Origin of the sequence: Rhodococcus sp. IEGM 1307 (assembly GCF_030056915.1) — a bacterium.
GTDB classification, from domain to species: Bacteria; Actinomycetota; Actinomycetes; order Mycobacteriales; family Mycobacteriaceae; genus Rhodococcus_F; species Rhodococcus_F opacus_D.
In genome coordinates, this window is record NZ_JASHKW010000008.1 from 285,850 (window position 1) to 342,695 (window position 56,846).

Annotated in this window: 59 protein-coding genes and 1 pseudogene (2 of these 60 only partly in view); 47 read left to right on the forward strand and 13 right to left on the reverse strand. The window is 68.7% G+C overall.

Annotated elements, in window-relative coordinates:
* The 4 genes from eccCa to QM841_RS18085 form a co-directional block, all read left to right on the forward strand.
* A protein-coding gene (gene eccCa / locus QM841_RS18070) for a type VII secretion protein EccCa (RefSeq protein ID WP_283332986.1) crosses the window boundary here: on the forward strand, positions 1–828 show its final stretch. 3,174 nt of this gene lie to the left of the window's left edge; 828 of the gene's 4,002 nt are visible here — the last part of the coding sequence; its start codon lies beyond the left edge, outside the window; it ends in the stop codon at positions 826–828.
* 56 nt (positions 829–884) lie between these two features.
* Positions 885–2,222 (forward strand): type VII secretion-associated protein, encoded by a 1,338-nt coding sequence (locus QM841_RS18075; protein WP_283332987.1) that lies wholly within the window; start codon positions 885–887, stop codon positions 2,220–2,222.
* Between the two features lie 131 nt (positions 2,223–2,353).
* The gene (locus QM841_RS18080) at positions 2,354–2,671 is read left to right on the forward strand and encodes a WXG100 family type VII secretion target (protein WP_144286073.1); all 318 of its coding nucleotides are present in this window, start codon (positions 2,354–2,356) and stop codon (positions 2,669–2,671) included.
* A gap of 43 nt (positions 2,672–2,714) precedes the next feature.
* A complete protein-coding gene (locus QM841_RS18085) occupies positions 2,715–3,002 on the forward strand; it encodes a WXG100 family type VII secretion target (protein WP_283332988.1) in 288 nt (95 codons plus the stop codon).
* Between the two features lie 69 nt (positions 3,003–3,071).
* Here the strand turns inward: QM841_RS18085 and QM841_RS18090 are convergent, their stop codons facing one another.
* Complete coding sequence (locus QM841_RS18090; protein ID WP_005239716.1) at positions 3,072–3,524, reverse strand: Lrp/AsnC family transcriptional regulator; 453 nt, start codon at positions 3,522–3,524, stop codon at positions 3,072–3,074.
* An 81-nt stretch (positions 3,525–3,605) separates the two neighbouring features.
* On the opposite strand from QM841_RS18090, the gene ddaH reads away from it, so the two are divergent.
* The 8 genes from ddaH to QM841_RS18130 all read left to right on the forward strand — a co-directional run bounded on the left by ddaH (position 3,606) and on the right by QM841_RS18130 (position 11,140).
* On the forward strand, positions 3,606–4,523 hold the full coding sequence (gene ddaH / locus QM841_RS18095) for a dimethylargininase (RefSeq protein WP_283332989.1): 918 nt from the start codon (positions 3,606–3,608) through the stop codon (positions 4,521–4,523).
* Positions 4,524–4,529: 6 nt separating this feature from the next.
* The gene (gene rocD, locus QM841_RS18100) at positions 4,530–5,756 is read left to right on the forward strand and encodes an ornithine--oxo-acid transaminase (RefSeq protein ID WP_283332990.1); all 1,227 of its coding nucleotides are present in this window, start codon (positions 4,530–4,532) and stop codon (positions 5,754–5,756) included.
* 168 nt (positions 5,757–5,924) lie between these two features.
* On the forward strand, positions 5,925–6,368 hold the full coding sequence (gene rplM, locus QM841_RS18105) for a 50S ribosomal protein L13 (protein ID WP_005239728.1): 444 nt from the start codon (positions 5,925–5,927) through the stop codon (positions 6,366–6,368).
* A complete protein-coding gene (gene rpsI, locus QM841_RS18110) occupies positions 6,365–6,901 on the forward strand; it encodes a 30S ribosomal protein S9 (protein ID WP_005239729.1) in 537 nt (178 codons plus the stop codon). Before rplM ends, rpsI begins: the two co-directional genes overlap by 4 nt.
* A gap of 138 nt (positions 6,902–7,039) precedes the next feature.
* The gene (gene glmM / locus QM841_RS18115; RefSeq protein WP_280782650.1) at positions 7,040–8,377 is read left to right on the forward strand and encodes a phosphoglucosamine mutase; all 1,338 of its coding nucleotides are present in this window, start codon (positions 7,040–7,042) and stop codon (positions 8,375–8,377) included.
* An 86-nt stretch (positions 8,378–8,463) separates the two neighbouring features.
* Entirely contained in the window at positions 8,464–8,772 is a 309-nt protein-coding gene (locus QM841_RS18120; RefSeq protein WP_283332991.1) for a hypothetical protein, read from the forward strand.
* Positions 8,769–10,916, forward strand: coding sequence for an ICP22 family protein (locus tag QM841_RS18125; protein ID WP_283332992.1), 2,148 nt, complete (start codon positions 8,769–8,771; stop codon positions 10,914–10,916). The genes QM841_RS18120 and QM841_RS18125 overlap by 4 nt, the downstream gene beginning before the upstream one ends.
* Positions 10,913–11,140: a hypothetical protein gene (locus QM841_RS18130; protein WP_283332993.1), complete on the forward strand. Its 228-nt coding sequence runs from the start codon at positions 10,913–10,915 to the stop codon at positions 11,138–11,140. The genes QM841_RS18125 and QM841_RS18130 overlap by 4 nt, the downstream gene beginning before the upstream one ends.
* Before the next feature lie 9 nt (positions 11,141–11,149).
* Here QM841_RS18130 and QM841_RS18135 read toward each other — a convergent pair whose 3' ends face one another.
* A complete protein-coding gene (locus tag QM841_RS18135) occupies positions 11,150–11,986 on the reverse strand; it encodes a dienelactone hydrolase family protein (RefSeq protein WP_037245016.1) in 837 nt (278 codons plus the stop codon).
* A gap of 97 nt (positions 11,987–12,083) precedes the next feature.
* Between QM841_RS18135 and glmS the strand changes: the two genes are divergently transcribed.
* Entirely contained in the window at positions 12,084–13,946 is a 1,863-nt protein-coding gene (gene glmS, locus QM841_RS18140; RefSeq protein WP_105412631.1) for a glutamine--fructose-6-phosphate transaminase (isomerizing), read from the forward strand.
* Between the two features lie 36 nt (positions 13,947–13,982).
* Here the strand turns inward: glmS and QM841_RS18145 are convergent, their stop codons facing one another.
* A complete protein-coding gene (locus QM841_RS18145; RefSeq protein ID WP_280782654.1) occupies positions 13,983–14,357 on the reverse strand; it encodes a cupredoxin domain-containing protein in 375 nt (124 codons plus the stop codon).
* Between the two features lie 52 nt (positions 14,358–14,409).
* Between QM841_RS18145 and QM841_RS18150 the strand changes: the two genes are divergently transcribed.
* Genes QM841_RS18150 through tsaD form a run of 7 tightly spaced genes read left to right on the forward strand, consistent with a single transcriptional unit; the run spans position 14,410 to position 20,877 of the window.
* On the forward strand, positions 14,410–15,891 hold the full coding sequence (locus tag QM841_RS18150) for an NAD(P)H-hydrate dehydratase (RefSeq protein ID WP_283332994.1): 1,482 nt from the start codon (positions 14,410–14,412) through the stop codon (positions 15,889–15,891).
* A 17-nt stretch (positions 15,892–15,908) separates the two neighbouring features.
* A complete protein-coding gene (gene alr / locus QM841_RS18155; RefSeq protein WP_283332995.1) occupies positions 15,909–17,111 on the forward strand; it encodes an alanine racemase in 1,203 nt (400 codons plus the stop codon).
* 3 nt (positions 17,112–17,114) lie between these two features.
* Positions 17,115–18,179 carry an alpha/beta fold hydrolase gene (locus tag QM841_RS18160; protein ID WP_283332996.1) on the forward strand — a complete coding sequence of 355 codons (1,065 nt, stop codon included), beginning with the start codon at positions 17,115–17,117 and terminating at the stop codon, positions 18,177–18,179.
* Positions 18,169–18,657 (forward strand): tRNA (adenosine(37)-N6)-threonylcarbamoyltransferase complex ATPase subunit type 1 TsaE, encoded by a 489-nt coding sequence (gene tsaE / locus QM841_RS18165; protein WP_283332997.1) that lies wholly within the window; start codon positions 18,169–18,171, stop codon positions 18,655–18,657. Before QM841_RS18160 ends, tsaE begins: the two co-directional genes overlap by 11 nt.
* A gap of 50 nt (positions 18,658–18,707) precedes the next feature.
* The gene (gene tsaB / locus QM841_RS18170; protein WP_280782659.1) at positions 18,708–19,367 is read left to right on the forward strand and encodes a tRNA (adenosine(37)-N6)-threonylcarbamoyltransferase complex dimerization subunit type 1 TsaB; all 660 of its coding nucleotides are present in this window, start codon (positions 18,708–18,710) and stop codon (positions 19,365–19,367) included.
* Entirely contained in the window at positions 19,364–19,843 is a 480-nt protein-coding gene (gene rimI, locus QM841_RS18175; RefSeq protein WP_283332998.1) for a ribosomal protein S18-alanine N-acetyltransferase, read from the forward strand. Before tsaB ends, rimI begins: the two co-directional genes overlap by 4 nt.
* Positions 19,840–20,877: a tRNA (adenosine(37)-N6)-threonylcarbamoyltransferase complex transferase subunit TsaD gene (gene tsaD / locus QM841_RS18180; protein ID WP_283332999.1), complete on the forward strand. Its 1,038-nt coding sequence runs from the start codon at positions 19,840–19,842 to the stop codon at positions 20,875–20,877. The genes rimI and tsaD overlap by 4 nt, the downstream gene beginning before the upstream one ends.
* On the opposite strand, the gene QM841_RS18185 is transcribed toward tsaD, so the two are convergent.
* Positions 20,870–22,474, reverse strand: coding sequence for a DUF7159 family protein (locus QM841_RS18185; protein ID WP_283333000.1), 1,605 nt, complete (start codon positions 22,472–22,474; stop codon positions 20,870–20,872). The genes tsaD and QM841_RS18185 overlap by 8 nt on opposite strands.
* Positions 22,475–22,679: 205 nt before the next feature.
* On the opposite strand from QM841_RS18185, the gene QM841_RS18190 reads away from it, so the two are divergent.
* Positions 22,680–23,216: a potassium channel family protein gene (locus QM841_RS18190; RefSeq protein ID WP_283333001.1), complete on the forward strand. Its 537-nt coding sequence runs from the start codon at positions 22,680–22,682 to the stop codon at positions 23,214–23,216.
* On the opposite strand, the gene QM841_RS18195 is transcribed toward QM841_RS18190, so the two are convergent.
* Positions 23,213–24,931: a TIGR03767 family metallophosphoesterase gene (locus tag QM841_RS18195; RefSeq protein WP_283333002.1), complete on the reverse strand. Its 1,719-nt coding sequence runs from the start codon at positions 24,929–24,931 to the stop codon at positions 23,213–23,215. The genes QM841_RS18190 and QM841_RS18195 overlap by 4 nt on opposite strands.
* 229 nt (positions 24,932–25,160) lie before the next feature.
* On the opposite strand from QM841_RS18195, the gene groES reads away from it, so the two are divergent.
* Both groES and groL read left to right on the forward strand, forming a co-directional pair.
* Positions 25,161–25,460: a co-chaperone GroES gene (gene groES, locus QM841_RS18200; protein ID WP_003940763.1), complete on the forward strand. Its 300-nt coding sequence runs from the start codon at positions 25,161–25,163 to the stop codon at positions 25,458–25,460.
* A gap of 92 nt (positions 25,461–25,552) precedes the next feature.
* Complete coding sequence (gene groL / locus QM841_RS18205; protein ID WP_105412619.1) at positions 25,553–27,166, forward strand: chaperonin GroEL; 1,614 nt, start codon at positions 25,553–25,555, stop codon at positions 27,164–27,166.
* A gap of 96 nt (positions 27,167–27,262) precedes the next feature.
* Here groL and QM841_RS18210 read toward each other — a convergent pair whose 3' ends face one another.
* The 3 genes from QM841_RS18210 to QM841_RS18220 all read right to left on the reverse strand — a co-directional run bounded on the left by QM841_RS18210 (position 27,263) and on the right by QM841_RS18220 (position 29,076).
* Positions 27,263–27,982: an anti-sigma factor gene (locus tag QM841_RS18210; RefSeq protein WP_283333003.1), complete on the reverse strand. Its 720-nt coding sequence runs from the start codon at positions 27,980–27,982 to the stop codon at positions 27,263–27,265.
* Position 27,983: 1 nt separating this feature from the next.
* Positions 27,984–28,610 carry a sigma-70 family RNA polymerase sigma factor gene (locus QM841_RS18215; RefSeq protein ID WP_283333004.1) on the reverse strand — a complete coding sequence of 209 codons (627 nt, stop codon included), beginning with the start codon at positions 28,608–28,610 and terminating at the stop codon, positions 27,984–27,986.
* Between the two features lie 172 nt (positions 28,611–28,782).
* A complete protein-coding gene (locus QM841_RS18220; protein WP_005239766.1) occupies positions 28,783–29,076 on the reverse strand; it encodes a WhiB family transcriptional regulator in 294 nt (97 codons plus the stop codon).
* A 247-nt stretch (positions 29,077–29,323) separates the two neighbouring features.
* On the opposite strand from QM841_RS18220, the pseudogene QM841_RS18225 reads away from it, so the two are divergent.
* The 5 genes and pseudogenes from QM841_RS18225 to QM841_RS18245 all read left to right on the forward strand — a co-directional run.
* A pseudogene (locus QM841_RS18225) lies at positions 29,324–29,572 on the forward strand (MerR family transcriptional regulator); the annotation flags it as partial.
* Between the two features lie 63 nt (positions 29,573–29,635).
* Positions 29,636–30,340, forward strand: a complete 705-nt coding sequence (locus QM841_RS18230) for a transcriptional regulator (protein WP_283333058.1) — start codon at positions 29,636–29,638, stop codon at positions 30,338–30,340.
* Between the two features lie 34 nt (positions 30,341–30,374).
* The gene (locus QM841_RS18235) at positions 30,375–31,208 is read left to right on the forward strand and encodes a hypothetical protein (RefSeq protein ID WP_283333005.1); all 834 of its coding nucleotides are present in this window, start codon (positions 30,375–30,377) and stop codon (positions 31,206–31,208) included.
* Between the two features lie 160 nt (positions 31,209–31,368).
* Positions 31,369–31,947, forward strand: a complete 579-nt coding sequence (locus QM841_RS18240) for a sigma-70 family RNA polymerase sigma factor (RefSeq protein WP_005239770.1) — start codon at positions 31,369–31,371, stop codon at positions 31,945–31,947.
* Entirely contained in the window at positions 31,931–32,950 is a 1,020-nt protein-coding gene (locus tag QM841_RS18245; RefSeq protein ID WP_283333006.1) for an anti-sigma-D factor RsdA, read from the forward strand. Before QM841_RS18240 ends, QM841_RS18245 begins: the two co-directional genes overlap by 17 nt.
* 85 nt (positions 32,951–33,035) lie before the next feature.
* Here the strand turns inward: QM841_RS18245 and QM841_RS18250 are convergent, their stop codons facing one another.
* On the reverse strand, positions 33,036–33,440 hold the full coding sequence (locus QM841_RS18250; protein ID WP_005239778.1) for a DUF5319 domain-containing protein: 405 nt from the start codon (positions 33,438–33,440) through the stop codon (positions 33,036–33,038).
* A 243-nt stretch (positions 33,441–33,683) separates the two neighbouring features.
* Between QM841_RS18250 and guaB the strand changes: the two genes are divergently transcribed.
* The 4 genes from guaB to guaA all read left to right on the forward strand — a co-directional run bounded on the left by guaB (position 33,684) and on the right by guaA (position 39,968).
* On the forward strand, positions 33,684–35,207 hold the full coding sequence (guaB, locus tag QM841_RS18255; protein ID WP_037244801.1) for an IMP dehydrogenase: 1,524 nt from the start codon (positions 33,684–33,686) through the stop codon (positions 35,205–35,207).
* Between the two features lie 33 nt (positions 35,208–35,240).
* Positions 35,241–36,380 (forward strand): GuaB3 family IMP dehydrogenase-related protein, encoded by a 1,140-nt coding sequence (locus tag QM841_RS18260; protein ID WP_005257142.1) that lies wholly within the window; start codon positions 35,241–35,243, stop codon positions 36,378–36,380.
* Positions 36,381–36,589: 209 nt separating this feature from the next.
* Positions 36,590–38,332, forward strand: coding sequence for a GMC family oxidoreductase N-terminal domain-containing protein (locus QM841_RS18265; protein ID WP_283333007.1), 1,743 nt, complete (start codon positions 36,590–36,592; stop codon positions 38,330–38,332).
* Between the two features lie 64 nt (positions 38,333–38,396).
* Positions 38,397–39,968: a glutamine-hydrolyzing GMP synthase gene (guaA, locus tag QM841_RS18270; RefSeq protein ID WP_005570997.1), complete on the forward strand. Its 1,572-nt coding sequence runs from the start codon at positions 38,397–38,399 to the stop codon at positions 39,966–39,968.
* Positions 39,969–40,028: 60 nt separating this feature from the next.
* Here guaA and QM841_RS18275 read toward each other — a convergent pair whose 3' ends face one another.
* Together QM841_RS18275 and QM841_RS18280 are read right to left on the reverse strand one after the other, a co-directional pair.
* A complete protein-coding gene (locus QM841_RS18275; protein ID WP_283333008.1) occupies positions 40,029–40,256 on the reverse strand; it encodes a hypothetical protein in 228 nt (75 codons plus the stop codon).
* Positions 40,249–41,721, reverse strand: a complete 1,473-nt coding sequence (locus tag QM841_RS18280) for a PspC domain-containing protein (protein ID WP_280782671.1) — start codon at positions 41,719–41,721, stop codon at positions 40,249–40,251. The genes QM841_RS18275 and QM841_RS18280 overlap by 8 nt, the downstream gene beginning before the upstream one ends.
* 69 nt (positions 41,722–41,790) lie before the next feature.
* On the opposite strand from QM841_RS18280, the gene QM841_RS18285 reads away from it, so the two are divergent.
* The 6 genes from QM841_RS18285 to QM841_RS18310 all read left to right on the forward strand — a co-directional run bounded on the left by QM841_RS18285 (position 41,791) and on the right by QM841_RS18310 (position 46,184).
* The gene (locus QM841_RS18285) at positions 41,791–43,173 is read left to right on the forward strand and encodes a PspC domain-containing protein (RefSeq protein WP_477952889.1); all 1,383 of its coding nucleotides are present in this window, start codon (positions 41,791–41,793) and stop codon (positions 43,171–43,173) included.
* A gap of 134 nt (positions 43,174–43,307) precedes the next feature.
* Positions 43,308–43,811 (forward strand): YbaB/EbfC family nucleoid-associated protein, encoded by a 504-nt coding sequence (locus QM841_RS18290; protein ID WP_283333009.1) that lies wholly within the window; start codon positions 43,308–43,310, stop codon positions 43,809–43,811.
* Positions 43,808–44,122, forward strand: a complete 315-nt coding sequence (locus QM841_RS18295; protein ID WP_349307409.1) for a WXG100 family type VII secretion target — start codon at positions 43,808–43,810, stop codon at positions 44,120–44,122. Before QM841_RS18290 ends, QM841_RS18295 begins: the two co-directional genes overlap by 4 nt.
* Complete coding sequence (locus QM841_RS18300) at positions 44,122–44,979, forward strand: WXG100-like domain-containing protein (RefSeq protein ID WP_283333011.1); 858 nt, start codon at positions 44,122–44,124, stop codon at positions 44,977–44,979. The genes QM841_RS18295 and QM841_RS18300 overlap by 1 nt, the downstream gene beginning before the upstream one ends.
* Positions 44,976–45,485, forward strand: coding sequence for an RDD family protein (locus tag QM841_RS18305; protein WP_283333012.1), 510 nt, complete (start codon positions 44,976–44,978; stop codon positions 45,483–45,485). The genes QM841_RS18300 and QM841_RS18305 overlap by 4 nt, the downstream gene beginning before the upstream one ends.
* A 39-nt stretch (positions 45,486–45,524) precedes the next feature.
* Positions 45,525–46,184 (forward strand): response regulator, encoded by a 660-nt coding sequence (locus QM841_RS18310; protein ID WP_009479420.1) that lies wholly within the window; start codon positions 45,525–45,527, stop codon positions 46,182–46,184.
* A gap of 12 nt (positions 46,185–46,196) precedes the next feature.
* Here QM841_RS18310 and QM841_RS18315 read toward each other — a convergent pair whose 3' ends face one another.
* On the reverse strand, positions 46,197–47,408 hold the full coding sequence (locus QM841_RS18315; RefSeq protein WP_105420571.1) for a serine/threonine-protein kinase: 1,212 nt from the start codon (positions 47,406–47,408) through the stop codon (positions 46,197–46,199).
* A gap of 211 nt (positions 47,409–47,619) precedes the next feature.
* Here QM841_RS18315 and imuA' point away from each other — a divergent pair, with 211 nt between their 5' ends.
* The 9 genes from imuA' to QM841_RS18360 all read left to right on the forward strand — a co-directional run bounded on the left by imuA' (position 47,620) and on the right by QM841_RS18360 (position 55,118).
* Positions 47,620–48,459, forward strand: a complete 840-nt coding sequence (gene imuA', locus QM841_RS18320; RefSeq protein ID WP_283333059.1) for a DnaE2-dependent mutagenesis accessory factor ImuA' — start codon at positions 47,620–47,622, stop codon at positions 48,457–48,459.
* Positions 48,456–50,009 (forward strand): DNA polymerase Y family protein, encoded by a 1,554-nt coding sequence (locus QM841_RS18325; RefSeq protein ID WP_283333013.1) that lies wholly within the window; start codon positions 48,456–48,458, stop codon positions 50,007–50,009. Before imuA' ends, QM841_RS18325 begins: the two co-directional genes overlap by 4 nt.
* Positions 50,002–50,604, forward strand: a complete 603-nt coding sequence (locus QM841_RS18330) for a dihydrofolate reductase family protein (protein WP_283333014.1) — start codon at positions 50,002–50,004, stop codon at positions 50,602–50,604. The genes QM841_RS18325 and QM841_RS18330 overlap by 8 nt, the downstream gene beginning before the upstream one ends.
* 144 nt (positions 50,605–50,748) lie before the next feature.
* Positions 50,749–51,132 carry a VOC family protein gene (locus tag QM841_RS18335; protein WP_283333015.1) on the forward strand — a complete coding sequence of 128 codons (384 nt, stop codon included), beginning with the start codon at positions 50,749–50,751 and terminating at the stop codon, positions 51,130–51,132.
* Positions 51,133–51,160: 28 nt separating this feature from the next.
* Positions 51,161–51,946, forward strand: a complete 786-nt coding sequence (locus QM841_RS18340) for an alpha/beta fold hydrolase (RefSeq protein ID WP_283333016.1) — start codon at positions 51,161–51,163, stop codon at positions 51,944–51,946.
* A gap of 151 nt (positions 51,947–52,097) precedes the next feature.
* Positions 52,098–53,072, forward strand: a complete 975-nt coding sequence (locus QM841_RS18345; RefSeq protein WP_105420556.1) for a R2-like ligand-binding oxidase — start codon at positions 52,098–52,100, stop codon at positions 53,070–53,072.
* Between the two features lie 36 nt (positions 53,073–53,108).
* A complete protein-coding gene (locus tag QM841_RS18350; RefSeq protein ID WP_283333017.1) occupies positions 53,109–53,621 on the forward strand; it encodes a hypothetical protein in 513 nt (170 codons plus the stop codon).
* A 10-nt stretch (positions 53,622–53,631) separates the two neighbouring features.
* A complete protein-coding gene (locus QM841_RS18355) occupies positions 53,632–54,210 on the forward strand; it encodes a YdeI/OmpD-associated family protein (RefSeq protein WP_283333018.1) in 579 nt (192 codons plus the stop codon).
* 29 nt (positions 54,211–54,239) lie between these two features.
* Positions 54,240–55,118: a ferredoxin family protein gene (locus QM841_RS18360; protein WP_283333019.1), complete on the forward strand. Its 879-nt coding sequence runs from the start codon at positions 54,240–54,242 to the stop codon at positions 55,116–55,118.
* Between the two features lie 5 nt (positions 55,119–55,123).
* On the opposite strand, the gene QM841_RS18365 is transcribed toward QM841_RS18360, so the two are convergent.
* A protein-coding gene (locus tag QM841_RS18365) for an SDR family oxidoreductase (protein WP_283333020.1) crosses the window boundary here: on the reverse strand, positions 55,124–56,846 show its 3' portion. 272 nt of this gene lie beyond the right edge of the window; only the last 1,723 of its 1,995 coding nucleotides appear in the window; the start codon falls outside the window, past its right edge; its stop codon occupies positions 55,124–55,126.

The window sequence follows — 56,846 nt, forward strand, 5'->3', positions numbered from 1 at the left end:
GCGGTGTCGTCCATCGCCGCCGCGACACACGGCCGGCCCGCCCCGGCGGTGCGAATGCTGCCCGCACAGATCGCCCGCGACGACGTGCTCCATGCGGCCGGGGGGTGGCCGTCCTACCTCGATCCGGCGCAGGCATGTCTGCAGATTCCGATCGGTCTCGACGAGGCCGAGTTGGCTCCCACGTTCCTGAACTTCGCCGAGCAGCCCCACTTCCTGGTGTTCGGTGACACCGAATGCGGCAAGACGACGCTCCTGCGCAACATCTGCGAGGGCATCATGGCGTCGAACACGAGCAAACAGGCGAAGATCATTGTCGGCGACTACCGGCGCACGATGCTCGGCGTCGTCGAGACGGAGCACCTGGCGTCGTATGCGCCGTCCGAGGACGTGCTGACGACGAACATGAGGGACCTCGCGATCCTGCTGAAGGGGCGCATGCCGGGCCCCGGGTTCAATCGCCAGCAGCAGCGCGACCGATCCTGGTGGTCGGGACCCGAAGTCTTCGTCGTCATCGACGACTACGACCTCGTCGTGACCTCGAGCGGTAACCCGGTCGCCGCGATCGTCGAATTCCTGCCGCACGCCCGTGACATCGGTTTCCACCTGATCATCGCGCGCCGCTCCGGCGGTGCGGCACGCGCAATGTACGAGCCGGTCATCGCGCGTTTGCGTGATCTGCAGTCGACTGGCCTCGTGATGAGTGGCAACCGGGAGGAGGGCAATCTCATCGGCACCGTTCGTCCGAGTGCGATGCCTCCCGGGCGCGGAACGCTGGTCAACCGTGCGGGTACCGGCCTGATCCAGCTCGCGTGGATGCCCCCGCTGTGATGTCGGCGGTCGCGATTCATCTCACTGAATCCGGCATGTGGTCCTGCGCTCGAGGCGTGACGACGGCAGCTCACGAGATGACGCCGCTCTGGTTCGTCGACGACGAGTACGTCGACGTCGACGGCGGAGTTCTCGCGGTATCCGACGCCCTGGCAGGGGTGTTCCGGTCTGCGATCGATAGTGCGGGGGAAGTTGTGCCGATCGCGACGGCCGTACTTTCACACCCGACGGAGTGGGGTTCCGCGAGGCGGAACGTGCTGTCCGCCGCGGGGTCGCGCGTTGCCGCCGACACGGTGCTGGTTCCCGTTGCCGTGGCGGCGGCCGAGGGTGCTGCGGTGTCAGGTGGCCGATGGATGGTGCTCGAAGGCCGGACCGTGGGGGCAACGGCCAGTTACGTGGTCGGCGAGGTCGGCGGATACCGGGTCGTCGAATGCGAGCACGACCCGGCGCTCTGCGCCGACGAGGGGATCGACGAGTGGGCGACAGCGATCGTGGAACTCGGTGCGCGAGCCCGCGGTGATCGGCCGGTCGACGGAATACTCCTGACGGGCGTCGGAGAGTCGCAGGAGCGCACATCGATGCGTGACGCCGTGGTCGCCCACGCGTCCCCGAATGCCGACGTCCGGATCGTCACCGGTGAAGAGATCGCGCGCGCACTCGCGTCCAGCGTGGTCGAGGCTGCAGACGAGCCGGCGGCGATGACTGTGCCGCAGGCGAACTGGCTCGAACCGGCGCTGCAGGGATCGGAGCGCGGTGACCGACGGAGCACGCGGCCGACGTTCTTCGCAGTGGCCGCGGTGCTGGCCGTCGTCGTCGGAGCTGTTCTCGTCTTCACTCTTCGCGAGCCCGACACCGGCACCGAATCCGTCCGCGCGCTCGACGCGAGTGCGACACCGGCGGCTCAGACCACGACGCGCAGTCGCGCGTCCGCCCCGACCACCACCACTACCGCCACTGCGGCAGTACTGGAGGTGGGCGGGTTTCGCGTGACACTGCCGAGCGGATGGAAGGAGCGCACTCCCACCGCGTCGTCGTCTTCCGGCGCCCGGGTGGAGCTGATGCCTGCAGGCGGCGCCGACCGGCGAATCATCATCACGCAGAACGCGGTTCGAGAGGGAGCCGGATACGACGAGGTTGCGGCGACGCTCGCGGCGAAGATTGCGCAGCGCGGCCGTCCCGAGCTGTTCGGAGAACTCGAGCGCGACGTCGTGTTCGGCGGTCGACCCGGCATCGCGTACAGCGAGTTTCCCGACGAGAGTTCCGTGGTGCGTTGGCACGTTCTCGTCGAGCGTGACCTCCAGGTGAGCGTCGGCTGTCAGTTCCTGGCGGAGGAGTGGGAGTCGATCGAGAGCGTGTGCGAAGAGGTCGTGCGGTCGCTGGTGATCGTTCGGTGACCCCGTCTCTTTCGCCGAAGAATCTTCCACCGCGGTGGAACCGATTGGGCGGCTGATGCGTCCAATCTTGTGTAGGGGTGAATGCGGGCAGTCCAGAGGGGGCCGCCGCACCGAGAACAGAAGGAGTCACAATGGCGGGAGTTGTTACCGATGTCGGCCAGATGGAGGTCGCGGCCAATCACGTGCAGACGGTGAACAGCCAGCTGCAGGGCACGATCAACAGTCTCAAGGGCCGCTGCGAGGAGTCGTCTTCGGCCTGGCAGGGTGGGGCTCAGGCGGCGTTCATGGAGCTGATGGCTCGGTACGGAGATGCTGCGCGCCGTATGCAGGACTCGCTGGACGAGATTGCGGTGAAGATCCGCGAGAACGGCAAGGGATACGACGCCGCCGAGCAGGCCAACCAGGATGCGATCCATGCGGCCGGAGCTTCGGGATCGCTCGACATCTGACGCCGGCGCCGAGAACAATTACCACGCTCGAGGGGAGCACCGAATGTCTTCATTGAAGTACGGATTTGCCGAGTTGCAGGCGCTGGCGAGCGACATCAAGTCGAACGAAGCGAAGCTGCGCGAGACGCACGACGAGCTCCGGGGCTACGTCAACGGGCTCGTGGCGCAGTGGGAGAGCGGTGCGCGGGAGAACTACCAAGCTGTGCAGGCGAAGTGGGACAACGCCCACGAGGATCTGCTCCAGGTTCTGCAGACGATCTCGAAGGTCGTCCAGGACGGCGCCGTCGACATGCAGACTGCAGAAGACCGGAACGCCACGGCGTGGCTCTGATCTTCGCGTGACACGTCGCGTGCCCCAGCAATCCACGATTGCTGGGGCACTGTGGTCTCCGGCAGTCGGTCAGTCGGCAGGTGGTATCAGCCGGCTGAGGACGACGCTGCTCTTGGTCTGAAGGACGGCCGGCTCCGACCGCAGATTCTCCAACGTGCGTTCGAGGTGTGCCGTGTCGGTGGTGCGGACGCGGAGGAGGGCGTTGGCATCGCCGGTGACGGTGTAGGCCTCCTGAACCTCGGTGTGACGGGACACGATCCGTGCGATCTCGACAGCCGAGGTGCGACCGCTGCAATACAACTCGACGAAGACCTCGACGCCGTGGCCGAGAGCACGCGGATCGAGCGCCGCATGGAAGCCGGTGATCACTCCGGACTCGACCAGTCGATCGACCCGACGCTTCACGGCGGGTGCGGAGAGCCCGACCTCGGCGCCGATGGTGGCGAAGCTGGACCGTGCGTTGCGTTCGAGCCGCGCAACGATCCGCCGATCGAGCCCGTCCAGACGCAACGAATCATCCATACGATGGAACGCTAGCGCATTGATCAGCCCTTTTGGTGGGTGGATACTGATTTCACCGACACCGATCGAGGGGGAGTGGAGATGGCGCCCACTGCTGGTATCGAGTCCGAGAACCCCTACGAGGAGACGGCGGAGGTGCCGGGCGCCGCCGCCCGCGTCCCGCGGCATGCTCACTCGCGGAGCTACCTGATGTGCCCGCCCACGTATTTCGACGTCGTCTATGCCATCAACGACTGGATGCGTCCCGAGGAACCCGTGGACCGGGATCGTGCGATGTCGCAGTGGTCGGCGCTCGCGGACACCTACCGGCGACTCGGGCACGAGGTCCTCACGATCGACCCTGTCGAGGGACTTCCGGACATGGTGTTCGTCACCGACAGCGGACTCGTCGTCGACGGGGTGGCGCTCGGCGCCCGCTACCGGTCCGCCGAGCGGCGGGCCGAGGCTGAGCACGTGTTTCGGTGGTTCTCGGACAACGGGCTGATCAGGCCCACTCTGCCGCGGTACGTCAACGAGGGGGAGGGCGACTTCCTCGTCGTCGGCGACGTGATCCTCGCCGGAACCGGGTTCCGCTCCGACCCGCGGTCGCACGCCGAGGCCGCGGCGCACCTCGGCCGCACGGTGATCACGTTGAACCTGGTGAATCCCCGCTACTACCACCTCAACACCGCGCTGGGTGTGCTCGACGACTCGACCATCGCCTACCTGCCCGCGGCGTTCTCGCCGGACAGTCGCGCTCTGCTCGAGCAGATGTATCCCGACGCGGTGATCGCGGCCGAGACGGACACCGACTGGCTCGGACTGAACCTGGTCAGCGACGGTGCCAATGTGGTGCTACCCGTCCAGGCTTCGCACCTTGCCGGCCAGTTGTCCGCCCGCGGGTACGAGCCCGTGCCGGTCGACTATTCGGAGTTCCTCAAATCCGGTGGCGGAATCAAGTGCAGCACTTTGGAGCTCCGCGGCTTCCGTGGGCTCCGGGTCGTGGAAGATCAGGGGTGACCAGCAATGTCGGACGGTGTCGTTTCCGTGTCGGATGCCACGCGTGAGCAGCTGAGCAGGGCCGACGAGCACAGCGCACACAACTACTCGCCGCTGCCGGTCGTGATCGAGTCGGGCGCGGGCTCGTGGGTGAAGGGAATCGACGGCGTCGACTACCTGGACGTCCTCGCCGGATACTCGGCGCTCAATTTCGGCCACGCACACCCCACTCTCGTCCGGGTGGCACGCGAACAACTCGGCCGGCTCACCCTGACCAGCCGCGCCTTCCAGCACGATCGGTTCGCGTCCTTCTGCGAGGACCTGAGCCGGCTGTGCCGGAAGGACGCCGTACTGCCGATGAACACGGGCGCCGAAGCCGTGGAGACCGCGCTGAAACTGGCCCGCAAATGGGGCTACGACGTCAAGGGAGTGCCACCGGGGCGTGCCGAGGTGATCACGTGCGCCGGGAACTTCCACGGTCGCACCATCTCGATCGTCGGGTTCTCGTCCGATCCGGACGCGTACACCGGATTCGGTCCGTTCCCGGCGGGCTTCGCGTCCGTCGAATACGGGAACGCGAACGCGCTCGAGGCCGCGATCACCGAGAACACCGTGGCGGTGCTCCTCGAACCGATCCAGGGGGAGGCCGGGGTGCTGGTGCCACCGCCCGGCTACCTCGCGGCGGTCCGGGACATCTGCACTCGTCGCGGGATCCTGATGATCGCCGACGAGATCCAAAGCGGGCTCGGGCGGACCGGCGACACGTTTGCGTGCGACCACGAGAACGTGACCCCCGACGTGTACGTCCTGGGCAAGGCACTCGGGGGTGGTCTGATGCCGGTTTCCGCCGTCGTCGCCGACTGGCCGGTGATGGCGGTGATCGGCCCCGGACAACATGGAAGCACGTTCGGGGGCAACCCCCTCGCCTGCGCGGTCGGGAGCGCCGTCGTGGACCTGCTCGAGACCGGCGAGTATCAGCAGCGAAGCCGTGACCTGGGCGCCTACCTGCACAGCATGCTGTCGCAACTGCCCCCCGACCACGTCTCGGAGGTGCGTGGGCGCGGACTGTGGGCCGGTGTGCAGCTGGCCGACGGTATGCCGTCCGCTCGAACGATCTGTGAAAGACTTCTGGCACGCAGGGTCCTCGCGAAGGACGCGCACGAGGGAACGATCCGCATCGCCCCGCCGCTGGTGATCGAACGGGACGAGCTGACGTGGGCGGTCGAACAGCTCGCCGATGCGCTCGCCGAGTGAGTTTTGACCCTGGGCCTCACCGACCGGTATTGTTCTCCGTTGGCGTGCCGTGCGCCGCTGTGTCCTCGTGTCGCAGTGGCTGGCGGTTCTCGGGTCTCAACTGGCCGCCGGGAATCGCTCGACGATACGCAATGGCCAGCAGCGGATTGAACAAGACGAGGAAGTTCTGTGTCTACGTACACCCCGAAGGCCGGAGATGTGACCCGCACGTGGCACGTCATCGACGCCACTGACGTGGTGCTCGGCCGCCTTGCCGTCCAGGCAGCCAACTTGCTGCGCGGCAAGCACAAGCCCACCTTTGCACCGCACGTTGACGGCGGCGACTTCGTCGTCATCATCAACGCCGAGAAGGTTGCCATCAGCGGCAACAAGCGTGAGGGCAAGTTCCTCTACCACCACTCCGGACACCCCGGTGGTCTGAAGTCCCGCTCCGTCGGTGAGGTTCTCGACAAGAACCCCGACCGCCTCGTGGAGAAGGCCATCGTCGGCATGCTTCCCAAGAACAAGCTGGGTCGCGCCATCAGCAGCAAGCTGAAGGTCTACGCGGGCCCGAACCACCCCCACGCCGCGCAGCAGCCGGTGCCATTCGAGATCAAGCAGGTGGCCCAGTGACGGCGCCGGAGGAGCAGAACGTGTCCAACCCCGAAGAGATCACCGAGGCTGTCGAGGTCGCGGCGGACGAGTACGTGTCCGTCGAGGAGCCCGAGGTCGCCGAGGACATCGAGGCCGCTGCTGCGCCGCAGGCCCCGATCGTGATCGATCGCCCCATCCAGACCGTCGGTCGTCGTAAGGAAGCGGTTGTCCGCGTCCGTCTGACCCCCGGTTCGGGCGACTTCAAGCTCAACGGCCGCACCATCGAGGACTACTTCCCGAACAAGGTGCACCAGCAGCTGATCAAGGCTCCGCTGGTCACGGTCGAGCGTGCCGAGTCCTTCGACATCGTGGCGCTGCTGCACGGTGGCGGACCGTCCGGTCAGGCCGGCGCACTGCGTCTCGCCATCGCCCGCGCGCTCATCGAGGTCACCCCCGAGGACCGTCCGGCTCTCAAGAGCGCCGGCTTCCTCACGCGTGACGCCCGCGCCGTCGAGCGCAAGAAGTACGGCCTGAAGAAGGCCCGCAAGGCATCTCAGTACTCGAAGCGCTGATGTGTCGCCGAAGCCGCCCTGCGGGGTCGGCTTCGGCACCTGTTCTTCCCGAGAGCAGGCGTCCATCGTTACCGGACGCCTGCTCTCGTGCTTTATCCGAGATGTAGTGGGTTTTCCTAATTGCGAGGGGTCTGGTCTATGGGTCGATTGTTCGGGACGGATGGGGTTCGTGGTCTCGCGAATACCGAGCTGACCGCCGAGTTGGCGTTGCAGGTGGCCTCCGCCGCCGCGACGGTGCTGGCGTCGCCGGGGTCGGGGGGACGCAAGACGGCTGTGGTCGGCCGTGACCCGAGAGCCAGCGGTGAAATGCTCGAGGCGGCGGTCGTCGCGGGCCTGACGTCGGCGGGTGTCGACGTTCTGAACGTCGGGGTGCTGCCGACACCCGCGGTGGCCTACCTGACCGCGGAGCTGGACGCAGCTCTCGGTGTCATGATCTCCGCCTCGCACAATCCCATGCCCGACAACGGCATCAAGATCTTCGCGGCCGGCGGACACAAACTCGACGACGAGGTGGAAGACCGGATCGAGTCCGTCGCCGCCGGAACCACGACACGGCGGGCGCCGACCGGTGCGGGGATCGGACGTGTTCGCACGGTGCCGGACGCCGCGGAACGGTATCTGCAGCACCTGGCCACCGCACTCCCGAACAGCCTCGACGGGCTGACCGTGGTGGTGGACTGTGCGCACGGCGCGGCATCGGGCGTCGCTCCCGCCGCCTACCGGGCCGCAGGCGCCACCGTCGTCGCGATCAACGCCGAACCCGACGGACTCAACATCAACGAGAACTGCGGGTCGACGCACCTCGAAAGCCTGCAGAAGGCGGTCGTCGAGCACAGCGCCGATCTGGGGCTGGCGCACGACGGGGATGCGGATCGGTGCCTCGCCGTCGATGCCGCCGGTTCCCTCATCGACGGCGACGCCATCATGACCGTGCTCGCCCTCGGCATGCGCGACGCGGGTGAACTGGTGGGCAACACCCTCGTCGCGACGGTCATGAGCAATCTCGGTTTGCACATCGCGATGCGTGAGGCCGGGATCACACTGGTCACCACTGCCGTCGGTGATCGCTACGTCCTCGAAGGACTCCGGTCCGGTGGCTTCAGCCTGGGCGGCGAACAGTCCGGACACGTCGTGTTCCCCGCCTTCGGCACCACCGGCGACGGAGTGCTGACAGGACTGCGGCTGATGGGCCGGATGGCGGAGACCGGACAAGCGATCGCAGATCTGGCGTCGGCGATGACGACGCTCCCGCAGGTTCTGGTCAACGTGAGGGTCGCCGACAAGCGCGCCGTCGCCGCGTCCCCGGTCGTGCTGGACGCGGTCGTGGCCGCCGAGCGCAGCCTGGGCGACAACGGCCGGGTGCTGCTGCGGCCGTCGGGAACCGAACAACTCGTCCGCGTGATGGTCGAGGCGTCGGACATCGAAGTAGCCCGGAAACTCGCCGACGAACTGGCGGGCACCGTCGCCTCCGTGTGAGCGGACACAACGCACCGATCGGCCGGGGGAACCGATCGGTGCGCTGTCGCGTCTAATGCAGTAGGTCGCGAAGAGAGGGTGGGGCAATGAGCGATGGGCTCAAGGTGGACGTCGCGGTGGTGACGGACGCGGGTACGAGACTGCTGCGGTCGGCGGAGGTCCTGAGACAGCAGGCCGCCGAGACCGCCCGGCTGGAATTCAGTGGAATACACGCGGGCCGCGACTACGCCGCGAAGGGTGACGCGGTGCGTGACGCCCTCGGCGTCGTCAGGGTCGCGCTCGGGCAGTTGGGCGCGGACGTGGAATCGTTCGGGCACGCGTTCCAGGCCGCTGCGGCGCGCTACTCGGGAACGGACGCGAACGTCACCGCCGACGTGAACGGGGTGCAGTGGTGACCGCGGATCCGAGAGCGCTGATCGACGACCCGAACCTGAGCCGCGAATACAAGGAGCAACTCCTCCAGTCCTGGGCGGCCTCCCGCGAGGAGGACAAGTCATCCTGGCAGCCGTACTTCGACGAGTACGGGCTCGACAAGCGTGACCGGACTCCGTCCGCCGATCAGCGGTACGCCGCATTGCTGGAGCAGGGCAGCGACTGCCAGGCCGCGAACGCATCCCGGATCGCGCTGGGGGAGCACCTTCGCCCGAATGCCCTCAACGTTCCCGACGACATGCTCGATCTCGGCGCGCGGGGTCTCGAATTCTTCGAGTTGTTCCTCCCCGCCGCGACACGACTGGGGTACGAATCCCGCGAACTCGCCGACTACTACGCGAGGTTCGACGCGGAACGGGGGATGCGCCTGCACACACTCGCTCACGACGTCGGCACCCTCGGGCGCAGCCTCGACACGGCCCGCACCGAACTCGACGAGAACGAGAGATGCGTCGCCGCAGTGCGAACCGGGTGGAGCGGAGTCGCCGCCGCGGCAGCGATCGACGCCGCCGACCGACAGAACGTCCAGGCGGACGCCACCATCGGTCGGCTCCACGATCTCGCCGAGGTGCTGTTCGAGGCGAACCTCACGCTGAGCGCCGCGGTGACGAACAAGGCGTACAAGGTGGTGTCTCTGCATCAGCCGACAGTGGGCGGGTACAGCGCGGCCCAGATCGACGTTCTCGCGCGGATCTACGCCGAGGGCAAGGACGGCGACAACTCCGCCGCGAAGGACTGCATGGAAGATGCGTCGTACTGGTTCCCCGAACTCGCCGACGACGACTACCGGCACGTCAACGGCCTGTACAAGGACGGGGGCGGCGGTGCGCTCCGCCGACTCGACCGGGACGACGTGGTGCGGCGGGCCGCCGGAATCACCAAGGACTGGCTCGACGCGAACTTCCGGCACGTGTACGAGGAGAAGCAGCAGGAGTTCACAGCCGCGTGTGTGGACTGCGCCGAAGCGGTGCACGCCGCCTATGACGCCGTCGTCGCCGAGGCGCGGTCGATCGAGGTGCAGCCCGGTTTTCGTCCCGAGGACACTCCCGATCCGGCACCCGCGCCGAGGGCGCCCGAGGTGCACGACGCCGACACCGTCCCCGCCGCTGCGCCCGCTCCCGCACCCGCTGCGCCGACGGCGCCCGCCACCTCACCCGCGACGAACGGACCGGCGTATGTCCCGCCTCGATCCGGTGGTGGAGACGCGGCAACCATTCCGACGGCCGCCGCACCACCGCCAACCGCACCACCGCCAACCGCACCACCGATGGCCGCTGCGCCACTGACAACCGCGCCACCGCCGATGGCTGCGGCGCCTCCGATGACCGCTGCGCCGCCGATGGCCGCCGTGCCTCCGATGACTACCGCCCCGGGCCTCGGGAGCATTCCCGGTCCGGGTGATCTGGTACGTCAAGGTCTCGCGGGAGGTCTGGCGGATCTCGGTTCGATCCTTCGCCCGTTGATCGAGGACACCGTCTCGGCCCTCACCCACAGGGACGACGAAGAACGGAACACCGAGGACCTCGGCGACGGACACGCCGATCCGCGGGAGGACGGCGGCGAGCCGGCCGACGGCGTCCCACACGACAAGAGCCTCGAACTGAACCTCGACGGACAGTCGTGGACCCTCGCCGTCGATGCGGACGGTCAGGGAATTCATCTCGAGCTGACCGACGGACAGGGCGGGACGGCCAGGTTCGGAGTCGAGATCGGCCCGAATGGTCTGCCGCAGATCACAGCGGAAACCGGTGCGGGCGAAGGAGACTCTGCAGATGCCGACTGCGCACCCGCCTCGCCGACCCCGGAATCACAGGTCAGCGATGATGCCGAGGCCGCCCCGGATGCGACATCCGAAGAACATCCGGCGCCCGGCCGACCGGCCGTGGACGCCGTGCCGGACAACGAGAACACACCGGCCCTTGCGCCGGCCGGAGACGCCGCAGCCGACCCGCAACCACAGGTGGTGTCAGTGCAGCAGCAGCCGGCTCCCGAGACGCCCGCCGAGGCCCCGCCACTGGGCGAACCGCGATCCGCGCCCGAACTGGCGACAGGTCCCGTGGGCGGATTCGACAGCGGCGCCGAGTTGGCCGAGGCCGGGCCGCTGTGAGCCACCGAGCCGCACAGTTGCGTGCGCAACGGGCACAGATGCGGGCCGACCTCGAAATGTTCCGGGAACGGATCGACGAGCGCAGAGCCCGAGACGAGGAAGCCGCGGCGAACCGGTCCGGCCGCAGCCGGACCGAGCCTGCAGCGGCATCACCCGCGGCTGCGCCACCGGAAACACTCGACGACGACGACGAGTTCTATCGTCCGCGCAGCTGGCTGGTGTGACCGGAGAACTCAGATGTGCGGGAGCACACCCTCGAAGCCGGCGTCGGTGTGCTCCTCGTGCGGATCGACGAGCGTGGTGTGGGGAAGTTCGGCGTCCGCCTTCGCGAACACCTCGTACTTCTTGTCCTCGGTGAGGTGATAGAGCAGGAAGCCGGTGAGCAGCGCGCGTGTGATCTGCTGGGTCTTCCGCTCGGAACCGCCGATGCCGAGTGCACCCAGGAGGCGGCGTCCCTCGGTGAGCCCGGACTCCTTGGCGCCGTTGACGGCGCGCAGGACGTGTTCCCCGCCCCACGCCTCGGCCAGCGCCTTGGCGTTGCTGTTCATGGTGTCGATGTCGGCACCGGCGACGACGAGCCCCGGCGCTGTGATCTTGGACGCATACTTCTCGGCCTTCGGCGCGGTCGGTGCCGGGAACAAGGCGGCGACCGCCGATACGTCCCGTTGCGCGGCGGCGAGCACCGCCACACCCGCACCCATCCCGTGTCCTGCGAACGCGACGCGATCGGGCTGCACGCTGATCTGGCCGGGACCGAGACGCACACCCACACAGATGTCGAGGGTGGCCCGCAGGTCGGTGGCGAGGCCCAGGTGGGAAGGCACGGGACCGCGTTCACTGTTGGGAGCGGCCACGACGATTCCCCACGACGCCAGATGCTCGAGCGTCTTCCGGTAGTGGTCGGCACCTGCCATCCAACTGTGCGCGAACGCGACGGCGGGCAGGTTGAAGCCTGATTCGGGCGTGTATACGACGCCCGGCTGTCCGGCGAGTGCGAGGTCACCCCGCAGCACGCGGTGCGGTCCTCGCTTGGACAGTTCACGGGCCAGGGTCTTCGGTTTCGGCGCCACGGGGAGAACGTTATCCGATTCGCGGGCCGGCGAGAGAGCCGATGCGGCCCACACTCCGACTTCGCCGCGTCGCCCGGTCCAAGTACCCTGATGAACCATGTGCGGAATCGTGGGATACGTCGGCCACCGGCAGGCTCTGACTGTTGTGGTGGAGGCCTTGCGGCGAATGGAATACCGCGGATACGACTCCGCCGGTATCGCCGTGCTCGACGGCCACGGCGGCATGGCGGTCGAGCGGAAGGCGGGTCGTCTCGCGAATCTCGAGGCCGAACTCGACGAGGTCGGGGCCGAGCACTTCACCGGGAGCACCGGGATCGGTCACACGCGGTGGGCCACGCACGGCAGGCCGACCGACCGCAACGCGCACCCGCACCGTGATGCGGGTAACACGGTTGCCGTCGTGCACAACGGCATCATCGAGAACTTCGCCCCGCTGCGGGCAGAACTCGAGCACGACGGAGTCGACTTCGCCAGCGACACCGACACCGAGGTCGCGGTGCACCTCGTCGCGCGGGCCTACGCCTCGGGCGAGACGGCCGGTGACTTCGTCGCGAGTGCGCTGAGCGTGCTGCGCAGGCTCGAGGGCGCATTCACGCTCGTCTTCACGCATTCGGACCACCCGGACACCATCGTCGCGGCGCGTCGCTCGACGCCCCTCGTCATCGGTGTCGGCGAGGGAGAGACGTTCCTCGGGTCCGATGTCGCGGCGTTCATCGAGCACACCCGTGATGCGGTCGAGCTGGGGCAGGACCAGGTGGTGGTGATCACCGCGGACGGGTACTCGATTCTGAACTTCGACGGATCCGAGGCGCAGGGCCGCCCGTTCCGCATCGACTGGGACCTCGCGGCCGCCGAGAAGGGCGGCCACGACTACTTCATGCTCAAGGAGATCGAGGAGCAGCCGGCCGCGGTCGCGGACACTCTCCTGGGGCATTTCCAGGACGGGAAGATCGTTCTCGACGAGCAGCGACTGTCGGATCAGGAACTGCGCGACGTCGACAAGGTCTTCGTCGTCGCCTGCGGCAGCGCCTACCACTCGGGGCTGCTCGCGAAGTACGCCATCGAGCACTGGACTCGGCTGCCCGTCGAGGTCGAGCTCGCCAGCGAGTTCCGCTACCGCGACCCGGTCCTGGACCGGTCGACGCTGGTCGTGGCCATCTCGCAGTCCGGTGAGACGGCCGACACCCTCGAGGCCGTGCGCCACGCCAAGGACCAGAAGGCGCGGGTGCTGGCGGTGTGCAACACGAACGGCGCCCAGATTCCGCGAGAGGCGGACGCCGTCCTTTACACCCGGGCAGGTCCGGAGATCGGTGTCGCGTCGACCAAGGCGTTCCTCGCGCAGGTCACGGCGAACTACCTGGTCGGTCTGGCCCTCGCCCAGGCCCGCGGCACCAAGTACCCGGACGAGGTCGCACGCGAGTACGCCGATCTCGAGGCGATGCCCGACCTGGTGAGCCGGGTACTCGAGACGGTCGAGCCGGTGCGGGCGCTGGCGCGGGAGCTGGCGTCGTCGTCGACGGTGCTGTTCCTGGGCCGCCACGTGGGCTACCCCGTGGCGCTCGAGGGTGCGCTCAAGCTCAAGGAGCTGGCGTACATGCACGCCGAGGGCTTCGCGGCCGGCGAGCTCAAGCACGGGCCGATCGCGTTGATCGAGGACGGGTTGCCGGTGATCATCGTGATGCCGTCGCCGAAGGGGCGCGCGGTGCTGCACTCGAAGCTGCTGAGCAACATCCGGGAGATCCAGGCCCGCGGTGCGCGGACCGTGGTGATCGCGGAGGAGGGCGACGAGGCCGTGCGCCCGTTCGCCGATCACCTGATCGAGATCCCGGCGGCGCCGACGCTCCTGCAGCCGCTGCTGTCGACGGTGCCGTTGCAGGTGTTCGCGGCGGAGGTCGCGCAGACGCGCGGCTACGACGTCGACAAGCCGCGTAACCTCGCGAAGTCCGTCACCGTCGAATAACAACCACCGTAGGGGCGTGGCCGGGCCGGCTGCGCCCTACGGGGTGACGACGACGGTGCCCGTCATCTCGGGGTGCAGCGAACACGTGTATTCGTAGGTCCCCGGTTCGGTGAACGTGTACGTGAACGTGCCGGTCTGCATCAGACGGCTTCGCAGCACACTTTTCGCGGCGCCGACACCCACCACGTCGTGGGTGACACCCCGGTCGTCGAAATTCCAGGTGACGGTGTCGCCCGCCTTGACGGTGAGTGTCGCGGGCGCATACGCCATGTTCGCGACCTGCACGACGGGTCCGGTCGGCGCCTCGGGCGCCGTGCTGTCGGGCGAACCGCACCCGGACACGACGCCCGCCATCGAAATGCTTGCGGCGAGAGCCACTCCGGCGATCCACGAGCTTCCACGTCCACGCATGACGTCGAGCGTAGTCTGACCCGGTACCGACCCTTCTCGACGAGGAGTTCCCATGCGGGGCTACTACACCGCTGACGAGGTTCGAGCCGCAGAGGCGCCGTTGCTGGCTTCTCTTCCCGACGGCGCGCTGATGCGACGCGCAGCGCATGGGCTCGCCACGGTGGTGGCGGCGGAGCTGCGAGCGCGGACCGGGGGCGTCGCGGGTCGAACGATCACGGTGCTGGTGGGGTCCGGTGACAACGGCGGGGACGCGTTGTGGGCGGCGTCGATGCTGCGGGGGCGTGGTGTTGCGGCCACCGCGGTCCTGCTGAAACCGGAGAAGGCGCACGAGGCGGGGCTGGCGGCGTTCACTGCGGCCGGCGGCCGAGTGGCCGCCCCGTCCGACGAGCTGGGCATGCCCGATCTGGTGATCGACGGGATCGTCGGAATCTCCGGCAGGGGGTCGCTGCGGCCCGATGCTGCCGCGCTGGTCGACCGGATCGAGGCTCCGATCGTGTCGGCCGACCTGCCGAGCGGTGTGGACCCGGACACGGGAGCGGTCGACGGCCCCGCCGTGCGCGCCGCCGTCACCGTCGCATTCGGCGCCCTCAAACCGGTCCACGCGCTCGGTGCGGCGCACTGCGGCCGGGTCGAGCTCGTGGACATCGGACTGTCGCTCGGCGACCCGGGGATCACCGCCCTCGACGCCGCCGACGTCGGTGCTGCGTGGCCGGTGCCGGGGGCGGACGACGACAAGTACTCGCAGGGCGTGGTGGGGGTTGTCGCAGGCAGCGACGGTTACCCGGGTGCCGGTGTGCTGTGCACGGGCGCCGCGGTCACGGCCACGTCGGGGCTCGTCCGCTACGCCGGACCGTGCACCCACGAGGTGCTCGCGCACGCGCCGGAGGTGATCGCGACCACCGATCTCGCCAAGGCGGGACGCGTCCAGTCGTGGGTGGTCGGGCCGGGCATGGGCACCGACGACGCCGCCCGTCGCACGCTGCGGACGGTGCTCGACTCCGACGTGCCCGTGCTGGTCGACGCGGACGGTCTGACCCTGCTCGCCGAGGACCCGGACCTGGTGCGGTCGAGGACCGCAGCGACACTACTGACCCCCCACGCCGGGGAGTTCGCCCGGCTGACGGGGACGGATCCGGGTCCGGACCGGGTGGCGTCGGCACGCGCTCTCGCTGCCGACTGGAACGTTCACCTGCTGCTCAAGGGGCGGGCCACGGTGATCGCGGAACCCGGTGGCCGGATCTACGTCAACGAGGCGGGCGGGTCGTGGTCCGCCACCGCGGGGGCCGGGGACGTGCTCGCCGGGATCATCGGCTCACTCATGGCCGCGGGTATCGGCCCGGCCCGGGCCGCGGCGGTGGGTGCGCGAGCGCACTCGCTGGCCGCGAACCTGGCTGCCCGAGGCGGTGGCGCGGACCTCTCCGCAGGCCGCGGAACAGCACCGATCTCCGCCGGGACGCTGCTCGCGCACCTCCGGGAGTCGATCAGAGTTCTCCGTGCGGGGGTGTCACCCGAAGAAATGCCGGCCTCCTCGTGAATGGCAGGATCGAGCATATGACGCTTGCTGAAGCAGTACCGGCCGACGACCACGGACACCGCGAACCCGCAGCGCCCTCGGAGGCGCCGGCACCGCAGGCCGAGGCCGTCGTCGATCTGGACGCGATTGCGCACAACGTCCGCATCCTGCGCGACAGCGCCCGGGACGCGGCGATGATGGCCGTCGTGAAGGCGGACGGCTACAACCACGGCGCCGTACCCGTGGCACGCGCGGCGCTGGCCGCCGGAGCGTCGGAACTGGGCGTGACGACGGTGTCGGAGGCGCTGACTCTGCGCCGCGCGGGCATCGACGCCCCCGTCCTCGCCTGGCTGCACACCGTCGACGCCGACTTCGCCCCCGCGATCGCGGCCGGTGTCGAACTCGGCGTCTCCTCGCCCCGTCACCTCGCCGCGGTGGTCGCTGCCGCCCGGAGCGTCGGCACCACGGCGATCGTCACGATCAAGGTCGACACCGGACTGAACCGCAACGGGGTGGCACCCGACGAGCTGGCGCAGGTCCTCGTCGATCTGGCGCGCGCACAGGCCGAGGGCTCGGTGCGGCTGCGCGGCATCTTCTCGCATCTCGCCCACGCCGACGAGCCGCATCACGCCTGGATCGATTCCCAGCGCGATCGACTGGTCAGCGCGATCGCGGATGCCAAGCGGCAGGGCCTGGTCCCCGAAGTGGTGCACCTGTCCAATTCCGCGGCCACCCTGACCCGTCCCGACCTGCGGTTTGACATGGTTCGCCCGGGAATCGCGATATATGGGTTGTCGCCCGTACCCGAACTCGGTCAGTTCGGGTTGCGCCCGGCGATGACACTGCGATCGAGGGTGGCTCTGGTGAAGAAGGTAGCGGCAGGTGAAGGCGTGTCCTACGGGCACCAGTGGGTGGCCCCACGGGATACGACGGTGGCGCTGCTGCCGTTCGGCTACGCCGACGGGCTGCCGCGCTCGCTCAGCGGCCGTTTCGAGGTCCAGCTGGGCGCGCAGCGACGGCCGGGCATCGGACGCGTCTGCATGGACCAGGTGGTCGTCGATCTCGGACCGGACGGCGGCGGAGTCCGGGAGGGGGACACCGCCGTGTTCTTCGGCAACGGAGACCTCGGCGAGCCCAACGCGCAAGCGTGGGCCGATGAACTCGACACCATTCACTACGAGGTGGTGACAGGGGTACGCGGCCGGACGGTGCGCAGTTACGTCGGCGGGACGGGCACCTAGATCATGGGGTTGTCGAAGCGTCTGGGGCTCGTCGGCGGCCTGCTGAGCGCGCTGGCGCTCGGTTCGGTCGCCGGTGTCAACGCGCTACGCAGCGCGACCCGGCCGGGCCGCGAGATCTACGGTGACGAGGACTTCACGCTGATGTCGCGGGACCGGCGCAGCGTCGTGGTCACCGAGGACGGCGTCGCGCTCGCGGTCCGCGAGGTCGGCCCCGAGGACGCGCCGGTGACGGCGGTGTTCGTGCACGGCTACTGCCTGGACATGACGTCGTGGCATTTCCAGCGCCGCCAGCTCGCCGAGCGGTGGGGCGACGACGTGCGGATGGTGTTCTACGACCAACGAGGGCACGGCGATTCGGGTGTGCCGTCCACGGCGACCTGCACCATCGCTCAACTGGGCGCCGATCTCGCGACCGTGATCGAGGCGAAGGCCCCCACCGGACCGGTTGTGCTCGTGGGGCATTCGATGGGCGGAATGACGGTCCTGGCCTTCGCCGGGCAGCGGCCCGAACTGGTGGCGTCGCGGGTGGTCGGTGTGGGCCTGGTGGCCACGGCCGCCGCCGGTCTCAGCGAGACCGGATTGACGCGGAACCTGCAGAACCCGGTCATCGACGGCTTCCGGATGGCAGTCCGGACCTCACCCGAACTCGTCCAGCACGCTCGCGGCGCGGCCCGCGTGCTGATCACCCCGATTCTTCGGGCGGCGTCGTACGGCACGGACGTGAGTCCGCGGCTGCACAAGTTCTCCGACTCCATGCTGGACCGGACGTCGGTGGTGACCATCGTGAACTTTCTGCGCACACTCGAATTGCACGACGAGTCCGCGTCACTCGAGGCGATCGAGCGCACCCCATCCGTCGTGGTGTGCGGCGACAGCGACATGATCATCCCGTTCGGCAGCTCACGGAAACTGGCAGCGGACCTTCCGGAGTCCGAACTGGTACGGGTGCGCGGTGCCGGCCATCTGGTGCAGCTCGAATTCCCGTCCGTGGTGTCGGACGCCGTCGACCGGGTCCTGCATCGTGGCCTGGCGACGTACGAGTCGCGTGAGCAGTCCGATGTCGGCTGAAGAGGGAGTGTTGCCCGTGAGCGGGACCGTGGTGTTGCCGACGGCGGAGGACACCGAGCAGTTCGGCCGAGATCTCGCCCGGGGCCTCGTCGCCGGGGATCTCGTGGTCCTCGACGGACCCCTCGGTGCGGGGAAGACCGCACTGACGAAGGGGATCGGAGCCGGGCTCGGCGTGCAGGGGCGGGTGACTTCGCCCACATTCGTGATCGCGCGGGAGCACCGGGCGGGCACGCGGCCCGGCGGGGGCACCCCGGTCGGGATGGTGCACGTGGACGCGTACCGACTGGGTGGAAGCGGCCCCCACGCGCTGGACGAACTCGACGCGCTCGACCTCGACACCGACCTGACTGCAGCGGTTGTCGTCGTCGAATGGGGCGAGGGCATCGCGGAGCAGCTGGCCGATCGTCATCTGCGGGTACGCCTGCGCCGCGAACCGGAGACGGACGTCCGCACCGCCCACTGGGAGTGGATTTCCTGACGGGGTCGGGTGTCGGGAGCGGTTCTGACGTGCGAGTACCCTCAGTTACCGTGCTTGTTCTCGCCATCGACACGTCCACGCCTGCCGTGACCGCCGGAGTCGTCCGGGTTTCGGCCGATTCCGCATCGGTGGAGGCGGTGCACACCCTCGCGGTGCGCGTGACGGTCAACCCGCGCGCCCACGCGGAAGTGCTCACCCCGCACATCCTCGAATGCCTCACCGAGTCGGGGCACGTCGCCGCGGACCTCGACGCAGTGGTGGTCGGCGCCGGACCCGGGCCGTTCACCGGACTGCGCGTGGGGATGGCCACCGCCGCCGCGTTCGCCGACGCCCTCGGCATTCCGGCCCACGGCGTGTGCAGCCTCGACGCCATCGCCGCGCAGGTGGACGGCGACCGGAATCTGCTCGTCGTCACGGATGCACGGCGGCGTGAGGTGTACTGGGCGCGCTATTCGGCAGGGGTGCGGGTAGAAGGTCCCGCGGTGGTGAAGCCGCGCGAACTCGAGCCGATGCCGTCCGAGGTGGTGGCGGGATCGCCGTCACACGTCGACTTCTTCGATCTCCCTGTCGAGCCCGTGGAAACACCATCGCCCGCAGGACTGGTCGCGGTGGCCGCGGAGGCCCTGTTCAGTGATGCGGCCCCGGCGGCGCTCGTACCGCTCTACCTGCGGCGCCCGGACGCGGTCGAACTGGCGGACCGGAAGAAATGACTTTCCGCATCGAACCGATGGCGGCCGCCGACGCCGAACGGTGCGCGGAGCTCGAGACACTCCTCTTCGCCGGTGACGGACCCTGGAGCGCACGCGCATTCAGGGCGGAACTGGCCGCCCCGCACGTGCACTACACCGTGGCGCGGGACGACACCGGCCACGTCGTCGGGTACGCCGGAATCGCCCTGCTGGGTGACGGTTCACATCCCGAATCCGAGATACACACGATCGGAACGGATCCGGCGTGTCAGCGCCGGGGGATCGGCGGCGCCCTCCTCGACGAGCTCCTCCGAGTGGCCGACACCCGGGGTGGCCCGGTGTTTCTCGAAGTGCGCACCGACAACGACGCGGCGGTCGCCCTCTACCGACGTGAAGGATTCGAGATCGTGGGAACCCGTAAGAAGTACTACCAACCGAGCGGTGCGGACGCCTTCACGATGCGTCGCCCCGGATCGGGTGAGGAGCCGGTGCAATGATCGTCATGGGGATCGAAAGCTCTTGTGACGAGACCGGAGTCGGCATCGTCCGGTGGAACGGTGACGGAACGTGCGAACTCCTCGCGGACGAGGTCGCATCCAGCGTCGAAGAGCACGCACGGTACGGCGGGGTGGTGCCGGAGGTCGCGTCCCGTGCGCACCTCGAGGCGATCGTCCCGACGATGCGGCGGGCCCTCGCCGCCGCCGGGATCGCCAAGCCGGACGCTCTCGCCGTCACCATCGGACCCGGTCTGGCCGGTGCCCTGCTCGTCGGTGTCGCGGCCGCGAAAGCCTATGCGGCGGCGTGGGACGTCCCGTTCTACGCGGTGAACCACCTCGGCGGTCACGTCTCGGTCGACACCCTCGAACACGGACCGATGCCGCCGTGCGTGGCACTGCTCGTGTCCGGTGGGCACACCCACCTCCTGCACGTCGAGGATCTTGCGAAGCCCATCGTCGAACTCGGCACCACCGTGGACGACGCCGCCGGCGAAGCCTTCGACAAGGTGGCCCGCCTCCTCGGCCTCGGATTCCCCGGTGGCCCCGCTCTCGACGCCGCGGCGCAGGACGGCGACCGCGACGCCATCCCCTTCCCGCGCGGTATGACCGGGCCCCGGGACGCCCGGCACGACTTCTCGTTCTCCGGGCTGAAAACGGCTGTCGCACGGTACGTGGAGTCCAAGGAGCGGGCAGGGGAGGTGTGCTCGGTGCCGGATATCGCCGCGAGCTTCCAGGAGGCCGTGGCGGACGTGCTGACGATGAAAGCGGTGCGGGCAGCCCGCGACGTCGGCGTGGACACGCTGGTTCTCGGTGGCGGCGCCACGGCCAACTCCCGCATCCGCGCACTCGCCGAGGAACGTTGCGCCGACGCCGGACTGACCCTGCGGGTACCGAAACCGCGCCTGTGCACCGACAACGGAGTGATGATCGCCTCGCTCGGCGCGCATCTGATCGCCGGCGGCGCCGCGCCGTCCCTGCTGACCGTGGCCAGCGACCCCGGACTGTCGGTGGCGACCAGTCAGGTGTTCAGCTGACCGGAATCGTGACGGTCTGCGTGGCCGGGGGAGTGAGCGCCTCACCGGGCTGAGCACCACTCGGTTGCGACGCATCGGGACTCGGAGCGACCGTGCCCGGCGCCGGGACCATCGGGAAGAGTCCCTCGGGTGCCGCGGGGGTACTGGGTTCCGCGGGAGCGGCGGGCGTCTCCGCAGGCGGCGGTGCCACCTCGGGAACGTCGGGTGCGGGCGCGACGGGGCTCGGTTCGTTCGGCGTGGATTCCCCCGGAACCTGCGGCCACAGCGGCGGAATCGCGGGCCATTCGATGTGCGGCCACGAGGGCTGCGGCGGGTTCGTTCCCGGCAGCGTCGGACGCGGCGGTGCCGTGGGTGTCGGCACCGGGGTGGTGGTGCGCGGTGTCGTGGTCTCGCTCGTCGAATCGGGCGTCTGCTCGGAGGTCCGGTCCGTTTGCGGTTCGGACGTGGGCGGCGCAACCTGATTCGGGTAGAACTCCGACGTCGGCGTCGGATCATACGACGGAATCCGCGTGGCGGGAGGTTCGTCCGTTGTCGTTGTCGTGACCTGCTCGGTGGTCTGGAACATGTCGGTCCCCGCGGGGGAGACATTGGGATCCGGCGCGGGCGCGAGTTCCTTGACGCCGTAACCGAGAACGAGACCTCCGACCACGAGGGCGCCGACGAGTGCCCCCGACACCTTGGCAGCCGAACCGGGGCGGTTCGACTCGGTGGCCGGGTAGTCGCGGATGGCCGAGGAGACGGCGAGCAACGCCGCACCTTTCGCGGTCGCCGTGTCGGGTTCGGGCATCACGACGACCCGTGCGGCGAACGCGTCGGCGACGGCGGAAGTGATCGCGGGAATGTTCGCGCCACCGCCGACGAGGGCAAAGGCATCCGGTTGACGTGGGGAGTCGGCGACGGTGGCGCGGATGAACTCCACCGCGACCCGGACAGTGGGTGCGGCGATCTCGTCGAACCTGGTGCGGCTGATCTCGATCGGGCGGATGCCCTGCAGGTCGATGTCGACGTGTGCGTTCGGCTCCGAGGACAACTGCTCTTTGGCGACGCGGCACCGCGCCGAGAGCAGGTCGCGGTCCAGGTGCCGCAGGGGATGCGGGGTCGAGAGGCTGCCGACGACGTGGTGGAAGACGAGGTCGTCGATTCCGGTGCCGCTCACACGGCTCGTGCGATCGGTGTGCAGGACGGTGCCGTCGACCTGATCGACGACGGCGACGGACAGTCCGGACTCGCCGAAGTCGACGATCGCGACCGTGGCATGCTGGGCGACCTCGCCGGTGTGCCGCAGGTAGGTGAGCGTGGCGGCGGTCTCGGGCACGAGATGCACGCGGTGCCGCTGCCTGCTGACGGCGCTGCGGATCGAATGCGCCTGTTCCGCCGTGCGGTACGCGACGGCGAACGCGTCGGGAGTGGTGGGGTCGGCAGGGACCTGGGTGGTCATCAGCGAGATCGACGAGCGGACCAGGTCACCGAGGTCGGTGTGCGCCTGATCGGCGGACAGGTAACGGAACTCGACGTTCTGCGAACCGTTCGAGGCCGTGGTGACGAGGGCGGAACCCACACCGGACGCACCGGTGGACATCCCCAAGGACATCCCCATCACACACCCCCTCACGTTTTCGACGCGTGACCTGCCATCTCTGTCGGAACGCCCTGTTCAGCGGGGAATCCCTGCCCGTTGAATCGGCGACTGTTATCTGAACGTTACAGAAAACAAACGGATTTCGCTCCCGACTTTCGGCCGCAGAAGACGAGGATGGCGCTCGATAGCCGGTCTCACCTGCACAGTTGTCCAAAGGAATCTCATGCGACGCGCCAGCGATTTTCGCAACCTCACGAGACGCGAGCGCCGACGGCTTCTGCTGCGTGCACTTCTGCGCCCATTGGTCACTGTCGTCCTGTGCCTCGTGGTCTACTTCGCCCTGCCGTGGACCTCGTTCGGGGACATGTCGGGTGTGTTCTTCCTGGCCGGCGGTTTGCTCGCGGTCGCGGCGGTCGCGGTCTGGCAGATCCGCCGGATCGTCCGGTCCGACGTACCGGCGCTCCAGGCGATCGAGGCACTGGCCCTGATCCTGCCGCTGTACCTGCTCGGGTTCTCGGCAGGATATTGCCTGATGTCCGAAAGCGATCCGGGTTACTTCACCGAACCCCTCACACGCATGGGTGCGTTGTACTTCTCGCTCACCATCTTCTCGACCGTCGGGTTCGGCGACATCGCCGCGACGACCGATCCGTCGCGAGCCGTCGTGAGTGTGCAGATCATCGGAAACCTGATCCTTCTCGGCGTCGGCATCCGCGCGATCGTCGCGGCCGTCGACTGGGCCCGCAGGCGCCGGACCTAGCGACCCGACGCCAGCATCAGTTCGACGTTCCTGTCGGGTGTCCCGCCGAGCAGGTCGGGGTCGGCGTGAATGTCGTTGAACGACAACTCCCGGTACAGCGACGCCAACCCGAGCGGTGAGAGATCGGTGTGGTCGACGGCGTAGGGACTGTCGGCCTCGAACAGTGTCGTGAGCAGAGACACGGTTCCGTCGATGTTGTCGACCACCTCGATGATTCGCCCGTGCTGGGGGAAGTCGATGTGCGAGGCCGTGTTGATCTCCCAGAACGACTGCTCCGGAGTCGATCCGGGCCACGGGGTGATCCGGTTCTCGTGGGTGTGTCCGTTGACCCAGGCGAGGACGTTCGGGAATCGGTGCAGCAGATCCACCAGTCGCCAACCCCGGATCCGGGGTTCCGCCGGGGCGGAGGGGTCGGGGACGACGTTGTCCATGCTGCCGCTGGTGTGGTGGCTGAACAGTACGAACCAGGTGTCGCCGCGTGCCTGCGTCACCGGATTGCCGGCCGTGTCGAAGTACCGGCTGCTGCCGGCCACCAGAGTGTCCTCGATCCACCGGAACTGCGCCGCACCGAGCGAGCCGTCGACGAACCCCGCCCGGTTGGTGGAATCCATGCTGATGCCGACCACGCCGGGTGCGATCTCGAACGAGTAGTAGCCGATCCCGGTCTCGCCGGCGTCCGGTGCAAAACCGTGGCCGACCGGTCCGGGGCCGGTGTTGGCCGGGTCCAGGTGGGCGGCGATGAACTGGCGGGGCGTGAACGGCGCGCGTGCGGGGTCGGGTGTGACGACCCGCGCTGGGGTCGTGATCGCGGACAGGGCGGCGGGAATGGCGCCGGGATCGAACCTGGTCGCGATGTCGACCGCCTTCGCCTCTTCCGGCGATCCCGGGACCTCGAACTTCAGAGAACCGGTGTACATCGCTTCGAGCGGTGGGATGCCGCTCGGGACGGTGCCCTGCACCGAGTCGTCGTGATTGCCGAAGACGCAATACCAGGGGGTGCGGAGGCCGGGGCTCGTGACGGGAGAGATCGCCGCGCCGAGCAGGCCGGGTATCTCGGGGAACCCGGCCTTCTTGTACATGTCCTGGAGGGAGGACTCCGGGTTCCAGTACAGTTCCGCACCCGAGTTCTGCACGCCTTCGTAGCGGTCGGGTGCGCCCGTGTTGGGGACGATGGTGCCGCCGTTGAGTGCGGTGAGGAACCAGCCGAGTTCGGCGAACTCCTTGTTGTCGGTGTTGTCGCCGGTACTCACGACCGCGTCGAACGGGCGCTGGGTGTGCGGGCCGGACGCGAGCGCGTTGACGCGTGCGACCAGGGCGACGAGACCTTGGGCGGTGAGTGTCTCGTGCGGGCGGAACGCGGACCCCGTGAAGGGGTGCACGTATTCGAAACGCATCGGGGACTGGGCGTCGACCAGGTGGACGTCCGTGAGCTGGACGAGGGAGGCGAGGGCGGTGCGCCGGTCCTCGCGCCCGCTGCGCGCCTCGGCGAGTTCGGTGCGGACGATCGTCGGCCACCCCGGGCCCGCGCCGAGCCTGCGGTAGCCGGAGCTGCCGAGGGGGACGGCCACCGCTTCGAGGGTGGTGCCGGCCCCGGACGTGGGAAGAGGCGCCGCGCCCGCGTACTGCAACCCCCACGGGCGTGCTCCGAATCCCACTGTTCCGATCGCCCCGAGTCCGGCAAATGTCAGGAATCTACGCCGATTGATGTCAGACACCAGACGAACCTTAGGTGACGACCCGTGAGACAGGCCGACATTCGGTCGGCGCGGTTTACCACCCCCTTCTCCTTGAGCGTTGGCACTCTCACGTATAGAGTGCCAAGTGGCGCCGATCGAGCTCCGGCACCCGCGACGACGGGGCTGTGTGAAGTGCCGTAAACGGAACACTCAAACAGGAGTCCGGAGAAGTCTCCGGACCCGCATACCCCAAAGTGGAGGGCTCATCGTGGCGAGCGTCAACATCAAGCCGCTCGAGGACAAGATCCTCGTCCAGGCCAACGAGGCTGAGACGACGACTGCCTCCGGCCTGGTCATTCCCGACACGGCCAAGGAGAAGCCCCAGGAGGGCACCGTCGTCGCAGTCGGCGAAGGCCGCGTCAACGAGCAGGGCAACCGCATCCCGGTCGACGTCAAGGAGGGTGACACGGTCATCTACTCCAAGTACGGCGGAACCGAGATCAAGTACGCCGGCCAGGAGTACCTGATCCTGTCGGCACGCGACGTGCTGGCTGTCGTCTCCAAGTAAGCCATACGTGATCCGCCCCGGAGTCCCCACAGGATCCCGGGGCGGAGTGCGTTCACGCGCGTAACCCTGAGATCCAGGAGAAGACAGAACACATGTCCAAGCAGATTGAGTTCAACGAGGTCGCACGCCGGTCTCTCGAGCGTGGAGTCGACAAGCTTGCCGACGCGGTCAAGGTGACCTTGGGTCCGCGTGGCCGCCACGTAGTGCTGGCGAAGGCCTTCGGCGGCCCGACCGTCACCAACGACGGCGTCAGCATCGCCCGGGAAATCGAGCTCGAGGACCCGTTCGAGAACCTCGGCGCGCAGCTCGTCAAGAGCGTCGCCACCAAGACCAACGACGTCGCAGGCGACGGAACCACCACCGCGACCGTGCTGGCTCAGGCCATCGTGCGAGGCGGTCTGAAGAACATCGCCGCGGGTGCGAACCCGATGGCGCTCGGCATCGGCATCAACGCCGCGGCCGACAAGGTCGTCGAGGCACTCCTCGCCGCCGCGAAGCCGGTCGAGGGCAAGACGTCCATCGCCCAGGTCGCGACCGTGTCCTCGCGTGACGAGGAGATCGGCGAAATGGTCGGCGAGGCGCTCACCCGCGTCGGCACCGACGGCGTCGTGACGGTCGAGGAATCCTCGACCCTGGCGACCGAGCTCGTGATCACCGAGGGCGTCCAGTTCGACAAGGGATACCTGTCGCCGTACTTCGTCACGGACCTCGATGCACAGAAGGCCGTGTACGAGGACGCTCTCGTGCTGCTGTACCGCGAGAAGATCACGTCCCTGCCCGATTTCCTGCCGCTGCTGGAGAAGGTTGCCGAAAGCGGCAAGCCCCTCCTCATCATCGCGGAGGACGTCGAGGGCGAGGTGCTCTCGACGCTCGTGGTCAACTCCATCCGGAAGACCATCAAGGCCGTCGCCGTCAAGGCGCCGTTCTTCGGTGACCGCCGGAAGGCGTTCCTCGACGACCTCGCCGTCGTCACCGGTGGCACGGTCATCAACTCCGACGTCGGCCTCACGCTGAAGGACGCCGGGCTGGACCTGCTCGGCAGCGCACGCCGCGTCGTGGTCAGCAAGGACGAGACCACGATCGTCGACGGCGCCGGAACCGACGACGACATCAAGGGTCGCGTCGCGCAGCTGCGCCGCGAGATCGAGAACACCGACTCCGACTGGGATCGCGAGAAGCTCGAAGAGCGTCTGGCGAAGCTGGCCGGTGGCGTCGCCGTCATCAAGGTCGGCGCGGCCACGGAGACGGACCTCAAGGAGCGCAAGTTCCGCGTCGAGGACGCCGTCAACGCCGCGAAGGCTGCTGTCGCCGAGGGCATCGTCCCCGGTGGCGGTTCCGCCCTCGTCCAGGCGAGCACCGAGCTGGCCGACAACCTCGGTCTGACCGGTGACGAGGCCACGGGCGTCAAGGTCGTGCGCGAAGCACTGCAGGCGCCGCTGTACTGGATCGCCAGCAATGCCGGTCTCGACGGTTCCGTCGTCACCAGCAAGGTTGCCGAGCAGCCCAAGGGCCACGGTTTCAACGCCGCGACCCTGACCTACGGCGACCTGCTCGCCGACGGTGTCGTCGACCCCGTGAAGGTCACCCGCTCCGCGGTCGTCAACGCGGCTTCGGTCGCGCGGATGATCCTCACCACGGAGAGCGCCGTGGTCGAGAAGCCGGCGGAAGAGGACGAGCAGCAGACCGGTCACGGGCACAGCCACTAGGCTCTGCCGTCGCGACCGATCGGCTCCGATCGTTCGAGCGAAGAAACCCCCGTGCGGATCACCGCGCGGGGGTTTCTTCTGCCGGCAGGCGCCGGCTCAGCTCAGTTGCAGCACCGCGAACGGTTCCGACGTCGGCTGGGGTGATCCTCCGGGCGGTTCGACGGTGACGGCCAGCTTCGACATCGACCCCACGTCGTCGAGGACGATCGTCGTGGTCGGCTGCACCTCTCCGGGAGAGAGGGTTCCCGCGGGCACGGGCGCGTCCCCGGACGCCGGCATCAGCCACAGCTGGTACACGGTGTCGGCGCTGGGCGGGGCGACACCGTCCAGCACGAACACCACCGCGTCCTGCGACTTCGAGTAGTTGGCGGTCGCGGACCCGCCGGCCGCGATCGCACTCGTCGACGAGTGCACGTCGGAGGCGTCGAGAACCTGCTCCGCCACGGTCGGCGCCGGACCTTCCGTGAGCTGCCGGACGATCACCGTTCCGCCGGCGAGCACCCCGACGGCGGCGGCGGCGGCGACGGCGACCTGCCAGCGGCGCCGGCGGGTGCGGCGTTCGGTGAGCGATGTCGGCCCGGACGCGGATTGCCTGACCTCGTCGAGGACTCGCGTCCGCACCCGGGGCGGGGGGTCGACGGCTCCCACTGCACTCACCACCGCGAACGCTTCGCGGATCCGCCGGACCTCGTCGGTGAACGTGGAGCGGGTGTCCTCGTCGGTGGTTGCGAGATCGGTGTCGAGTTCGCGGCGCTCACTGTCGTCCAGTGCATCGAGTGCGTACGGGTAGGCCATGCCCACGAGTTCGTCGTTCATGTCACAGACCCCCCAGGCACCCGCGAAGACGCGTCAGTCCGTCACGGATGCGCGTCTTCACCGTGGACAGGGCGACCCCCAGCTGGGAGGCGACCTCCCGGTAGGTGCGGCCGTCGTAGTACGCCATCGCGACGGACTCACGCTGCGTGTCCGTGAGCGAGTCCAGGCAGGCGAGCACCGATTGATGCTCGAGCCGGCGGGTCACCTCCTCGGTGACGTGGTCGAACGGCCCGGCGATGTTGGTGGTCTCGTAGAGCGTCTCGCGGTCGGTGCCCGCCTGCTCCGACCGCACGCGGTCGACCGCCCGGCGGTGCGCGAGCGTCATCAGCCAGGACAGTACGGAGCCGCGGGCCGGATCGAAGTTCGATGCGGTGCGCCACGCCTGGAGGAAGACCTCCTGTGTCGTCTCCTCCGCGTACCCGGGGTCGCGCAGGACCCGCAGAACCATGCCGTGTACCCGGGCGCTCGTCCGGTCGTAGAGTTCGGCGAACGCGTCGGCGTCCCCGTTCGCGACGCGGGCCATGGTGTCGTGGAGCTCGGTGGATTCGGTGGTTCGGGCCCGGTGTGCCCCGGCTGCGTCCGCCGAGCACACGTCGGCCGCTGGAGTGTTGCCCTCGGGGTTCGTCACCGGAGGTCGTCTCGCTTCATCGAGAACCACGGTAGCGTGCACATCCACTCATCTCCTCCAGCCGGTAGGCATTCGGAGACCGCGTCGCGGTGGATGGGTGTCGAGGGTGTCGATGTGACGCGGGGAACCCCCGCGCGGCGACGAGGGTTCCCCGGTGAGTGTGGTGAAGCGGTCAGACGGCTATCCGGCCGCGTCTGTGCCGGGCGTGCATCTCGCGTTCCGTTTCGGACATTCCGCCCCAGATCCCGTACGGCTCGGACACGCTCAGCGCGTGATTGCGGCACTGGGCGAGGACCGGGCAGCGTCTGCACATCTCCTTCGCGCGGGTCTCCCGCTGCGCGCGCGCCCGGCCACGCTCTCCGTCGGGATGGAAGAACATCGAGGAGTCGACCCCGCGGCACAGTCCGTGCATCTGCCAATCCCAGATATCGGCGTTCGGGCCGGGCAGGTGGTTGGGTGCAGGCATGTGGACTCCTTAGCTGCAAGCTCGCCTCGGGCGACGAGCGGACCGTGGGCTCGTAGGTACGTTCAAGCCACTAATCATTCACGTCGCTAACCGTAGAGTCGGTTGTGAAATCGCGTCAATAGTTGTTCACAGTGGCGATTTACATATCCCACGAGCTGAAAGTTAACCTGGAAAATATTTACTTTCCCGCGGTTCCGTGATTCCGTTTCGGGTTGAAAGACCCCCGGTCACGGGCGACGATGTGCGGGTGCCCCAGCCCGCGGAGCCTCACACCCAGCCCCCTTCCGGACCCCCGGACGAGGGACCGACGATCTCGGTATCCGCCCTGGCCAGAAAGCTCGGGGTCGCTCCGTCGACGCTCCGCACCTGGGACCGCAGATACGGCATCGGACCCTCCGTGCACGCGCAGGGAAGTCACCGGCGATACACGCCGCGCGACGTCGCCCGGCTCGAATGCATGCAACACGCTCTGGACGGTGGTGCAAACTCCGCGGAGGCCGCGAGATATGCGATTAACGCAATGGCTACATATTCGTCAGAAAGCGACCACCGACCGGGTGTGAAAAATCTGGGTGACAACTCGGTGAACGGGACGGAAACAGACCCGTCGAACCTTTTGTCATCCTTTTCCGGCCTCGGCGGCGCCGAGGCGTCCGTCCGGAATTTATCGGGTGCGTTGCTGGCGCGAGACGTCGTGACAATCCGGCGGATCGTCGTGCGGGCCGTCGCGGAGCGGGGATTCAGCTCCATGTGGACGACCCTGGTCGTTCCGGTGCTCGAATGGGCGGACGAGGGCAGGAATTCGGAGGCTGCGGCTGCGAGTGTCCGCGTATTCGCCGAGTGCGTCGCAGGAATCCTGTCCACGATGACGCTGGACGCGCCGATCGGCGGTGGTGGCCGTGTCCTGCTCGTGCACGTGCCGGCGGATCTATCGGACTCAGTTCCCGCTGACCCGTACAGCCTCGAATTCCGGGCCCTGGGCGCCGCCCTGGCCACGGCCGCGGTGGACACGCGGATCGCGCTGCCCCTGTGCCGGTCGGCGCTTCTCGCTGCCGTGACCAACGCCGAGCCGGACGCGATCGTCCTGTGGTTTCCCGCCGCCGGATGCGACCTCCCGTCTCTCCTGCGGGCGATCCGCCGCAGGCGCACCGGGTTGACGATGCTCGCGGGCGGCCCTGGATGCCGGACGCAGTCGCTGCCCCGATCGATCGCGGTGCTGGGCACGCTGGACGAGGCCGTGGACGCCGTCACCGCGGTCACCTGACCGCGGGGCGGCCGGACGATGCGATGATCTCGGCGTGCCCGACTCCAGTCTCCGTTCCGACGCCACGAATTCGTTGATCCGCGCGGCTTTCGGCGCCGACCCGGGCGCGTGCCCGCTGCCGGCGTCCGACGTTCCCGTCGAGCGCTGGATGCGAGCGGTGGCGTGGGGTGCCCGGGGGCACTACGCCCGATCCCGCGCAGAGCTGGACGCACTGACGCGGGGCGGGGTGGCCGAGCCTGCGGTCGTCTCGCTCGCCTGGAGCACGCAGGCGTCGTTGCTGAGGCAGCTCGGCTGGCACGGTGTGGCGTCCGGGTTCGACGGCCGGGCTCTCGCCGCCGTCGGGACGCGTCCGGGCGACGAGGACGGCGTCCTGGTTCGCGAAGCGCGGTGCGACGCGCTGACGGGGCTGGCCGCCGACGCGCTGGGGTGCGGCCGGCTGGCACTGGGCCGGCGGCTTCTCGGCAGGTGCTCCGAGCATCTGGACGAGCGTGCTCCCGACGAGCTGTGGCGCCAGCGCGTCCGCAGGCACTGGGTGAGTGCGGAGTTGTTTCTCGCGGGCGGAGACTTCGCCTCGGCGCGCCGCCACGCCGAGACCGCTGCGGAAATTTCGGAGGCCGCCGGATCTGCGCGACACCGCGTCAAATCGGATCTGCTGCGGAGCGCGTCCATGACGGGGGAGCCCGATTCGGGTCCGGCGGCGCGGCTTGCCGCGGATGTGCTCGACCGGTGCGATCGGTACGGCTTGATACCTCTGAAGTGGGCAGCTGCGATGTTGCTGAGTGGTGTGACATCCGACTCACCTGCGGAGGCCGTGCGTACGGAGTGCGAAGCCGTCATCAGGGCGCGAGGTGGGCGCTTCCGAATCTGACTCCGCTGGTCGAGCCCCGTGCGGCCCGGTTGCGCGCGAATCGCTGCGAATCCGGGCGAATACCGTTCGGTCCGCACCGTTACTCTTGGAGTGTTCCGCTGAGAGCGGGAGCACACCCATCGGGGGAGGTGCCACTGTAACGCCAGGATATTCAGCAACGATGACTAATACGAGCGAGGAGTTGGACTCCGCAGTCGCCGCTGCAACGCAGGGTGACCGGGCCGCTTTAGCTCTGGTCCTGGAAAACATTCGGCCCTTGGTTGTGCGTTACTGCAGAGCCAGGGTCGGTGCTGCGGAGAGGGGACAACTCTCCGCGGACGACGTGGCACAAGAAGTGTGCCTCGCCGTGATGACGGCCTTGCCTCGTTACGAGGATCAAGGCCGGCCGTTCATGGCATTCGTCTACGGGATCGCCGCGCACAAGGTCGCCGACGCGCATCGGAACTCCGCCCGTAACAAGTCGGAGCCCGTCGCCGAAGTACCGGATGTCGTAGCCAACGATGACGGACCCGAACAGAGGGCGCTGGACTCGGAAGCAAGCAGGCAGATGAACGAACTGCTGAGCACGCTGCCGGAGAAGCACCGGGAGATCTTGATCCTCCGCCTCGTGGTCGGTATGTCAGCCGAGGAGACGGCCGCGGCCGTGGGTAGTACTGCGGGAGCTGTCCGCGTGGCTCAACACCGAGCCATCGCGAAACTGAAAAAAGAAGTGACGAGGGCAGGTGAGAGGTTTGGCTAGGGGCATCAAGCGCAACGGCAATCCCGATGCCGATCTCCCAGGAGACGACGCACCGGTGGACGTCGCGGCAGTGCGCCGCGACGACGCTTTGATCGACGCGATCGCCGGCGGCGGTCCCGTCGCAACGGATTCGCCGGAGCAGTACGAGCTCGCGCTTCTGCTGACCAATTGGCGCGCCGACATCGTGGCGACGCCGATGCCGACCGGGCCGCTGCTGGACGACGTGATCGCGGCGATCGACGCCTCGGACGCCCGTTCCGCACGCAGCGCTGCCCGCAGCAAGCTCCGCTTGTTGCGACCCATCGCAGGCGCTGCCGCCGCGATCGCGGTCGTCATGGGTGGCGCGACCATCTTCTCGTACAACGCCGCACCCGGCGATCCGCTGTGGAGCGTCAAGTCGGTCGTGTTCAGCCAGCAGGCCGATTCGACCGTCGCACAGATCGACACCACGTCGCAGCTGCAGGAGGCCGAGCGGCTGATCGCCTCGGGCGACGCGGAGGCGGCGAAGAACCTGCTCGAGGGCGCCGCCGACCGTTCCGGCGGGGTACGCGACGCCGACATGCGCAACGAACTCGACGTGTGGCGGGCGAAGCTCGCCGCGGAGGTCGAGAAGATCGCTCCCACCACGCCGCCTGCGACGACGACGCCCGGTACCACCACGACGGATGCGCCGACGCAGGCCACCGAGTTGCCGGCCACCGTGCCGGGCACACCCGGTTCGACGACACTGCCGGGAATCGAGCAGTTGCCGGGAACCCTGCCGACGGATCTGCAGATTCCGGGACTGCCGCCCATCCCGCTGCCACAGCTGCCCACGCTGCCGCCGCCTCCGCCCGAAACGGTGCCGCCCATGAGCCCGGATCCCACGATCATGTTGGTTCCGACGCTGCCCTCGGACACTCCGGCGACGGAGCCGTCCACCCAGCAGCCGCCGCAGGAGCCCTCGACGGTGCCGCTGCCCACCACCACGACCCCGGTCCCGGTGCTACCGCCCACCAGCTAGCGGTTCGGCGGCCCTCCCGCACAGACCACTGTGGCCCGACACTTCGCGTGTCGGGCCACAGTGGTCTGTATCGGGTTGTGCCGGATCAGGCGTCGAAACCGTCTCCGTGCAGAGCGTCGTTCATCGAGGCGTCCGCGTAGCCGCGGCAGTAGTCCCAGGTGACGTATGCCTCGGGTGTCGGGTCGTAGGCGGGCTCGTGCGGGCGCACGGTGCCGTCGACCAGAAGCTGGAGGAGGTTGGCACGAAGCATGTCCCAATCGTGGTAGTGATCTTGCTGGCAGTCTTCGCAGCAGACGACGAGACCGCGGATCCCGCGATGTGCCAGCAGCGCCTCGTACACGGCGAGGTCGGCCAGATCTTCCTCCACGGCGAGACGCTCGTGGGGGTCGAGTGGTTGGCCCGGTTCGATCGCGTCGAGAGCTGCGGACGGGTCGGCGGGGTCGCCGGCGAAGGGGTCCGGGGGCAGACCTGGAGGCAGTTGATCGCGCACAGCACCACGGTACGCAGGTCAGCCCGGTCTGCGCCAGCCGTTCGGCGTACGCCCAGCGTGGGTGGGCTCCGTGGTGATCGCGTCGAGCCGATATCATGGTTTGTGGAGCTGGGAATATCGATCGTCGCTCCGGCCTTTTTCTTGTATCCGTGTTCCCGAAAGTTTCCACCAGATCGAAGATCTGAATGTCCACAGACGGCGCCACCGGCGCCGCACCTATGTTCCATGGAGGGCCCGAACCGCATGACAAGTTCAGCAGGGCATGTACACACCGGCGGTGACGACCCGAACAAGGTCGCGATGCTGGGTCTCACGTACGACGACGTCCTGCTCTTGCCGGCGGCGTCGAATGTCATCCCCGGCCAGGTCGACACGTCCAGCCAGCTGACCAGGGACATCCGGCTGCGAGTGCCGCTCGTCAGCTCCGCGATGGACACCGTCACCGAGGCGCGGATGGCCATCGCCATGGCCCGCGCCGGTGGCATGGGCGTCCTGCACCGCAACCTGTCGGTGGAGGCCCAGGCCGGGCAGGTGGAGACGGTCAAGCGGTCCGAGGCGGGAATGGTCACCGACCCGGTCACCTGCAAGCCGTCCGACACTCTCGCCGAGGTCGACGCCAAGTGCGCCCGCTTCCGGATCTCCGGACTTCCGGTCACCGACGAGGCGGGGCAGCTCGTCGGCATCATCACCAACCGCGACATGCGCTTCGAGGTCGACCAGAACCGCGCCGTGTCCGAGGTCATGACGAAGGCCCCGCTGATCACCGCGCAGGAGGGTGTCACCGCGGAGGTGGCGCTGGGTCTGCTCCGCCGCCACAAGATCGAGAAGCTGCCGATCGTGGACGGTCAGGGCAAGCTCACCGGCCTCATCACGGTCAAGGACTTCGTGAAGACCGAGCAGCACCCGGACGCCACCAAGGACCGCGACGGCCGGCTCCTCGTCGGTGCCGCCGTGGGTGTGGGTGACGAGGCGTGGAGCCGCGCAATGGCTCTCACCGACGCCGGAGTGGACGTGCTCGTCGTCGACAGCGCCCACGGTCATTCGGCCGGCGTGCTGGACATGATCTCGAAGCTCAAGGCCGAGGTTGACGAGCGCGTGCAGATCATCGGCGGCAACGTCGCCACCCGCGGCGGTGCGGCCGCTCTCATCGAGGCAGGTGTGGACGCGGTCAAGGTCGGTGTCGGCCCCGGCTCCATCTGCACCACCCGCGTCATCGCCGGTGTCGGCGCCCCGCAGATCACTGCGATCCTCGAAGCGGTCGCCGCAGCCAAGCCGCACGGTGTGCCGGTGATCGCCGACGGTGGACTGCAGTTCTCCGGCGACATCGCGAAGGCCCTGGCGGCAGGCGCGTCGACGGCCATGCTCGGTTCGCTGCTCGCGGGCACCGCGGAGTCGCCGGGCGAGCTGATCCTCGTGAACGGCAAGCAGTACAAGAGCTACCGCGGCATGGGTTCCCTCGGCGCGATGCAGAGCCGTGGCGCCGCGAAGTCGTATTCCAAGGACCGCTACTTCCAGGACGACGTGCTGTCCGAGGACAAGCTGGTTCCGGAGGGCATCGAGGGCCGGGTCGCGTTCCGCGGTCCGCTGTCCCAGGTCACCCATCAGCTCACGGGCGGTCTGCGGGCCGCCATGGGCTACACGGGAGCGTCGTCGATCGAGGAACTGCAGAACGCGCAGTTCGTGCAGATCACCGCTGCGGGTCTGAAGGAGAGCCACCCGCACGACATCACGATGACGGTCGAAGCTCCCAACTACACCGCTCGCTAGCAACCAGTCACGATTCACGAGAAAGGGGCGCGCGTGCGCGACCTCGTTGAGATCGGCATGGGCCGAACAGCCCGACGAACCTATGAGCTGGACGACATCGACATCGTCCCCTCCCGCCGGACCCGCTCCTCCAAGGAGGTGTCGACGTCCTGGCAGCTCGACGCATACCGGTTCGACATTCCTGTGCTGGCGCATCCGACCGACGCGCTCGTGTCGCCGTCGTTCGCGATCGAACTCGGCAAGCGTGGTGGCCTCGGGGTCATCAACGGTGAGGGTCTGTGGGGCCGGCATGCGGACGTCGAGGCGAAGCTCGCCGAACTCGTTGCGCTGGCCGAGTCGGACGTCGACGTCGAGGCGCCGATCAAGAAGCTGCAGGAACTGCACGCCGCGCCGTTGCAGCCGGGGCTTCTGGCTGCTGCCGTGGCCCAGGTCCGCGACGCAGGTGTCACGACCGCGGTTCGGGTCAGCCCGCAGAACGCCCGGGCGCTCACCCCGCAGCTGCTCGAGGCGGGCATCGACCTGCTGGTCGTGCACGGCACGATCATCTCCGCCGAGCACGTCGCGCACGGCGACAGCGAGCCGCTGAACCTCAAGACGTTCATCTCCGAGCTCGACGTCCCCGTCGTGGCCGGTGGGGTGAGCGATCACCGCACCGCGCTGCACCTGATGCGTACGGGCGCGGCCGGTGTGATCGTCGGATACGGCTCCACCGAGGGCGCCACGACCACCGGTGAGGTGCTGGGCATCGGTCTCCCGATGGCCACGGCCATCGCGGACGCCGCTGCTGCTCGCCGTGACTACCTCGACGAGACGGGTGGACGCTACGTCCACGTTATCGCGGACGGCGACATCACCTCCTCGGGCGACCTCGCCAAGGCGATCGCCTGTGGCGCGGACGCCGCAGTCCTGGGCGCACCGCTGGCCGTCGCGGCGGAGGCTCCCGGCGGCGGCTGGTATTGGCCGTCGGCCGCGGCGCATCCCTCGGTTCCGCGCGGCACGATGCTGCCGGTCTCGTTCGGTGACCGTCCGTCGCTCGACCGCGTCCTCACGGGTCCGTCCGACGACCCGTTCGGTTCGCTGAACTTCGTCGGCGGGCTGCGCCGCTCGATGGCGAAGTCGGGGTACTCGGATCTGAAGGAATTTCAGAAGGTCGGCCTGACCGTCCGCGCCTGAGGCGTCCGTTCGCCGCCGCTTCTCTCGTCGCCCAATGTCACATCGGTGCAGTTCAACTGCACCGGTGAGGCATTGGGCGACGTGCGTTTGCGGGTATCACGACCGTTCCTGATACCTCTCGTTACAGTTAGGTGACCCTTGTGGCAGCTGTCACAGCCGAGGGGTGCATACTGGCGAGTAATAACTCAGGTGTCGTTGGAGGTCGAGTGATGAGCAAGCAGCGCGCAACGGAGTACGACGTCCTCATCGTCGGATCCGGATTCGGTGGCAGTGTCACCGCACTCCGATTGGTCGAGAAGGGCTACAAGGTCGGCATCCTCGAGGCGGGCCGTCGCTACGCCGACGCGGACTTCGCGAAGACCAGCTGGGATCTCAAGAAGTTCCTCTGGGCGCCCGCCCTCGGTTTCTTCGGCATCCAGCGCGTCCACCTGCTGCGCGACTGCCTCATCCTCGCCGGCGCCGGCGTCGGTGGCGGTTCGCTCAACTACGCGAACACGCTCTACAAGCCGCCCGCCTCCTTCTTCCAGGACAAGCAGTGGTCGCACATCACCGACTGGCACGACGAGCTCACGCCGTACTACGAGCAGGCCCGGAAGATGCTGGGCGTGGTCCAGAACCCGCACATGACCCCCGCCGACGAGATCATCAAGTCGGTCGCGGAGGACATGGGGGTGGGCGATACGTTCATCCAGACCCCGGTCGGTGTCTTCTTCGGTGAAGCGGGCAAGACCGTGCCCGACCCGTACTTCGGCGGCGTCGGCCCCGACCGCACCGGATGCATCGAGTGCGGCGAATGCATGACCGGATGCCGGCACGGCGCCAAGAACACCCTGCTCAAGAACTACCTGGGTCTCGCGGAGAAGGCGGGCGCCGAGATCATCCCGATGACCACGGTCACCGGTCTGCGCGAGGCGTCCGACGGCACCTGGGACGTCTTCACCCGGCGCAGCGGGCCGCGGAAGAACCGGAACCGCAAGACATACACCGCCGCGAACGTCGTCCTGGCCGCGGGCACATGGGGCACCCAGCATCTGCTGTTCGACCAGAAGGAGACGGGCGCGCTGCCCAAGATCTCCGACCGGCTGGGCGTGCTCACCCGCACCAATTCGGAGTCGATCCTCGGCGCCGCCAAGAACAAGGTGGACCCCGCGCTCGAGCTCACGAAGGGCGTCGCCATCACGTCGTCGTTCCACCCGACGTCCGACACCCACGTCGAGCCGGTGCGCTACGGCAAGGGGTCGAACTCGATGGCGCTGCTGCAGACGCTGCTGACCGACGGCGGCGGCCGGCGGTGGATGACGTTCCTCAAGGAACTCGCGAAGGATCCGAAAGCTCTGAAGGTCCTCACCCCGTACAAGTGGAGCGAGCGCACCATCATCGCGCTGGTGATGCAGAACCTCGACAACTCCATCACCACGTACACGAAGAAGGGCCTGTTCGGTCGGCGCAAGGTCACCAGCAAGCAGGGCCACGGCCAGCCGAACCCCAGCTGGATCCCGGCAGGCAACGAGGCGACCCGCCGGATCGCGGAGAAGATCGACGGTCGCGCGGGCGGCACCTGGGGCGACGTGTTCAACATCCCGCTCACCGCGCACTTCCTCGGTGGCTGCACGATCGCGTCGGAACCGTCGAAGGGCGTCATCGACCCGTACCACCGCGTGTGGGGTTACCCGACGCTGAGCGTGGTCGACGGGTCGGCCGTGTCCGCGAACCTGGGCGTCAACCCGTCGCTGACGATCTCGGCGCAGGCCGAGCGTGCGGCCTCGTTGTGGCCGAACAAGGGCGAGGAGGACCTGCGTCCGGCGCAGGGCGAGGGATACCGGCGCCTGAACCCGGTCGCCCCGGTCGCACCGGTCGTCCCGGCGGGGGCGCCCGCCGCGCTGGTGCTGCCGATCGTCGAGATCCGCAACAGCTCCGTGGTGCCCGACGCGCAGAAGCACGGCGTTGCATAGGGCGCGAGAGGGCCGGGTCATGGGGTCGCGCAGACCACAGAGCTGCGCCGATTAGACTGACCCGGTGGCAGATATCGAGCAACAGAGACCGGTCCTCGTCGTCGACTTCGGCGCGCAGTACGCGCAGCTGATCGCCCGGCGGGTGCGTGAGGCCAAGGTCTATTCCGAGGTGGTTCCGCACACCGCGACCGTCGAGGAGATCGCGGCCAAGAATCCCCTTGCCGTGGTGCTGTCGGGCGGGCCGTCGAGCGTCTACGCGGACGGTGCGCCGCAACTCGATCCGGCACTGTTCGATCTGGACATTCCGGTGTTCGGCATCTGCTACGGATTCCAGGCCATGGCGGGCGCACTCGGCGGGACGGTGGCACACACCGGCACCCGTGAGTATGGCCGCACCGACCTGAAGGTGCAGGGCGGTCTGCTGCACGAGGGGCTGCCGTCCAGTCAGCCCGTGTGGATGAGCCACGGCGACGCGGTCACCGAGGCCCCGGCCGGCTTCGAGGTGACGGCCACGAGCGAGGGCGCACCCGTCGCCGCGTTCGAGGACCGGGCCCGCAAGCTCGCGGGTGTGCAGTACCACCCGGAGGTGCTGCACTCGCCGCACGGCCAGCAGGTGCTCAGCCGGTTCCTCCACGAGATCGCCGGCATTCCTCCCGCATGGACGGCCGCGAACATCGCCGACGCCCTCGTCGAGCAGGTCCGCGAGCAGGTCGGCGACGGCAAGGCGATCTGCGGGCTCTCCGGCGGTGTCGACTCCGCTGTCGCGGCGGCGCTCGTGCAGCGCGCCATCGGCGACAACCTGACGTGTGTGTTCGTCGATCACGGTCTGATGCGGGCGGGCGAGCGTGCCCAGGTCGAACAGGATTTCGTTGCCGCGACCGGCGCCAAGCTGATCACGGTCGACGCCGCCGACACCTTCATCGGTGAGCTGGCGGGGGTGTCCGACCCGGAGACCAAACGTAAGATCATCGGCCGCGAGTTCATCCGCAGCTTCGAGGGCGCAGTCAGCGACGTGCTGGGCGAGAACGCCGCGCACGGCGACACGGTCGAATTCCTCGTGCAGGGCACGCTGTACCCGGACGTGGTGGAATCCGGCGGCGGCACCGGCACGGCCAACATCAAGAGCCACCACAACGTCGGCGGACTGCCGGAAGACCTGCAGTTCACGCTCGTGGAGCCGCTCCGCCTGCTGTTCAAGGACGAGGTCCGGGCGGTGGGACGCGAGTTGGGTCTGCCCGAGGAAATCGTGGGACGCCAGCCGTTCCCCGGCCCCGGGCTGGGCATCCGCATCATCGGCGAGGTCACGCAGGAGCGGCTCGACATCCTGCGTCACGCGGATTCCATTGCGCGCGAAGAGCTGACGGCCGCCGGGCTCGACGGTCAGATCTGGCAGTGCCCCGTGGTGCTGCTCGCCGACGTCCGCAGCGTCGGCGTGCAGGGTGACGGACGCACCTACGGTCACCCGATCGTGCTCCGCCCCGTGTCCAGTGAGGACGCGATGACCGCGGACTGGACGCGACTGCCCTACGACGTTCTCGAGCGGATCTCCACCCGGATCACCAACGAGGTGCACGACGTCAACCGTGTCGTGCTGGACATCACGAGCAAGCCGCCGGGCACCATCGAGTGGGAGTGACGCACTGTGCGCGGTGAGTGAGTCCGAGGACTCGCTCACCGCGCACGTGCGGTTGCGTCTCTACTTCCGCCGGTTGGGTGCGAACACGAGCACCACGCCGACCAGCACCGCGATCACCACGAACAGCCAGTGGAACCCGACGTTCGCGAGCGGTTCCAGCGAGAACGGCCCCGCGAGCGCCCAGCCGCTCACCAGGAGTGCTGCCAATCCTGCGAGGAGCAGTAGTGGCGACGGGCGCTTCCGCGTCCGGGTCTGTTCGCTGCCCTGAGTGTCGTCGATGTCATCCACGGCGCACCTCCACACTTCCGAATCGGACATCGGCATTGAGGGTCAGGACGTGACCGTCCGTGCCGTCGACGCCACCGTCGAGGCCCTCCGGGAGACACTGCGCGTCGCCGAACTGCGCGGTGCAGTGGTTCTCGACGTTCATACCGGGCGGCAGGAGCACCACGACCTCACCGAACTGCCCACTGACGTCGACCGTCTTGTCCTCGGTGAGAGTGACGTTCCGGAGGTCGAGCGTGAAGCTGCCGAATCCGCCGGAGTAGGCGGGCTCGATGGCGGCCGCCGTCGCCGGGTTCCAGGTCCGATCGCCCATGTTCTCGCTGTTCAGGTCGAGTGAACCGACGATCGAGGCGAGGATCACGAAACCGATCAGCGGGCCGGCGACGACGAGAAGTCCGTAGCCCTTGCGCAGAAATCCGCCGATCAGCAACCCCACTCCGATGACGGCGAGCGCAACGGCGCCGATGCGACCGGGGTTCAACCAGTCGGATCCGGTGGCGACCGACAACGCGGTCGCCGCCGCGGCCGCGAGGATCGCCAACCCGATCACCATCGTCGTCAGGCGGGAGTGGGTGCGGTCCGGTTGTACTGCGGGAGCGGTGGTCCTGGCCGGTTCGGGCAGATCCCATGCGAACGGGGCGACCCCGAGCGGGTCCCACGCCGGCGGTCGCGGTTCGAGCGGCGCGAACGGGGCCGAGGGTGCGTCGACCTGCGGACCCGGGGGTGGGGACTTCTCGAACGACACCGGATCGGATTGGGCGGCAGCAGCTTCGGGCTTCAGTGCCTCCGTGGGTGCGTCGGCCGGCTTCTCGCCGGAGGCCGGCGGCGTGCTCGGCGTGTAGGAGTCGGGAAGTTTCGTGTACGGACCGTACGCACCCGGACCGTAGGCACTCGGACCGTACGTGCCGGGGCCGAACGGGTTGGCGCCGAACTGACCGGGCGAGAAACTCGTCCCGGGATACCCGGTCCCGACACCCGGGGCAACGGCGCCGGCGGGCAACGGTGGGGGTATCGGCTGCCGCTGATACAGCAGCCACAGGCCGCCGAGCATCAACGCCATGCTGACCAGGCCGGAGCCGCCGAGGCCGACACCGAAGGGGCCGACGGTGCTCAGCGCGATGGCCAGTGCGACGAGAAGGACGATGGTCTTGGTGCCCGAGTCGGAGCTGTGACCGCGTCCCACCAGCGACTCCGCGGGGGAGGCCGGGTCGCCCGATTTCGTGAGGGCGAGCCAGCACGCCAGGTAGAGGAGCACGCCGGCGCCACCGAAGATGGTGGACACGACGAAGGCGACTCGTATCAGTACGGGATCGACGCCGTAGCGGTAGCCGATTCCCGCACAGACACCGGCGACGTGACCACGGCCCGGCAACCGCACCGGCCGGGTCCGCCACAGATCCTGTATCTGCTCTTGGAAGCTCCCATTGCTCATACGACCATCGTTCCGGTCGGCGCGGCGCGCGTACATCGGGAACTACCCTGATCTTTCCGGTCGGGGTGGGCCGGGAACGCGGGCCGAAGTCAGGGTTGGACCCTGATGCCGTGGCCAGGGGATCGTGCCAGTATCGAACATGTGCAACCTGTGTCGAACACGTCCGCGGGCGGTGCCCAGTACGCGGGCGCCGTGACCGCGCCTGCCCCGCCCGACGGCATTCCCATGCCGCGGCTCGAACGCCGGACCGGTGGTCGCATCGTCGGCGGCGTCGCGGGTGGTATCGCCGATCAGCTGGGCGTCGACGTGATGAAGGTGCGGGTCGCGTTCGCGTGTCTCGCCGCGCTCGCCGGCGCCGGCATCGTCGGCTACGGACTGTTGTGGATCTTCACGGCCGCAGGTTCCGACACCGAGAAGCCCAGTGCCTCCGAGCGGCGGAGAGCGTACGGACTGATCGCGATCGGCCTTGCCGGTGCGTCCGCGTTGTCGTGGTTGTTCAGTGGCCGGGTCGGTTCGGTGATCGCGCCGATCATCGTGGTGGCGGTCGGCGCGGCTCTGGTGTGGCGCGAATTCGATTCGGAAGGTCCGCGCACCGTCATCGGGCTGCCGCAGCGTCCCACCGTCCTCACCTGGGCGCGGGTCCTCGGTGGCGTGACGTTGATCGTGTCGGGTCTCGGTGTGGTGATCCTCGCGCAGGTCGACTTGGCTGCGCTGCGTTCGTCGTTGCTGGCCGTGGTGGTCACCCTCGTCGGCGCCGGGCTGCTGACCGTGCCCCTGTGGTTGCGACTGTGGCGCGCGCTGGGCGCGGAGCGTGCCGCCAGGATCCGCAACGACGAGCGTGAGGAGATCGCGTCACACCTGCACGACTCCGTCCTGCAGACCCTGGCGCTGATCCAGAAGCAGGCCGACGATCCGCAGGAGGTCGCGCGGCTGGCCCGGGGGCAGGAACGAGAACTGCGGAAGTGGTTGTTCGGTGGGGGAGACACCGACCATTCGAGCCTCGCGGAGGCGTTGCGCATCATCGCAGGCGAGGTGGAGGACCATCACGGCGTCACGGTGCGGCCGGTGACGGTCGGCGATGTGGCGCTCGACGTCGAGGGCACGGGCGAGGGTCTGTCGAAGGAGAGTTTCACGGCGGTGCTCGGTGCGACGCGGGAGGCTCTGGTCAACGCGGCCAAGCATTCCGGGGAGACGGACATCAACCTGTTCGCCGAAGCCGAGCGCGAACAGGTCAGTGTGTTCGTCCGGGACCGCGGCGTCGGATTCGACGTCGACGAGGTGTCCCCGGACCGTCAGGGCCTGGCGAAGTCGATCCGTGGACGGATCGAGCGGCGCGGCGGGCACGTCGACGTGCGGTCCGCACCCGGCAAGGGCACCGAGGTGCGAATCCACATGCCGCGGAACGGCCGGACGTGGGCGACAGCGGGCGCCGCCGAGGACACGGACACTGCCGGCGTCGAGGACGTGCCGTTCAGTCAGGGTGCGTGAGCACCACTTTCGCCATGTCTGCTCGCAGGCTGTCCCGGTGAGGGGGTAATGTTCGCCGGCGACACGACTGTGGGGGTCGTGTGGTCGCACCGTGCTGCGGCGGGGTGGGACGCGAGATGTCAAGGGGGGATTTCATGATCGACCGTGAGGGTCTGCGCGTGCGCGAGCACGGGTTGCAGGATCAGATCGACTCGATGCTGGCCACGCTCGACCGGCAGACGCAGGAACTGCATGCCGCTCAGCAGCAGGTGGCGCAGCTGCGGATGAGTGGGGCGTCCACCGACGGACTGGTGCAGGTGGTGGTGAACTCGGTGGGCGGCGTGGTGGACGTGCGCCTCGCACCGGACGCGTTCCGGCGGTCCACCCCCGAGTCGCTGGGACGTGCGATGACCGAAGCCGCCCGGCGTGCGGGCGAGGCCGCGCACACCGAGTCTATGCGCCTCATGGGATCGATCGTGGCCGCGACCGAGACCCTGCCGGATCTGCCGGACCTCGTTCCCGGTGCTCCGAGTCTTCGGGACTTCCTCCCGCGCCTCGAGCCCGACGTCGGTGGCGTCCCGGCCGAGCGGGAACCGGACCTCGATGGTCCCGACGACGCGCGGTGGAATCGGCCGGTCCTACGGGACGGGTGGCAGTGAGCGCGCAGCTGTGGGTGGACCCGATGCATTTGCGTAGCGTCGCACCCCGATTCGACGCACTGTCGCAGCGGATGGCAGAGGTCGCCGCCACACTGCACTCGACCCTCGAGGCCGAGGGGGAATGCTGGGGCGGCGACGGGACCGGGACGACGTTCGCGAGCGGGTATCTGCCGTCCGCGGACGCGGCCGGACAGTCGTTGGGGTTCGCCGTCGGGGCGCTGGCCGCGCTCGGATCCAGGCTCAGGAGCACCGCCAACTCGTTCGACGACACCGACCGCGGCACCACATCCAGCCTCGCCGGGCTGTTCTGATGGGCATCGAGGTTCCGGGCAGTGTCCGGTGGCTGGCGGAGAAGGTCGTCGGGGCGGACTGGCCCGACGCGGACGAAACGGCGATGGAGCGGCTCGGGCAGGGGTGGAAGGACGCCGGTGCCTCGCTCGACGACATCATCGAGGAGGCCGACGCCGCGATGCGCTCGGCCATGTCCGGGGTCAGTGGTGACGTCGACACCTCGATGGCGCAGCACTGGGCGCGGATCGGTGGGGACGGGGCGCTACGCGAGTTGTCGGGGTTGCTTCACGAACTCGGCGACACCCTCGACTGGTCGGCCGACGACATCCGGGTCGCGAAACTCTCGATCATCGCGGCCCTGGTGGCGCTGGCGGCCGAACTCGTCGCGGTAGCGGTGGCCAGCGCGATGACGTTCGGTGCGGCGAGCCCGGCCGCGTTCGCGGCGGAAGCGGCCACACAGGTCACCGTCCGGATGATCATCCGGCAGCTGATCACCTCGATCCTCACCCGCGCCGCCATGGGCGCTCTGAAGGGCGCGGCAGGGACGGCGGCCATGCAGGCGACGTTGGAAGCCGGCCTGCAGTGGTACGAGAAGGAACATGGGCGGCGCGACAGCATGGACTGGGGCAACGTCGCCGAGGCGGGTGGCAAGGGTGCGGTTCAGGGAGGTGTGAAGGGTGCGGTCAACGGTGCGTTCGGGCTGAAGTTCACCGACCCTCGTTCTCAGTTCGGGGGCATGCTCGGCTCGTACGTGCAGGAGGAGACGGTCGGCACACCGAGGTTCACCGGCGCCGTCGTCGGCGAGGGGCTGGACCGGACCGGACTCGATGACGACGTCCGGCGGGCCCGCGACGAGATCGACGGGCGTCTGCCGTGAACGGCCCCGACAGCCACAGCTTCTGCCGGAAGACCGACCTGACGGTGGACTCACGCCCGGGCGTACCGAACAGGCACGGCATGCACGGTGACCCCCGCTACCCCTCGCCACGCAGGCTGCGGCGGGCGACCGCCTTCGCGATCGACTGGCTCCTCCATATCGGCGTGGCGATCGGGTTGTCGGCGGTGTGCGAGGCATTGCCGGAACTCGCGCCGTGGTCTTTTGCTGCCGCAGTGTCCTCCTGGATTGCAGTGTCGTTCGTGCACCGAACCGTTCTTCAATCGGTGTTCCATACAACGGCGGGGAAAGCATTGTGTGGACTGTGCATCCTGAAGCCCGACGGATCGTGGCCAGGGTTCGGCTTCCTCACGAAATGGTGGGTGATCGGTACATTCTCGACCGTTCTCGTCGCCGTCTCCGGCGCGGGCGGCGACAGTGACAAGGAGGACGACTGGTTTCCTCCGGTCGTTCGGCTCCGGGACGTCCGGCGCCTGCACGTCACCTAGAGTGGGGTGACACTACCGCCCACGCGAGGAACAGCTGCAGTGACTTTGCCTGAAACACCCCCGTACCGTGTCTTTCTCGTCGATGATCATGCCGTTTTCCGTTCCGGTGTCCGCGCCGAGCTCGGCAGGGAAGCGGACATGGAGGTGGTGGGCGAGGCGGGCGGTGTCGCGGAGGCGGTGGCCGGGATCAACGCCACCTCACCGCACGTCGTGCTGCTCGACGTCCACATGCCCGACGGGGGCGGTGTCGCTGTGCTGCGGGGCATCGAGTCGGGTCCGGTGTGCCTGGCGCTGAGCGTGTCCGACGCCGCCGAGGATGTGATCGCCGTGATCCGCGCCGGGGCACGCGGGTACGTCACCAAGACGATCTCGGGCGCGGAACTGGCCGACGGCGTGCGCCGGGTCGCAGGCGGTGACGCCGTGTTCAGCCCGAGGCTCGCGGGATTCGTGCTGGACTCCTTCACCGGGCGTTCCAATGCTCCTGAGCCGCAGCTGGATCCGGAGCTGGATTCGCTGACGCCGCGGGAGCTGGAAGTGCTGCGGCTGCTCGCGCGGGGGTACACGTACCGCGAGATCGCCGAGGAACTGGTGATCTCGGTGAAGACGGTCGAAACGCATGCGTCGAACGTGCTGCGGAAGACGCAGCAGTCCAACCGGAATGCGCTCACGAGGTGGGCGCACCGCCGGCGGATCGACTGACCTCCCCGGGTATCAGGGCTGGGCGAGGAGGACGATCACGGCCACGAGCACGGCCAGGATCAGGATCGCGACCATGACACCCATGGCGATCGGCGCCCACGCCACCACCTGATCGCGGACGGTCGGGGCCGGCGAACCGGGAGCGGGTTTCGTCGGGCGCGGCGGCCACTGCAATCGGCCGAGCGGACGCGGCACGTTCTTGAGCGGTGTGCTCTGAGGCACGGCGGGCAGACCGGCCTGGGTGGAACTCACCAGCTTGCTGCGCCGGCGTGAGTCGGGCAACGGCGTCGAACGGTGTGCCCACGCCGGGATGGTGCCGTCTGCGGAATAGACGGGCGAACCGACGAGGTGCGCGACGTTCCCGTCGCCGGCCATGGCCACCCGGGCCAGGGCGTCGCGGGCCTCGGCCATCGTCGGGCGACGCGCCGGGTCGGGCTCGAGCAGGTGCAGCAGCGTGTCGGTGAGCGGTCCGGCCTTACTGGGACGGTAGATCTCGGCCTTCGCGACCCGGTGCAGGAGTGCGATGGAATCGGAGTCGATCCCGAACGGCGGCTGGCCCTCGACGACGGTGTACAGGGTGGAACCGAGCGAGAAGACGTCGCTGGCCTCGGTGGGGTCCTGGCCGCGGGCGACCTCGGGGGAGAAGTACGCGGGTGTGCCGGTGATGACCCCGTTCGTGGTGTCGGCGGAGTCGCCCTTGGCGCGGGCGATGCCGAAGTCGCTGATCTTGACGGTGCCGAGTTCGCGGCCGCGGTCGGCGACGAGGATGTTGCCCGGCTTGATGTCCCGGTGCACGATCCCGGCGGCGTGGGCGGCGGTGAGCGCGTCGGCCACTTGCGCGCCGATCTGGGCGACCTCGAGCGGGGGCAGTGTGTCGGCGATGTTCATCGCCTGGGCGAGGCTGCGGGACGGCAGGTACTCCATGACCAGCCAGGGCTCGCCTGCCTCGAGCGCGACGTCGTACATCGCGATGGAATGGCTGTGGGCGAGTTTGGCGGCGTTGCGCCCTTCCCGCATGGTGCGTTCGCGGACACGGCGGGCCTCGTCGGGGTCGAGTCCGGCCGTTGTGGTGACCTGTTTGATGGCGACGTCGCGGTGCAGCAGGGTGTCCCGTGCGAGCCAGACCGCGCCCATTCCACCGCCGCCCAGTTTGGACCGCAGACGGTACCTTCCGGCCACCAGGTATTCGGGTCCGATGCCCCTTTCGCTCTGCTCCTGCTCCATCACGCGTTCAGGTTAGAGGATTGCGCGGACACGGGATGCGCGACGGTCCTGACCTGGCCGTTCGGGGTCCACTTGACGGGCCTCCACCGACCGGCTTTACTTGAAATGAGTTCGAAAATACGTTCGAACAAAGCGTCTGTTCGAGCCGCGTCTTCCCCGTGGTTGCCGACCGCTGTTGGTGCCGAGTGTCAGGGGTGTCGAGTTGGCTGAAGTGGCCGGCGAGCCGGGGTTTCCGGTGCCGGGGTCTCCCGAGTTGTCCGGGCTGTCCCGGCAGGAGCGTCTGGACTACCTCCGACGACGGATGGCCGCTGTCCCCGCGCGCGGTGAATCGGTGGCGAGCCGCGCCCCGGTGGAGAGTGCGTTCCCCACGACGGGCACGTCCGCAGCGCCCGATTCCCATGCTGCCGGGGTGCTTCCGGTTCCGGCTGCACTGGCCGAACTCCTTCCCCGAGGCGGGCTGGTGCGCGGTTCGGTGGTGTCGGTGTCGGGTGCCACCTCGCTCCTGCTGGGTTTGGTCGCGTCCGTGACCGCGGGCGGCGGACACGTCGCGGTGATCGGACATCCCCGGCTCGGGGTGCTGGCAGCGGTCGAGATGGGGGCGCAGCTGGAACGGCTGGCCCTGATCCCCGATCCGGGCGCCGATCCGGTGGAGATCGCCGCGGTGCTCCTGGACGGAATGGATCTGGTGGTGCTCGGACTGGGTGGGGCGTCGGTGGCGCCGTCCCGGGCGCGTGCGGTGGTGGCCCGGGCCCGGAGCAAGGGGGCGACCCTGGTCGTCACGGACGGACACTGGGACGGCGCGGAGATGCGGCTGGAAGCCCGGGTGCACGGTTACGGCGGACTGGGCAACGGATCTCAGGACCGGGGATGCGGGCGGTTGCGTTCCCTCAGTCTGGCGGTGTGCGCCCGGGGGCGGTCGTTCCAGCCGCGCACCACCCGATTGGACGTGCGGTCGGCGCAGGGCCGGGTGGAATGGGTGAGTGCACCGGAACCGGTGGCGCCCCTCGAGGTCGCCCCCTTCCCGGGGCCGGTGGAGGTGGTGGGTCTGTGAGCCGGGTGCTGGCGTTGTGGTGCCCCGACTGGCCCGCGGTCGCGGCGGCCGCTGCCGCGGACCTCCCGCCGACTCATCCGGTGGCGGTGACGTCGGGCAATCGGGTGATCGCCTGCTCGGCACCGGCCCGCGCGGACGGGGTGCGCAGAGGCCTGCGCCGCCGCGAGTCCCAGGCCCGGTGCCCCCGGTTGCACGTGGTGACCGCCGATCCCGACCGCGACGCGCGGCTGTTCGAGCCGGTCGCCTCGGCCGTCGACGCGGTGGCGCCCGGTGTCGAGGTGTTGCGACCCGGTCTGGTGGTGCTGTCCGCTCGCGGTGTCGCCCGGTACTTCGGTTCGGAGGAAGCCGCCGCGGAACGGTTGGTGGACCAGGTGTCGGCGGTGGGGGTGGAGTGCCAGGTCGGTATCGCCGATCAGCTGTCCACGGCCGTGATCGCCGCGCGCAGAGCAACTCTCGTGCCACCCGGTGAGGGGGCGGACTTCCTGGCGCCGCTCCCGATGCGGGAACTGGCCGCCGAGCCGAGCCTCGCGGCACCCCACCGCGGTGAGCTGGTCGATCTGCTGCACCGGCTCGGGTTGCGCACGATCGGCAGTTTCGCCGCGCTGTCGGCGGGCGATGTGGCCTCGCGGTTCGGAACCGATGCGGTGCTGGCGCACCGGGCCGCGCGGAGTGAGCCGGAGCGTCCCCCGTCGGGGCGGTCGCTGCCTCCCGACCTGGAGGTCGAGGAACGGTGCGATCCCGTCATCGAACGGGTCGACGCCGCCGCCTTCGCGGGTCGTGCGCTGGCGGAGAAGCTTCATCGCACACTGTCGGACGCCGCGGTGGCCTGCACCCGGCTGTCGATCTCGGCGAGCACCGGCAACGGTGAGCAGCTGTCCCGGATCTGGAGATGTGCGGAACCGTTGACGCCGGAGGCGACGGCGGACCGGGTGCGGTGGCAGCTGGACGGGTGGCTGACCGGGCGCAGCGAGAAGCGGCCCACCGCCGGTATCGCCGTCCTGCGGCTCGAACCGGTGGAAGTGGTGGCCGCCGGCGCCCTGCAGCTGGGGCTGTGGGGTGGAGTCGGCGACCAGGACGAGCGGGCCCGGCGGGCTCTGGTGCGCGTGCAGGGACTGCTCGGCGGGGAAGCCGTGCAGGTGGGGGTCCTCAGCGGTGGGCGGGGCCCGGCGGAGCGCATCACGTTGCTGCCGTTGGGTGACGAGCTGATTCCGCGCAACGATCCGTCGGAGCCGTGGCCGGGCACGTTGCCGGAACCGGCGCCTGCAGCGGTGCTGTCCGCGTATCCGGAGGTGTGGATGTCGGACGAGCGGGGTATGGCTGTGACGGTCACGGAACGGGGTGTGTTCAGCGCGCCTCCCGCGCGGTTGCGGTGGGGGAGCCGGGAGTGGGCGGTGTGTGGATGGGCCGGACCGTGGCCGGTGGACGAGCGGTGGTGGGACCCTCCGGCCGCCCGGACGGCGGCCCGGGCCCAGGTGCTGCTGGAAGAGTCGCGGGCGCTGCTGGTGATCTGCACGGCAGGCCGCTGGTCGGTGGAGGGAATCTATGAGTGACACGGAGCGGGACACACGGCACCGCAGGGTCGTCGTCCAGGAATTGACGAGCCTCGACGGGTTCGTCGCCGGGCGGTCCGGCGAGCTGGACTTCTTCGATGCGGTGCCGGATTACGGTGAGGTGGACCGGTACAACCTCCGTCTGCTCGCCGACACGGACCTCGCCCTGCTCGGGCGCAAGACGTATCAGATGTTCTCGGACTACTGGCCCACCGAACAGGCGCAGGGTGAGGTCGTGGCCGAGATCGTCAACTCGATCCCGAAACTCGTGTTCTCCTCGACGCTGGACAGTGCCCCGTGGGGGGATCGGGAGCCGGCGCAGCTGTGGCCGGGCGACGCCGTCGAACGGGTGCAGCAACTCCGGCAGGAGCCCGGTGGCGACATGATCGTCTGGGGGAGCATCACCCTCGCACGGGCACTGCTCGCCGCCGATCGGGTCGACGAAATCCAGTTGCACGTGGTGCCGATCCTGCTGGGGCACGGCCGCAGGCTCCTCGACGAGGACACCGGGATGCATGCGCTGACGTTGCTGGAGTCGAAGGGGTACGACTCCGGGGTCGTCACGTTGCGTTATCGGGTGGGGCGGGCGGCGTAACCCGCCCGGCGACCTGCCTTGCGAACCGACCGTTCGAAATGCTTTGCTGTGCAGAGGGTCGCGTGCCGGTGGCGGACAGCGTCAGGCATGGAGGCCGGCCACGGCCGCATCGTCGGGTCGTGGCATACCTCGAAAGGGTCGACTGTGACCATTTCTTTCAACCACACTATCGTCGCCGCCAAGAACAAGCAGGAGTCGGCGTCCTTCTTCACCACGTTGTTCGGATTGCCGGACGCCGTGCCTGCCGGCCACTTCCTGGCGGTCGCCCTCGACAACGGGGTGTCCCTCGACTTCGCGGAACCGCCGGTCGAATTCCCGCCGCAGCACTATGCGTTCCTCGTCGGCGAGGACGACTTCGACCGGATCTACGGTCTGATCGTCGAGTGGGGGCTCGAGCACTGGGCGGATCCGCGGCAGACGCTGCCGGGCACCATCAACACCAACGACGGCGGGCGGGGCGTCTACTTCCTCGACCCGTCCGGTCACTATCTGGAGATCATCACCCGCCCGTACGGGTCGGGCGGGTAGTCCGCGGCGGTCGCTAGTCTGGATTCTCGTGGAGACGAGCAGGACTACCCCGACGCGCGCCGGTATCGAGATCGCCTACCGGGACAGTGGCGAGTCCTCGGTGCCGGGGTCGTCGGGCGTCCATCCCGTGCCGGTGGTTCTGGTGCACGGGATGGGCGGTGACGGCGGCACCTGGGACCGCTTTGCCCGCGCACTCGTCGCCCGCGGGCGCCGCGTCCTCGTCGTGGATCTGCGGGGGCACGGTCGCAGTGCCCGCGCCGGGTCGTATCTGTTCGAGGAGTTCGGTGCCGACGTGGTGGAGGTGTGCGACAACCTCGGGCTGACGCGGGTGGATCTCGTCGGGCATTCGCTCGGTGGTCATGCCGCATCGCTCGCGGCCCAGGCCAGACCCGGGCTGGTTCGCCGGCTGGTGATCGAGGAGGCCCCGCTCCCGTTGCGTCCCGGTGACCCGGAACAGGTTTTCGCGAATCGGCTGCCGTCGCTGCCGGAACTGTGGCACGCGACGACGAGCCTGATCCGGCATCCGCGGGCCGCGTTCGCGTTCGACCGGTCGATGACGGGCTCGGCGCTCGAGCAGTTCCGCCGCCCGGATCCGTTGTGGTGGGACAGATTGCCGGACATCGAGGCCGACACGCTGATCCTGCGGGGCGGTCCGGGCGGAATGGTGGATCCGCGCAGACTCGAGTCCGCGGTGGCGGCGATACCGAACTGCCGGGTGGTGGTGTTCCGTAGCGGGCACAGCATTCACCGCGACCGTTACGACGACTTCGCGGCGGCGGTGCTGCCGTTCTTGATGAAGCTCGAGACGAGCTGACAAAAAGTCCGAAAATGTAAACCGCGACGGCTTCGACAGGACTAGCGTGGGAACCGAAGCGGGGGCTCGGAACGGGCCGGTTGTCAGACGAGCGCCCCGAAGCTGCGGGGCGTCCGACGGCGTCTTCCGCACGTCCGGAAGAAGGTCAACGATGTCGACACTCACGCCTGGACGCCCCTTTGCGCCCGGCAGGCAAGGGTTCAGCTCGCTCCGCGCCGGGGGCCTCAACTGGGACGCGTTCCCGTTGCGGCTGTTCACGAAGGGCAACGCCAAGTTCTGGAATCCCACGGACCTCGACTTCAGTCGGGACGCGGAGGACTGGGAGGGGCTGAACTCGGAGCAGCAGCGCAACTCCACGTATCTGGTCGCACAGTTCATCGCCGGTGAGGAAGCGGTCACCGAGGACATCCAGCCGTTCATGAAGGCGATGGCCGCCGAGGGGCGCTTCGGGGACGAGATGTATCTGACGCAGTTCTGTTTCGAGGAGGCCAAGCACACCCAGGTGTTCCGGCTGTGGATGGACGCGGTGGGCCTGACACGCGACCTGCATCCCTTCGTCGCCGAGAACCCGTACTACCGGCAGTTGTTCTACGAGGAGCTGCCGGGATCGCTGAAGGTGCTCGAGACCGATCCCAGTCCGGCCAATCAGGTGCGGGCCAGCGTCACCTACAACCACGTCATCGAGGGCAGTCTCGCGCTCACCGGGTACTACGCCTGGCAGAAGGTGTGCACGACGCGCGGGATCCTGCCGGGCATGCAGGAGCTCGTCCGCAGGATCGGCGACGACGAACGACGCCACATGGCGTGGGGAACGTTCACCTGTCGCCGGCACGTCGCCGCCGACGACAGCAACTGGGGTGTCGTCCAGGAGCGGATGGCGGAGCTGATGCCGATGGCACTGGGCATGATCGACTGGGTCAACAAGCAATTCGAGGTCCAGCCGTACGGGCTCGACGACCAGGAGTTCATCGCGTACGCCGCGGACCGGGCGCAGCGCCGGCTGGGGGCGATCGAGTCGGCGCGGGGACGCCCGGTCGAGGAGATCGATCTGGACTATTCACCCGAGGCCCTCGAGGAGAAGTTCGGCGAGGAGGACGCCAAGGCGATGTCCGAGGCCGCCGGCTGAGGCACGCGCCGCGGTGACAGATGGCAGGATCGGCTCATGGCGCTCACCGCACTCGACCGCAGACTCCTCGGCTGGTCTGCAGCATTCGTGATCTCGCAGGCGAACATCGTCCGGCTACTCGGCCCGGTGGCACCCCGGCTCGCCGACATCCAGACCGCCCGGTCCGCCCGGTCCTACACGGCGATCCTCGACGCAATGTCCGCTGCAGACAGGGCGCGCTACCGCAGCCACTACTACCCGGACTTCGTCCATCCCCTGATCTACGCGGTCGCGTTGCGCACGGGCGCACGACGTCTGGCGGAACTGACACCACTCTCGGCGAGAACGCAGAAAGCGCTGGCGGCGGCCCCGGTGATCTCCGCGGCAGGCGACTACGCCGAGAACGTCGTCGGGCTGTATCTGCTGTCCCATCGCGAGCACATCACCGACGCGACCGTGCGCACCACCAGTGCGGTCAGCGTCACCAAATGGGTGCTGGCGCTCGGGACGCTCGGATATCTGTCCCAGGGATTCGTCCGGGTCTGGGCGGGACAGCTGTTCTCCCGCTAGATTCGGGCACATGTGTGCTGCCGAGCTCAGCGTCGAGTACTTCTCCGGACCGGCCGAGTTCCGGGAATGGCTCGGCGCTCATTACGACTCCTCACCGGGCATCTGGCTGAAGATGGCCAAGAAGGGGTCGGCGCATTCGTCGATCAACTACGACCAGGCTCTCCAGGTCGCGCTGTGCTACGGCTGGATCGACAGCCAGGTCCGCCGCGTCGACGACGACTTCTTCGTGCAGCGGTTCACCCCGCGCTCGTCGCGAAGTCCGTGGTCGAAGCGGAACCGGGAGTTCGCGGAGAAACTCGCCGAGGCAGGTCTCCTCGAGCCTGCGGGCGCGGCGGAGGTGGAGCGGGCCAGGGCGGACGGTCGCTGGGACCGCGCGTACGCGGGACAGAAGGCGGCGGAGATACCGCAGGACTTCCTGGACGCCCTCGCGCAGAATCCCGAGGCCGAGGCCTTCTACGCGACACTCGACAGCCACAACCGGTACGCCGTCTACTTCCGCCTGCAGGACGCCACGCGCCCGGAGACGCGTGCGCGCCGCATCGAGAAGTTCGTCCAGCAGTTGTCGGAGCGCAGGAAGTTCCATGACTGACCGATTTTCCCGACTGACACAATGGCATCGTGCCTGACACGATCACCGCCACCTGCTCTGCTCTGTCCGCGACCGACGAACCCCTCGCGGGCACCGCTGCGCATGTCACGGGCTGGGTGTGCCTGGAGTTCCCCGGCGCGTGGGGCCGGGACGTACTCGACGGCACCGCGCTCGGACCGGACCTGGCCCGTGAGCTGGACGCCCGCGCCGACGCGGCCGGGGTGCGGGTCATGTTCATCCGCCGGCCGGGCCGCAGCACCGCGGCCCCGGATCGGCGGACGGTGCTGCTGGCGCAGTCGCATCCCGCGCGGTCGTGGTGCGAGCGGCTCGAGATCGGCTTCCCGGAAGACCTGCTCGACCTGGACCTCGGGCTGATCGCGGGGACCGCACCCGGTCTGGGCACACCGGTGACGGACCCGGTCGTGCTGGTGTGCGCGCACGGGAAGAGGGATCAGTGCTGCGCCGTCCTCGGACGGCCGGCCGCGGCCGGCCTGGCCGCGGAGTTCGGCGACGCGGTGTGGGAGTGCTCGCACACGGGTGGGCACCGGTTCGCGCCTTCGCTGATCCTGCTGCCGATGGGGTACACCTACGGCCGGTTGTCGACGCAGGAGAGTGTCGACGCGGTCCGCGCCGCCGCCCGGGGCGAGGTGTACCCGACCGGGCTGCGCGGCCGCAGCTGCTGGGACGCACCGGGGCAGGTGGCGGAACTCGCCGTCCGCGATCTCGTGGACGCGGCCGCGGACGAGCTCACGGTGGACGCGAACTCGGTTGTCGCGCATCGCGACGGGCGCCGCTGGGTGGTCGACCTGGAGGAGTGGGAGCTGCCGCCCCGGCCGGCGAGTTGCGGGGCGGCGCCGAAGCCGGTGCGACCCGTCGTCGCCACCGGAGTCCGCGCCCTCGCCCCCTGACTCGGTCACCAGTGGGTGCCGGGCACCAGCCTTCCGACCTTCCGGGCGGCGCGGCCGAGGACCGACGACGGGTGGTGCCTAGGTTCCGGCGTGTGCTGAGGTGCCGGCGCCGCGTCGTCCGTGCTCTGCCCCTTCGCCGCCGGGGAATCGGGGAACATGCGATACATCTGGTGCATCACGCGATCCTTGACGGCGGGTGCGAAGACGTGGCCGAGTTCCCCGAGCGTGCCGGTCGGGACGTCGATGCGCTTGGGGCGTTCGATCAGCGCCCGGACGACCATTGCCGCCGCCTTCTCCGGGGAGGTGATCGGTCCGACGTTGTACCGGCCGGTGGGCGCGATCATCGGCGTCTCGACGAGTGGCATGTGGATGGTGGTGAACGTGATTCCGTCCGAGAGGGTTTCGGACGCCGCGACATCGGTGAAGCCGTCGAGGGCCGACTTGCTGGCGACGTAGGCGGCGAACCGCGGCGTCGCGCCCTGGACCCCGGCGCTGCTGATGTTGACGATGTGCCCGTACCGCCGCTCGCGCATCTGCGGGAGGAAGGCGAGGACGAGCCGGACCGCGCCGAAGTAGTTGACGGCCATGGTCCGCTCGAAATCGTGGAGCCGGTCCGTGGAGTGGTAGAGGCCCCGCCGGATCGACCGGCCGGCGTTGTTGACGAGCATGTCGACGTGATCGTGCTCGGCAAGAACTGCTTTGACGGTGTGCTCGACCGACTCCTCGTCGGTGATGTCGCAGGGGTACCCGTAGGCGTCGCCGCCCGCCGCACGGATCTCGGCCACCACGGCGTCGAGTTCCTCGGTGCGCCGGGCGAGGAGAATGACCTTCGCGCCCTTGCGGGCCGTCGCGATCGCGGAACTCCGGCCGATTCCGGACGACGCCCCGGTGATCACCACGTGCCTGCCCACGAGCGGTCCGGCCGGGTGGGGCCTGCGCGCTCGATCCGGGTCGAGGTTCTCACGCCAGTACGACCACAGCCTGTCGGCGTACGACGCGAACCGGGGGACGTCGATGCCTGTGCCGCGCAGCGCCTCCCGGGTGTCGTCGTTCACGAACACCGTGGGCAGTGTCATGTTCTCGACGAGCACGGGCGGGATGCCGAGAGCGCCGAGCACCACCTTGCGGCCCGTGTCGAGGGCCGAGTGGGGGGTGGGAGTGAGGAAGGGGCGGACGAGTCCGCCGGGGAGTCCGGCCGCGGGATGCGGTGCACCGGCGGCCCTGGCGAGCGCGGCGTAGATCTCGCGGACCGGCTGGGGGCGCGGATTGACGAGATGGAACGTCTGGCCGTCCCGTCCCGGTGCCGACATCAACTCCACGATGGCCGCGGCCACGTAGTCGACGGGGACGACGTTGGTCGAGCCGATCCGGGGGACGGCCACGGGCAGGGCCGCGGGGAGTTTCGCGAGCGCCGCGATGGCGGGGAAGAGGTAGTACGGGCCGTCGATCTTGTCCATCTCGCCGGTGACCGAACTGCCGACCACCGCGGAGGGGCGGTAGATTCGCCACCGCAGGCCGTCGGCTTCCCGGACCAGCTTCTCCGCCTCGAACTTGGTGCGGTGATACGGGGTGGGGAACCCCTGCCCGAGATCGAAATCGGTTTCCCTGAACGGACCTTCGTGGTCCCCCGCGACGGCGATGGACGAGACGTGGTGCAGCGTCGCATCCAGTTCCCGGGCCAGCGCGATCACCGAGCGGGTGCCGTCGACGTTCGTGGTGGCCTGTTCG

Coding starts and splice junctions, on each gene's coding strand:
- QM841_RS18080 (WP_144286073.1), top strand. CDS start 2,354: ATGGCGGGAGTTGTTACCGATGTCGGCCAGATGGAGGTCGCGGCCAAT.
- QM841_RS18085 (WP_283332988.1), top strand. CDS start 2,715: ATGTCTTCATTGAAGTACGGATTTGCCGAGTTGCAGGCGCTGGCGAGC.
- QM841_RS18090 (WP_005239716.1), bottom strand. CDS start 3,524: ATGGATGATTCGTTGCGTCTGGACGGGCTCGATCGGCGGATCGTTGCG.
- ddaH (WP_283332989.1), top strand. CDS start 3,606: ATGGCGCCCACTGCTGGTATCGAGTCCGAGAACCCCTACGAGGAGACG.
- rocD (WP_283332990.1), top strand. CDS start 4,530: ATGTCGGACGGTGTCGTTTCCGTGTCGGATGCCACGCGTGAGCAGCTG.
- glmM (WP_280782650.1), top strand. CDS start 7,040: ATGGGTCGATTGTTCGGGACGGATGGGGTTCGTGGTCTCGCGAATACC.
- QM841_RS18120 (WP_283332991.1), top strand. CDS start 8,464: ATGAGCGATGGGCTCAAGGTGGACGTCGCGGTGGTGACGGACGCGGGT.
- glmS (WP_105412631.1), top strand. CDS start 12,084: ATGTGCGGAATCGTGGGATACGTCGGCCACCGGCAGGCTCTGACTGTT.
- QM841_RS18145 (WP_280782654.1), bottom strand. CDS start 14,357: ATGCGTGGACGTGGAAGCTCGTGGATCGCCGGAGTGGCTCTCGCCGCA.
- QM841_RS18150 (WP_283332994.1), top strand. CDS start 14,410: ATGCGGGGCTACTACACCGCTGACGAGGTTCGAGCCGCAGAGGCGCCG.
- alr (WP_283332995.1), top strand. CDS start 15,909: ATGACGCTTGCTGAAGCAGTACCGGCCGACGACCACGGACACCGCGAA.
- QM841_RS18160 (WP_283332996.1), top strand. CDS start 17,115: ATGGGGTTGTCGAAGCGTCTGGGGCTCGTCGGCGGCCTGCTGAGCGCG.
- tsaE (WP_283332997.1), top strand. CDS start 18,169: ATGTCGGCTGAAGAGGGAGTGTTGCCCGTGAGCGGGACCGTGGTGTTG.
- rimI (WP_283332998.1), top strand. CDS start 19,364: ATGACTTTCCGCATCGAACCGATGGCGGCCGCCGACGCCGAACGGTGC.
- tsaD (WP_283332999.1), top strand. CDS start 19,840: ATGATCGTCATGGGGATCGAAAGCTCTTGTGACGAGACCGGAGTCGGC.
- QM841_RS18185 (WP_283333000.1), bottom strand. CDS start 22,474: ATGGGGATGTCCTTGGGGATGTCCACCGGTGCGTCCGGTGTGGGTTCC.
- QM841_RS18190 (WP_283333001.1), top strand. CDS start 22,680: ATGCGACGCGCCAGCGATTTTCGCAACCTCACGAGACGCGAGCGCCGA.
- groL (WP_105412619.1), top strand. CDS start 25,553: ATGTCCAAGCAGATTGAGTTCAACGAGGTCGCACGCCGGTCTCTCGAG.
- QM841_RS18210 (WP_283333003.1), bottom strand. CDS start 27,982: ATGAACGACGAACTCGTGGGCATGGCCTACCCGTACGCACTCGATGCA.
- QM841_RS18220 (WP_005239766.1), bottom strand. CDS start 29,076: ATGCCTGCACCCAACCACCTGCCCGGCCCGAACGCCGATATCTGGGAT.
- QM841_RS18240 (WP_005239770.1), top strand. CDS start 31,369: ATGACTAATACGAGCGAGGAGTTGGACTCCGCAGTCGCCGCTGCAACG.
- guaB (WP_037244801.1), top strand. CDS start 33,684: ATGACAAGTTCAGCAGGGCATGTACACACCGGCGGTGACGACCCGAAC.
- QM841_RS18265 (WP_283333007.1), top strand. CDS start 36,590: ATGAGCAAGCAGCGCGCAACGGAGTACGACGTCCTCATCGTCGGATCC.
- QM841_RS18280 (WP_280782671.1), bottom strand. CDS start 41,721: ATGTACGCGCGCCGCGCCGACCGGAACGATGGTCGTATGAGCAATGGG.
- QM841_RS18285 (WP_477952889.1), top strand. CDS start 41,791: ATGCCGTGGCCAGGGGATCGTGCCAGTATCGAACATGTGCAACCTGTG.
- QM841_RS18290 (WP_283333009.1), top strand. CDS start 43,308: ATGATCGACCGTGAGGGTCTGCGCGTGCGCGAGCACGGGTTGCAGGAT.
- QM841_RS18300 (WP_283333011.1), top strand. CDS start 44,122: ATGGGCATCGAGGTTCCGGGCAGTGTCCGGTGGCTGGCGGAGAAGGTC.
- QM841_RS18315 (WP_105420571.1), bottom strand. CDS start 47,408: ATGGAGCAGGAGCAGAGCGAAAGGGGCATCGGACCCGAATACCTGGTG.
- QM841_RS18330 (WP_283333014.1), top strand. CDS start 50,002: ATGAGTGACACGGAGCGGGACACACGGCACCGCAGGGTCGTCGTCCAG.
- QM841_RS18345 (WP_105420556.1), top strand. CDS start 52,098: ATGTCGACACTCACGCCTGGACGCCCCTTTGCGCCCGGCAGGCAAGGG.
- QM841_RS18350 (WP_283333017.1), top strand. CDS start 53,109: ATGGCGCTCACCGCACTCGACCGCAGACTCCTCGGCTGGTCTGCAGCA.
- QM841_RS18355 (WP_283333018.1), top strand. CDS start 53,632: ATGTGTGCTGCCGAGCTCAGCGTCGAGTACTTCTCCGGACCGGCCGAG.